Annotated in this window: 45 protein-coding genes (1 of these 45 only partly in view); 26 read left to right on the forward strand and 19 right to left on the reverse strand. The window is 57.1% G+C overall.

Annotated features, from left to right (window positions below):
- The 8 genes from IU397_RS23725 to IU397_RS16045 form a co-directional block, all read left to right on the forward strand.
- The coding region (locus tag IU397_RS23725) for an SGNH/GDSL hydrolase family protein (RefSeq protein ID WP_370541705.1) at positions 1-2,574 on the forward strand (2,574 nt) is incomplete at its 5' end.
- Between the two features lie 161 nt (positions 2,575-2,735).
- The gene (locus IU397_RS16015; RefSeq protein ID WP_204415683.1) at positions 2,736-4,319 is read left to right on the forward strand and encodes a GMC oxidoreductase; all 1,584 of its coding nucleotides are present in this window, start codon (positions 2,736-2,738) and stop codon (positions 4,317-4,319) included.
- Entirely contained in the window at positions 4,319-4,690 is a 372-nt protein-coding gene (locus IU397_RS16020; protein ID WP_204415685.1) for a hypothetical protein, read from the forward strand. Before IU397_RS16015 ends, IU397_RS16020 begins: the two co-directional genes overlap by 1 nt.
- 144 nt (positions 4,691-4,834) lie before the next feature.
- Complete coding sequence (locus tag IU397_RS16025) at positions 4,835-6,004, forward strand: FAD-dependent oxidoreductase (protein WP_204415687.1); 1,170 nt, start codon at positions 4,835-4,837, stop codon at positions 6,002-6,004.
- A 59-nt stretch (positions 6,005-6,063) separates the two neighbouring features.
- On the forward strand, positions 6,064-7,170 hold the full coding sequence (locus IU397_RS16030) for a family 16 glycosylhydrolase (protein ID WP_204415688.1): 1,107 nt from the start codon (positions 6,064-6,066) through the stop codon (positions 7,168-7,170).
- A gap of 108 nt (positions 7,171-7,278) precedes the next feature.
- Positions 7,279-8,310, forward strand: coding sequence for an NAD(P)-dependent oxidoreductase (locus IU397_RS16035; RefSeq protein WP_204415690.1), 1,032 nt, complete (start codon positions 7,279-7,281; stop codon positions 8,308-8,310).
- Positions 8,307-9,056, forward strand: a complete 750-nt coding sequence (locus IU397_RS16040; protein WP_204415692.1) for a class I SAM-dependent methyltransferase — start codon at positions 8,307-8,309, stop codon at positions 9,054-9,056. Before IU397_RS16035 ends, IU397_RS16040 begins: the two co-directional genes overlap by 4 nt.
- Before the next feature lie 3 nt (positions 9,057-9,059).
- Positions 9,060-10,781: a hypothetical protein gene (locus IU397_RS16045; protein WP_204415694.1), complete on the forward strand. Its 1,722-nt coding sequence runs from the start codon at positions 9,060-9,062 to the stop codon at positions 10,779-10,781.
- Here the strand turns inward: IU397_RS16045 and IU397_RS16050 are convergent.
- From IU397_RS16050 to IU397_RS16060, 3 genes are read right to left on the reverse strand one after another with little or no spacing between them, the layout of a single operon-like run.
- Positions 10,748-11,167: a hypothetical protein gene (locus IU397_RS16050; RefSeq protein WP_204415696.1), complete on the reverse strand. Its 420-nt coding sequence runs from the start codon at positions 11,165-11,167 to the stop codon at positions 10,748-10,750. The genes IU397_RS16045 and IU397_RS16050 overlap by 34 nt on opposite strands.
- Complete coding sequence (locus tag IU397_RS16055; RefSeq protein ID WP_204415697.1) at positions 11,164-12,576, reverse strand: GMC oxidoreductase; 1,413 nt, start codon at positions 12,574-12,576, stop codon at positions 11,164-11,166. Before IU397_RS16055 ends, IU397_RS16050 begins: the two co-directional genes overlap by 4 nt.
- Position 12,577: 1 nt before the next feature.
- Positions 12,578-13,756: a glycosyltransferase family 4 protein gene (locus tag IU397_RS16060; RefSeq protein WP_204415699.1), complete on the reverse strand. Its 1,179-nt coding sequence runs from the start codon at positions 13,754-13,756 to the stop codon at positions 12,578-12,580.
- A gap of 969 nt (positions 13,757-14,725) precedes the next feature.
- On the opposite strand from IU397_RS16060, the gene IU397_RS16065 reads away from it, so the two are divergent.
- Together IU397_RS16065 and IU397_RS16070 are read left to right on the forward strand one after the other, a co-directional pair.
- Positions 14,726-18,730 (forward strand): G8 domain-containing protein, encoded by a 4,005-nt coding sequence (locus tag IU397_RS16065; protein ID WP_204415701.1) that lies wholly within the window; start codon positions 14,726-14,728, stop codon positions 18,728-18,730.
- Positions 18,731-18,990: 260 nt separating this feature from the next.
- The gene (locus IU397_RS16070; protein ID WP_370541706.1) at positions 18,991-20,139 is read left to right on the forward strand and encodes a Gfo/Idh/MocA family protein; all 1,149 of its coding nucleotides are present in this window, start codon (positions 18,991-18,993) and stop codon (positions 20,137-20,139) included.
- Here IU397_RS16070 and IU397_RS16075 read toward each other — a convergent pair.
- Genes IU397_RS16075 through IU397_RS16085 form a run of 3 tightly spaced genes read right to left on the reverse strand, consistent with a single transcriptional unit; the run spans position 20,136 to position 23,496 of the window.
- The gene (locus IU397_RS16075) at positions 20,136-21,281 is read right to left on the reverse strand and encodes a hypothetical protein (RefSeq protein WP_204415703.1); all 1,146 of its coding nucleotides are present in this window, start codon (positions 21,279-21,281) and stop codon (positions 20,136-20,138) included. The two genes, IU397_RS16070 and IU397_RS16075, sit on opposite strands and share 4 nt — an antisense overlap.
- The gene (locus tag IU397_RS16080) at positions 21,278-22,297 is read right to left on the reverse strand and encodes a glycosyltransferase family 2 protein (protein ID WP_204415704.1); all 1,020 of its coding nucleotides are present in this window, start codon (positions 22,295-22,297) and stop codon (positions 21,278-21,280) included. Before IU397_RS16080 ends, IU397_RS16075 begins: the two co-directional genes overlap by 4 nt.
- Positions 22,291-23,496: a glycosyltransferase family 2 protein gene (locus tag IU397_RS16085; protein ID WP_204415706.1), complete on the reverse strand. Its 1,206-nt coding sequence runs from the start codon at positions 23,494-23,496 to the stop codon at positions 22,291-22,293. The genes IU397_RS16080 and IU397_RS16085 overlap by 7 nt, the downstream gene beginning before the upstream one ends.
- A 126-nt stretch (positions 23,497-23,622) precedes the next feature.
- On the opposite strand from IU397_RS16085, the gene IU397_RS16090 reads away from it, so the two are divergent.
- Positions 23,623-24,855 carry a polysaccharide biosynthesis/export family protein gene (locus IU397_RS16090; RefSeq protein WP_204415708.1) on the forward strand — a complete coding sequence of 411 codons (1,233 nt, stop codon included), beginning with the start codon at positions 23,623-23,625 and terminating at the stop codon, positions 24,853-24,855.
- Here the strand turns inward: IU397_RS16090 and IU397_RS16095 are convergent.
- Entirely contained in the window at positions 24,852-25,820 is a 969-nt protein-coding gene (locus IU397_RS16095) for a glycosyltransferase family 4 protein (protein ID WP_204415710.1), read from the reverse strand. The genes IU397_RS16090 and IU397_RS16095 overlap by 4 nt on opposite strands.
- A 383-nt stretch (positions 25,821-26,203) precedes the next feature.
- Positions 26,204-27,148, reverse strand: coding sequence for a glycosyltransferase family 2 protein (locus IU397_RS16100; protein ID WP_204415712.1), 945 nt, complete (start codon positions 27,146-27,148; stop codon positions 26,204-26,206).
- Between the two features lie 183 nt (positions 27,149-27,331).
- Between IU397_RS16100 and IU397_RS16105 the strand changes: the two genes are divergently transcribed.
- From IU397_RS16105 to IU397_RS23960, 4 genes are all read left to right on the forward strand, one after another.
- Positions 27,332-28,312, forward strand: a complete 981-nt coding sequence (locus IU397_RS16105) for a glycosyltransferase family 2 protein (RefSeq protein WP_204415714.1) — start codon at positions 27,332-27,334, stop codon at positions 28,310-28,312.
- An 8-nt stretch (positions 28,313-28,320) separates the two neighbouring features.
- Positions 28,321-29,403 (forward strand): Gfo/Idh/MocA family protein, encoded by a 1,083-nt coding sequence (locus IU397_RS16110; protein WP_204415715.1) that lies wholly within the window; start codon positions 28,321-28,323, stop codon positions 29,401-29,403.
- Positions 29,404-29,770: 367 nt separating this feature from the next.
- Positions 29,771-30,508 (forward strand): sugar transferase, encoded by a 738-nt coding sequence (locus tag IU397_RS16115; RefSeq protein ID WP_204415717.1) that lies wholly within the window; start codon positions 29,771-29,773, stop codon positions 30,506-30,508.
- A 357-nt stretch (positions 30,509-30,865) separates the two neighbouring features.
- The gene (locus IU397_RS23960) at positions 30,866-31,768 is read left to right on the forward strand and encodes a glycosyltransferase family 2 protein (RefSeq protein ID WP_204415719.1); all 903 of its coding nucleotides are present in this window, start codon (positions 30,866-30,868) and stop codon (positions 31,766-31,768) included.
- Here the strand turns inward: IU397_RS23960 and fmt are convergent, their stop codons facing one another.
- Genes fmt through def (IU397_RS16140) form a run of 4 tightly spaced genes read right to left on the reverse strand, consistent with a single transcriptional unit; the run spans position 31,769 to position 34,174 of the window.
- On the reverse strand, positions 31,769-32,668 hold the full coding sequence (fmt, locus tag IU397_RS16125; protein ID WP_204415721.1) for a methionyl-tRNA formyltransferase: 900 nt from the start codon (positions 32,666-32,668) through the stop codon (positions 31,769-31,771).
- Positions 32,665-33,162: a peptide deformylase gene (def, locus tag IU397_RS16130; RefSeq protein ID WP_204415723.1), complete on the reverse strand. Its 498-nt coding sequence runs from the start codon at positions 33,160-33,162 to the stop codon at positions 32,665-32,667. Before def (IU397_RS16130) ends, fmt begins: the two co-directional genes overlap by 4 nt.
- Entirely contained in the window at positions 33,152-33,646 is a 495-nt protein-coding gene (gene def, locus IU397_RS16135) for a peptide deformylase (RefSeq protein ID WP_204415725.1), read from the reverse strand. Before def (IU397_RS16135) ends, def (IU397_RS16130) begins: the two co-directional genes overlap by 11 nt.
- 6 nt (positions 33,647-33,652) lie before the next feature.
- Positions 33,653-34,174 (reverse strand): peptide deformylase, encoded by a 522-nt coding sequence (gene def / locus IU397_RS16140; protein ID WP_204415775.1) that lies wholly within the window; start codon positions 34,172-34,174, stop codon positions 33,653-33,655.
- Positions 34,175-34,265: 91 nt separating this feature from the next.
- Between def (IU397_RS16140) and IU397_RS16145 the strand changes: the two genes are divergently transcribed.
- The 3 genes from IU397_RS16145 to IU397_RS16155 all read left to right on the forward strand — a co-directional run bounded on the left by IU397_RS16145 (position 34,266) and on the right by IU397_RS16155 (position 38,758).
- Entirely contained in the window at positions 34,266-35,435 is a 1,170-nt protein-coding gene (locus tag IU397_RS16145; RefSeq protein ID WP_204415727.1) for a MalY/PatB family protein, read from the forward strand.
- Between the two features lie 342 nt (positions 35,436-35,777).
- Complete coding sequence (locus IU397_RS16150) at positions 35,778-37,859, forward strand: dynamin family protein (RefSeq protein ID WP_204415729.1); 2,082 nt, start codon at positions 35,778-35,780, stop codon at positions 37,857-37,859.
- On the forward strand, positions 37,856-38,758 hold the full coding sequence (locus IU397_RS16155) for a dynamin family protein (RefSeq protein ID WP_204415731.1): 903 nt from the start codon (positions 37,856-37,858) through the stop codon (positions 38,756-38,758). The genes IU397_RS16150 and IU397_RS16155 overlap by 4 nt, the downstream gene beginning before the upstream one ends.
- On the opposite strand, the gene IU397_RS16160 is transcribed toward IU397_RS16155, so the two are convergent.
- Entirely contained in the window at positions 38,755-40,326 is a 1,572-nt protein-coding gene (locus tag IU397_RS16160) for a hypothetical protein (protein ID WP_204415732.1), read from the reverse strand. The two genes, IU397_RS16155 and IU397_RS16160, sit on opposite strands and share 4 nt — an antisense overlap.
- 498 nt (positions 40,327-40,824) lie before the next feature.
- On the opposite strand from IU397_RS16160, the gene IU397_RS16165 reads away from it, so the two are divergent.
- A complete protein-coding gene (locus IU397_RS16165) occupies positions 40,825-41,373 on the forward strand; it encodes a hypothetical protein (RefSeq protein ID WP_204415734.1) in 549 nt (182 codons plus the stop codon).
- 227 nt (positions 41,374-41,600) lie between these two features.
- On the opposite strand, the gene IU397_RS16170 is transcribed toward IU397_RS16165, so the two are convergent.
- The gene (locus IU397_RS16170) at positions 41,601-42,404 is read right to left on the reverse strand and encodes an undecaprenyl-diphosphate phosphatase (protein ID WP_204415736.1); all 804 of its coding nucleotides are present in this window, start codon (positions 42,402-42,404) and stop codon (positions 41,601-41,603) included.
- Positions 42,405-42,622: 218 nt separating this feature from the next.
- Here IU397_RS16170 and IU397_RS16175 point away from each other — a divergent pair, with 218 nt between their 5' ends.
- From IU397_RS16175 to queG, 6 genes are all read left to right on the forward strand, one after another.
- Positions 42,623-44,083 (forward strand): NAD(P)-dependent oxidoreductase, encoded by a 1,461-nt coding sequence (locus IU397_RS16175; protein ID WP_370541707.1) that lies wholly within the window; start codon positions 42,623-42,625, stop codon positions 44,081-44,083.
- 101 nt (positions 44,084-44,184) lie between these two features.
- Positions 44,185-44,862 (forward strand): hypothetical protein, encoded by a 678-nt coding sequence (locus IU397_RS16180; RefSeq protein WP_204415739.1) that lies wholly within the window; start codon positions 44,185-44,187, stop codon positions 44,860-44,862.
- A 28-nt stretch (positions 44,863-44,890) separates the two neighbouring features.
- On the forward strand, positions 44,891-49,426 hold the full coding sequence (gene gltB, locus IU397_RS16185; RefSeq protein WP_204415741.1) for a glutamate synthase large subunit: 4,536 nt from the start codon (positions 44,891-44,893) through the stop codon (positions 49,424-49,426).
- Positions 49,427-49,542: 116 nt separating this feature from the next.
- Complete coding sequence (gene mtgA, locus IU397_RS16190; protein ID WP_204415743.1) at positions 49,543-50,280, forward strand: monofunctional biosynthetic peptidoglycan transglycosylase; 738 nt, start codon at positions 49,543-49,545, stop codon at positions 50,278-50,280.
- Positions 50,281-50,329: 49 nt separating this feature from the next.
- Positions 50,330-50,995 (forward strand): glutathione S-transferase family protein, encoded by a 666-nt coding sequence (locus IU397_RS16195; RefSeq protein ID WP_204415745.1) that lies wholly within the window; start codon positions 50,330-50,332, stop codon positions 50,993-50,995.
- Positions 50,988-52,019 carry a tRNA epoxyqueuosine(34) reductase QueG gene (queG, locus tag IU397_RS16200; protein WP_370541708.1) on the forward strand — a complete coding sequence of 344 codons (1,032 nt, stop codon included), beginning with the start codon at positions 50,988-50,990 and terminating at the stop codon, positions 52,017-52,019. The genes IU397_RS16195 and queG overlap by 8 nt, the downstream gene beginning before the upstream one ends.
- A 91-nt stretch (positions 52,020-52,110) precedes the next feature.
- On the opposite strand, the gene leuB is transcribed toward queG, so the two are convergent.
- On the reverse strand, positions 52,111-53,220 hold the full coding sequence (gene leuB / locus IU397_RS16205) for a 3-isopropylmalate dehydrogenase (protein WP_204415747.1): 1,110 nt from the start codon (positions 53,218-53,220) through the stop codon (positions 52,111-52,113).
- 60 nt (positions 53,221-53,280) lie between these two features.
- Complete coding sequence (locus IU397_RS16210; RefSeq protein ID WP_204415749.1) at positions 53,281-54,204, reverse strand: LysR family transcriptional regulator; 924 nt, start codon at positions 54,202-54,204, stop codon at positions 53,281-53,283.
- A gap of 52 nt (positions 54,205-54,256) precedes the next feature.
- Between IU397_RS16210 and IU397_RS16215 the strand changes: the two genes are divergently transcribed.
- Complete coding sequence (locus tag IU397_RS16215) at positions 54,257-55,219, forward strand: epimerase (RefSeq protein WP_239479856.1); 963 nt, start codon at positions 54,257-54,259, stop codon at positions 55,217-55,219.
- On the opposite strand, the gene IU397_RS16220 is transcribed toward IU397_RS16215, so the two are convergent.
- From IU397_RS16220 to leuD, 3 genes are all read right to left on the reverse strand, one after another.
- On the reverse strand, positions 55,139-56,101 hold the full coding sequence (locus IU397_RS16220) for an endonuclease/exonuclease/phosphatase family protein (protein WP_239479857.1): 963 nt from the start codon (positions 56,099-56,101) through the stop codon (positions 55,139-55,141). The two genes, IU397_RS16215 and IU397_RS16220, sit on opposite strands and share 81 nt — an antisense overlap.
- 116 nt (positions 56,102-56,217) lie before the next feature.
- Positions 56,218-57,030, reverse strand: coding sequence for a hypothetical protein (locus IU397_RS16225; protein WP_239479858.1), 813 nt, complete (start codon positions 57,028-57,030; stop codon positions 56,218-56,220).
- Positions 57,031-57,312: 282 nt separating this feature from the next.
- Positions 57,313-57,671 carry the 3' portion of a 3-isopropylmalate dehydratase small subunit gene (leuD, locus tag IU397_RS16230; protein ID WP_204415753.1) on the reverse strand. 247 nt of this gene lie beyond the right edge of the window, so the window shows 359 of its 606 coding nt (coding positions 248-606); the start codon falls outside the window, past its right edge; it ends in the stop codon at positions 57,313-57,315.

Consider the following 57,671-nt stretch of genomic DNA (forward strand, 5'->3'; position numbering starts at 1 on the left):
GGCGTGACGGCGGATGGCGATGTCGTGATCGACCTGAGCGGTCTGAGCGACGGCGCGCTGACCAGCACGATCCTGGCCACGGACGCCAACGGTGCCACCACAACAACCCAAGGCCCCGCCCTCGCACTCGACACAGCACCGGCCCCGCCGACTGCTCTGAACGAGGATTTCAGCAACGGCGCGGCAGGTTTTTCTTATTTTGACGATGCGTTTCGTGGGACGTCTGAGCCTGGTTTTGCGGATGGCCTTGCGGCGGATGGTGTGTTGCGTGTGACGCTTGGCGGCGGCAACACGAAGTCGACGATCAGCGATATTTCCGGCGGCTGGAGCACGACGTTCAACACGGTTGCGGGCCAGTCGGGCGAGTTGACGCTGCGCTACCGGTTGGAGATGAGCGCCGGGTTTGACGTGGGTGAATTTGGCGAGGTTCTGGTCTCGGTCGACGGGGTCGAGACGGTCGTGGCGCGGTTGGATGCGGCGAATAACGACACTTCCGGCGAGGATACCGGTTTTGTCGATGTGGTGCTTGATCTTGGTGCGTTGTCGGCTGGCAACCATACCTTAACGTTGGGCGGTTACATCAATCAGCGGACCCGCAAGAACGAGGTCGCGACGATTGAATTTGACAGCGTGTCGCTGGGTCTTGGTGCGCCGTCGGCGGCGGATGATGACGGCAATCTGTCGCTGAGCGCGCCGGTGCTACTGCTGGACCTGAACGATGCGGCGACGGCCACGTTCACGGTGGCGGGTCTGGACGCGGATACGACGGGTGTCGTGTCGGTCACGGATGGTGTGAGCACGGTGCAGGCTGCGGCCAGCAACGGTGCAATGCAACTGGATCTGAGCGGCCTGAACCTGGGGTCGCTGACCAGCCAGGTCGTGGCGACGGATGGCGATGGTGCGACGGCCACGGCGGCGGGTCCTGCGCTGACGCTGGTGCCGGCTGGTGCAGATGACGATGGCAATCTGGTGCTGAGCGCGCCGGATATGGACATTGACAGCAACGAACAGGGTGCTGTGACCTTCACGGTTGCGGGTCTTGATGCCGATGCGACGGGGGTGATCTCTGTCACGGACGGTGTGAGCACGGCGACGGGTGGCGTGACGGCGGATGGCGATGTCGTGATCGACCTGAGCGGTCTGAGCGACGGCGCGCTGACCAGCACGATCCTGGCCACGGACGCCAACGGTGCCACCACAACAACCCAAGGCCCCGCCCTCACACTCGACACAGCACCAAGGTCTGATTTCAGTAGTGAGACGGCAGCATTGTCGATCAACCTCCAGGCAGGCACATTCTCCGAAGCATCTAAGGTGCTGGTGATCGGCGACTCCCTGTCATTGGGCGTTGGCGACACAAATCTGCCTTTGGACGTGCCTGCCTTGGAAGGGTGGCGTGAAGACCTGTTCGAGCAGTTGCAATCACAGAATGTCTGGATTGACTATGTCGGTGGTCGGCAGAACGGACCATCCCGGATGCTCGATACCGACCATTCGGCAGAGGGTGGTGTCTCACTTGCCAAGATCACCGATGGGCGTAGTAGTATCACCAACATCACGGCCAATGTGAACACCCATGAGCCTGATATCCTGCTGTTTATGGCCGGGACAAATGACTACAGCTTTGCCTCGAACAACTTTTTCAATCGCTATAATGGGATCATCACCCATCTTGATCTTGCGATTGATCAGTTCTTTGCCGCCAACCAGAACCCCGATGCCCATCTGGTGATTTCCAGCCTGGCACCAAAAACAGAAGGCGGCGCCGTCGAGATCGAGTTTGCGGAGTTCCTGTTGGAAGGCTTCAGCCGGGTCAACGGCGTCAACGTTGTTGGGGACGTCGGCAATGGCACATACCGGCCGGGATACAGGGCGACAGTGGAAACGGCTCAACAGACCCATGACAATTTGCACTTCTTTGAAAACCCGGTGACGGGTGCAGATCTGACGACGGATAATGTGCATTACACGGGCGAAGGCTATGCGACCTATGCGAATGCTCTGTCGACATTCCTGCAGTCAGAGATTGGTTTCATAGCCGGAACGTTGGATGGATCTGCCAATGCCCTTGGACAGAGCACAGCTGTATCGGGTGGTTCCGCTGGCGATTTGATCGTTGGGAATGGTCAAGCCAACAGCCTTGATGGCAATGGCGGCAATGACGTTTTGCGCGGTGAAGGTGGAAATGATCAGCTGAATGGCGGTGATGGGATCGATCGGCTGGAAGGCGGCAGCGGGATCGACTTGCTGACGGGTGGTGCCGGAGCGGATGCGTTCGTTTTCAATACGGACTTTGCAAATGGCCACGGTGCCAACGATGCTGACAGCGTTCTGGACTTCGATTTTGCCGAAGACTGGTTTGTCTTTGTGGATAGCTTCGACGGCCAGATCCAGGTCACCGATGGCCCGGGTGCTTCGGTTGTCCTAACGGTTGGTTCCACGGGCGAGATTGTGGTGACCGGCTCGGGCGTGCAGTCGCTGAAGGGCGCCGATCTTGGCGGTGGCGTATTCAGCCTAACCGACGATCCAAACGTCATCCAATATGTCGACAACACCGACTTCTTCTTAAGCTAAGCTCAACATCTATCACCTGCGCCGTTGAATAAAGCGGTGCAGATATTTCTTCCATTTCTTGGCTCATGCGTCCCATCCCAAGGGCCAGTTTTACTTGGATTATCGCGTTGACTGGGGTAGCCACGGCTCGATCAATAACGCGCACCCTCGGAACTTTGTGAATGCTATTTGACGCCAATACTTTGTCGCCCGACACGCTGCTTGAGGCTGATATCTGCATTATCGGAGGCGGTGCAGCTGGCATCACAACGGCCTTGGCTCTGGAGGGGACCGGGCTGCGCGTTCTTTTGATGGAAAGCGGTGGATTGAATGGTGATGATCGGGCTCAGTCGCTTTATGAAGGCGAGAACCGTGGACTAGATCTCACGCCGATGTCTGAAGCGCGGCTGCGGATGTTGGGCGGGTCGACCAATCACTGGGCTGGCAATTGCATGCGGTTGGAAGCCATCGATTTTGAAGCTCGGGACGGGATTGAATATTCAGGCTGGCCCATAGGTTTGGTGGACGTCGAGCCCTATTACTTGCGCGCGCAGGAACTGGTCGAGACACCGACAGATGATGCGTATGATACAGACGACCGGATGGCGCGCCTTGAGGCAAAACCGCTGGCCTTCGACCCCGACCTGCTGAAGACCCACCTTTACGCGGAAAGCCCGCCAACGCTGTTTGGGCTCACCTATGAGGCCGATCTTGAAGCGGCAACGGATGTGGGCTGTTATCTGAATGCCAATGCGTTGGAGTTGCTGACCTCTGATGACGCCAGCCGCGTGACCAGTATTCGCATGGCCAGCTTGTCAGGAACACCGTTCACCGTGTCGGCCCGTCGGGTTGTCGTGGCAACCGGTGGCATGGAGGTCCCACGGCTTTTACTATTGTCGAACAATACGGCTACGGCGGGTCTGGGCAACACCAACGATGTGGTGGGCCGCTTCTTTATGGATCATATCGCGGTCCGACCCAGCTTAACGGCTTTGGTTGATGACAAGGTTGCAGACTTTGACCTTTACACAGAATCCCAGTTCGATGCGGGGGGATATATCCGTGGGGCGATCTCGGCTTCGGAAACCCTGTTACGGCGGGAAAACCTCCCTAACTTCCTGTTCTTTCTGGTAAAGCAGTCGGACCGCTCGCCTGGCCAGCAATCGGCACAGTCACTGCGCCGTGGCCCGCAGCCCGGTACGTTGGGCACCCACATTCAGAATATTCTGACCGATCTGGACGGTGTCACGAACGAGGTCTATCGCACGGTCACGGATGCAGGCGATGATCTGATCAGGCGGACATGGCTCGACCCCTGGATGACTGTGGAAAGCCGGCCCAACCCCGACAGTCGGGTTGTGTTGGATGACGCCCTGGACCCGGTTTTTGGTCAACGCAAGGCGGCGTTAGACTGGCAGTTGCATGATGGTGATCTGGATGCGAACCGTCGGGTGGCAGAGATTTTGGCGCAGGAGCTTGGTCGGCTGGGATATGGGCGCATGTGGAGCGGGCTCCTGAGCCATCCCGGTCAATGGCCGACGCTCGGCCACGGTAAGCATCATTCCGGGACGGCTCGTATGGCAAATGACCCCAAACAAGGCGTTGTCGACGCAGATTGCCGGGTCCATGGCATGTCAAACCTTTATGTTGCGGGCAGCGCCGTCTTTCCAACCCACGGATATGCGACGCCGACGTTGACCATTGTCGCCTTATCCTTGCGTTTGGCGGATCATCTGAAAGCAACCATGCAGAGCGGGGCCGATTGATGACAAACCTTGCGGATCGTGAACACGGTCGATCACTGACCAAGCGGCAGCTCGTGATGGTGACCGGTGCAGCCGTCAGTGCTATGATCGTGCCCAGCATGATAGTGGCCGATCAGGCAGTTTGGCCCAATGGGGATGCTGCCCAAGCCATCGCGGCTGCCGCGTCACAAGACCATCCGGGATCAGACGTTTTCGATCCTTATGCTTTGGCGGGTATTGCGAAACAGATGGATACTCCAGCCGGTCGCAAAGCTTTGGCGTCCCGGGTCAGACAGGACTTTGCCGATGGTGCCACCTGCGTCGTGAAGGGTTGGCTTTTGTCCCGGACCGAAGTGCAACTTTGCGCCGCTACTACAATGCGCGTGTCATGAGACGTTCTGGCGCTTTGATGCCGTTGCTGATTGGTCTTTTCGCCATTCTGCTGGTCTATTTTTGGCTTCCAGCGAGCTTTTTCACTTTGAGCAGTTTGATTCTATTGGTGGCGCTGATCTGGTCCTTCACGAAATGGCGGCGGAGTGGTTGAGCGAACCGCTGATCTGATTGTCATCGGATGCGGCGTGCATGGCTTGATGGTGGCAATGGTCGCGGCGGAGGCCGGTTACAATGTCATCATCCTAGACAAGGGTCAGCCCGGGAAGGCCACGAGCGCGGGGTGGTACGGCATCCTTCATGGCGGGCTGCGCTATCTGCAAACTGCCGATTTGCGCCGTTTTCGCGAATCCGTGACGGAGCGTCGGTGGTTTGCGCAGACCTTCCCCGACCATGTGTCGAAGATGCCGTTTCTTATGCCGCTATACGGCCGTGGGCTCAAGCGCCCGGCCGTTTTTCGGATGGCCTTTCTGGCTGATGCGATCACTAGTTGGGACCGTAACCAGGGTGTGTCCGAGGCTAACTTCATCCAACCGGGTCGGGTTCTTTCGGCAGACGGTGTGCACCAGACCTGCGTCGGTGTGCCAACAGATGGGCTGCAGGGTGGAGCGCTGTGGCAGGAACTGGTGGTTCTTGACCCAGATGGCCTTTTTCAAGCCATGGTTGCCCATGCAACGCAGCTGGGAATTCAAATCGAAACACAGGCCGAGGTCGTGAGCCTGATCAAACAGGGCGCTTCGGTTGCCGGAGTATCGGCCCGCAGCGATGATCAGGCGATCATGCACTTTCATGCACCAGTCGTCGTCAACGCCGCTGGTCCATGGGCGCCTGCATTGCATGCCGTATTGAATCCGCAGCGCGGGCTGACAGATAACTGGGCTATGGCTTTCAATCTGCTGTTGAACCGGCCTTGTCCAGCGGATGTAGGTTTGTCTGTTTTCCCCTCCGTCGGCGATGGCGACATGCTATTTTTGTACCCACACGGGAAGAAAACCTTTGCCGGAACATGGTATTTTCCGTTTGATTGCGCTGCAGATACACAGGCTGTGTCTGACGAACAGATTGACCGCTTTCTGGCAGCCATCAACGGATCCATCACGGGTATCAATTATACCCGTGATGATATCGAGGCCGTTCCATCGGGGCTATTGCCGGTGACCGAGGCGGGAACAACCAAGCTTTCGGGGTCTGACCTGGTGATCGATCACAGCCTATCAGGTGGACCAAAGGGGCTATTCACGCAGGTTGGCGTCAAGTTCACCACCGCCCGCAATGTGGCGCGACGCACGTTGCGGTTGGCAAATTTGCTGCGCTAGCGTGCATTGCGCGGTCAAGCATGGTGCCCAGGTTGGCAAAGACCATAATGTGACAGGCTTTGACCGGATCAGCCGTTGAAGCAAGGGTTGGTTGGATCTACCTGTCTTGTACCGGCGATACCCGCCAGACCTGTAACGAAAGCGTGTTTGATCCAATGTTTGATGCTTTGAAATTTTGCATAAGCCTGGCCCTGGCCGGTCTGTCGCTGATTTCACCCGCTTGGGCGATTGAAGAGGAAACGCAGGTCCCGTTCGAGACGCAGTTTGATGAGTTGGATCCGGAGGTCTGGTATATCTCTGACTTCGCCAATGCGGGTGGTTGGATCGATACGGCTTGGTCACGGGATAACCTGACCTTTGAGCCGGGGCGAGTCACGCTGGAGATGAACGGAACAGATGCGGAGGGAAAACGCTTTACCGGAGCGGAGTTCAAGACGCGGCGCAAGTTCCACTATGGCCGGTACGAAGTCCGCATGACCCCGTCTGGGGAAACTGGCGCTCTCTCCTCGTTTTTTGTCTATACAGGGCCGTTCTTTGACGATCCTAAAAGCGAGATCGACTTTGAATTCGTTGGAGAAGACACAACCAAGGTCTTGCTTACCTATCATACCCCCGATGGCAGCGATGGCATGTTCGTGGATCTTGGCTTCGATGCGGCAGAGGCGGAACATACCTATGCTTTTGAATGGGCGCCGAACTCAATCACTTGGTATGTGAATGATTTGCAGGTTCGACATGTGGAACGTGGCGATATTGGCCTGCCACCAGCACCCGGGCAGATTTACATGAGTGTCTGGACAGGATCGAGCGATTTTACAGGTGTCGCGGACCCGGATGTCATTGCCCAAGCCTCGTATTCATCGGTTCGTTTCATTCCGCGCACGGCACCAGTGGCGGTCGAGGATGAATTCCAAATTATCGGAGATCAGACCCTGACGCTTGATCTTTTGGCGAATGACTATGCCCATGCCGGCCAACTGGATCGATCATCTGTGACCATTGTCAAACAAGGGGAAGGCGGAACCGTGACCTTGAACCGTGAAACCGCGGAAGTGACATTCAAGCCGTCCTCGGATTTTGCCGGGTCGACCACATTTTCCTACACGGTCAGCGACGGGGCCGAGGTTTCGAACGAAGCCGTTGTCACAATAAATGTGGTCCGTTAAGACTTCCGCTGTATTTTCCGTACAGCGCGGGCTGCGCAGTTTAGTTTTTGGGGCATTTGACTGATGGTTGCTGTGGCCAGCCTAAATTGATGTGAAAGGTCATTGTTGATGAGTGAAACGCAAGGCGAGCAACGGCGCGCTGTCGTGACGGGTGCGACCGGGTTTACCGGTGGCCATTTGGCCCGCACGTTAAAAAAACGCGGCTATGCGGTTCGTGCATTGGTGCGGGATAGGACATCGGCATCGGCGAAAGCTCTGGCTACTGATGGCATCGAACTGGTTCAAGGCGATGTTGGTGACGCGGATGCCATTGATCGCGCGGCAGAGGGCCAGACCCATTTCTTTCACATCGCCGCAGTTTATCGCAGTGCCAATCACCCAGACAGTTACTACTTTCAGATCAATCGGAACTCCGTCTCCTATGTTCTTGAAGCGGTCAAAAAGCACGGGGTCGAACGTGTGGTGCATTGTTCCACCTGCGGGGTACATGGTGACGTTGCTGAAATTCCAGCGACTGAACAGACGGCCTTTAACCCTGGCGATGTTTATCAACGCTCCAAGCTGGCGGGAGAAGAGATTGCCAAGGATGCAATGTCCAAGGGCGCACCGGTTTCCGTTGTGCGGCCCACCGGGATCTATGGCCCGGGCGATGACCGATTCTTGAAGCTATTTCGCACGATTGAGAACGGAACATTTCGCATGTTCGGCTCTGGGGAAATTGCCTACCACATGACTTATGTCGATGACATGGTGCAGGGTCTGATCCTAGCCGGGGAACATCCCGCGGCGATCGGAGAGGTGTTTTTGATCGGTGATGACAGCTACACCACCTTGAATGGCCTTGTGAATGAAGTTGCCGCGACCCTTGGCGTGTCTCCCCCATCGATGCGGTTGCCCGTTGGCCCGCTGATGGCTGCAGCGACCGTTTGTGAATTTGCATGCAAACCTTTTGGGATCGATCCTCCGCTACATCGCCGCCGCGTTTCGTTCTTTACCAAAGCTAGGGCGTTTTCGGTCGATAAGGCAAAGCGATTGATCGGGTTTCAGCCTCAAGTGCCCTTGTCTGACGGGCTAGTCCGAACAGCCGACTGGTATCGCGAGCAGGGCTACCTGAAAAAAGCAGCACCGAGTGCGGCATGACAGATGCCGCGGTAGAGATTGCAGATATCGGGTCTGACCAGCCGGATCTTGACCCATCGACCGATCGATATGCGGCGCGGTTTCAAGGCCGGGCCGGGGAGTGGCTTCTGTCCAGACAGACCGACGCGCTGATGGCACTAATTGGCGATGATCGAGATGTCACCATTCTGGATGTCGGGGGCGGCCATGGTCAGGTCGCGCGGCCGTTGGCGCAAGCTGGCCATACGGTAACGGTCTTGGCCACGTCTGACGCTGCTTTGGGTCAGGTCAAGGATATCGACAGCGACCTGCTAAAAACGACGGTCGGACCAATCTTGCCGCTTCCCTTCGCAGATACTAGCTTTGATATTGTCACCTCATTCCGGATCATGGCGCATATCGGTGATTGGTCAGCTTTGCTGGCAGAGATGACTCGCGTGGCTCGTCGGGCTGTGATCTTTGATTTCCCGATCCCCGGCGGCTTTAACATGCTGGAGCCGCTTTTGTTCGGCCTCAAGAAACGGATGGAAGGGGACACGCGGCGGTTCGACACAATGCGCCGTGCTGATGTGTCTATCTGTCTTGAACAACATGGATTTCCGGCCCAAAGGCATATCGGACAATTCGTCCTGCCGATGGTCGTACATCGAAAGCTGAAGCAACCGGCAATTTCAGGGACTTTGGAAGGTGTCTGCCGCGCCGTTGGCCTCGCTTCCACCATTGGCACGCCGGTCGTCATGCGCGCTGACCGGATGGCGGAGCGCTAGATCATGACTGCGGGTTCTGACATCAACCGCGGGATTGGCGGTGCTTTTATCACCATTGGTGCGACGCTGATCGTTTTCCTTGTGGCTTTGATCAGTCGCATGGGCATGATTGATCATCCGCCGATTTACGACGAGTTGTATCAATTGGTTCCTGCCTTGTCGTTTCAGGATGGGCGCGGATTCGCCGTTTTGGATGGGATTTATGATCGCGCCGCGCTTTTCACCCAGTTCATTGCGCTTAGCCTGGACCTGTCAGGCGGCCGTTCCACGGCAGGGGCGCGGTTTTTGCCATCAGTCGTCCCCGGGGCTCTGTTCGTCGCGCTGATCTTTGTGTGGGCCCGGTACGTGGCGGGCTTGGTCGTTGCGGGCATTGCAGCCTTCTTGATGGTCCTCTGGCCCAACGGGATCGAGGTTTCGCAGTATATCCGTTTTTACGCCATGCAGGGCTTGGTCTTTGGCGGTGGCGCGATCCTTGTGTACACGGCGCTGGTGGGCGAAAAACCCGTTTGGCTCAGGGCGGCAGCTTTAATCGGGGCGGCGGTGCTGTTCCTGTTCGCTGCACATTTGCAGATGCTGACGATGCTTGGCGTGGGTGGGATACTGCTGTGGATCGCGATTGTTCTGGCACCGGGATGGCTGCGGTCTGAACCACGCCTTTGGTGGGTTGTGGCCTCAGGCGTTGTGGCTGTTGCTGGGATCCTGGCCAGCGGCATCTTCACCGACACTATCCTGCGGTTGTGGCAGACCTACAATTGGGAGCCGTGGCCTGCTCTGAACGATACGATGTTCTATCATCGGAACTTTCGTGACAATTATCCGACGCTTTGGCCGCTGTTCCCCGTAGCAGCCATCATCGCGTTGCGCGCGAATTTCGTGCCCGCCGCTTTCTGTCTGATCCTGTTCACGACGACCTTTCTGCTGCAGTCTTTCGGTGGTTTGAAGAATATTCGTTACCTTTACCCCACAATGCCGTTCTTTTTCGTGCTTTGGGGGATCGCACTGAGCGCCGTTATCCCCCCCATTTGGACGTACATGCGGGAGACTGCCCCCAAGGCACTGGAGCCGATCCTATCGCCGGCCATGGCCCGGATTGCCGCATTCGGCGTCCTGGCCATTTCGATCCTGTTTCTCATTGCAGCAAATGCTGCGTTTGAGCGTAGTCTCCGGCTGACGCTAGGCAAAGATGAAAATCAGCTGTTGGGCAAGCGCCGTTGGCAATGGGCTGAAGCCCAAGACGTGTTGCAACCTTGGATACAAGAACGTGCCGTGATCGTCACGACCGAGGAAATGCGCACAATCGAATGGTTGGGTGATTATGACATGGGCTTTAACAAGCCACGGTTCTCTGAACTGCTGTTCACCGTTGGTCCTGATGTCCGCCCCTTCACTGTGGATGGACGCACAGGGCGCCCCATTGCCGGGGAGTTGGCGGATATGGAACGGGTCATCCAGTGCTATCCGGCAGGCGTGATCCTGTCAGACGCGCCTTGGGCTTATAGCCGGAATGCCACGATATTGTACGAAACGGTAAACGATCTGGGCGGAACAGCGACCCGGCAGGTGGCCAGTGGCATGTCCATGATCGGTTGGCGCTTTTCAGATGGTCCGGTTTCGGGCGCGGATTGCAGTGATGTGCCAGACCTATCCACCATACGCGCCGCTGACCGATTGATCGCAGGCGAGCGTGTGGCTCAGGCGGTTTCCTCGGCCAAGGCAGACAGATAGATGCCGCAAATCGGCGACCATGGATCCGGGTCGCCATAGTCAAATGCGGTTTCGCGTCCTTGCTGAATGGCGATGATATTGCTGCGGGTCAGGATCGTATTCAGGAACCGTTCCTGCAAATCTTCGGCTTGGCCGATCATGTGGACCTTGTCGCCACGCCACGCGAAATAGACCTCTGCCCCCAGTTTTTTGACAGTGCTTCCCTGACCGGCCAGCGTGGCATAATCCTTAACAAACCCGTCAATCCCATCTATGTTCAAGATGTTTGGCCCGAAATGATCGCTCAACGTTCGTCGCAAAAAGCTGACGGTGCCGCCGAGGGCGATGGGTGTGATTGCTAGCCCAACCAGTGCAGCACCGCCCCCTATGAACCAGCGTCGTTTCATAGCTGTTCTCCGGCATAGAGTGAGAGGGCCGATAAGGTAAGGGTTGGGTTCGCCGCGGCACCGGTGGTGAATGATCCAGAGCCAAGACAGGCCAAGTTCGGCACGCCAAATACCTTGCACCCCTTATCGACCACTCCGTTTTCTGGGCTGTCGCCCATGGGTGTTCCTCCGATCAGGTGAGCCTCTGTCGGTTCGAAATCACTGAACCGTTCAAGTTCATGCTCGAACGGAAGCAGAGAACCGAATAACTCCCGCCCCCGGGCCAGTCCGGCAAAGGCATAGTCGCTGTGACCTGTCCAAATGATCTTGGCTTCGTCATCTTCCAGAACCACGCGGTTCTCCGGCTGAGGCAAGTCTTCTGCGACCAATTTGAGTTTCAGCCGCTGTAGCCACTTACCCCGCTCAAGGCGGAGAGAGGGTGGCGCGTTCCAGCTTTCGATCAGGACAGAGGCAGCCTCGCGCCGGAAGTCGCCATCATAAAGCCCGTGCCCCATTCCGGTTAGAGAAGTCCCGCCATAGTAGTTATCGAACGGGATATCGAGCCAGATGAACTGTCCCGCCTGCTCGTGGATGCCCCGGCCGACCTTCTCCCCGCCAAGGCCTGATCGCAGCAGGATCGCGGAGTTGTAGATCGGGTTGGTCGCGAGGCCCACGAAATTCGCTTTCAGCTCAGCTTGGATGCCGTCAGATGTGCGGATTGTGATGCCTGTCGCCAGCCCGGATGAGGTTTCCACTGTCCGACATTCAGCATCCGTCAGATAATAAAAATCAGGATCCTCGAACAGATCAAGGGCATTTAGGATGGTGAATTTCGCATCGATTGGACACAGACCACAGGTTCCAGACACACAGCAATTTGCCCGCCGCCCTCCGTTGGACCGGGCACTTGGCATCGGTTGCCAGGAGGGGTTGGCCTCCGTCATGAGCCGCTCTGCTCTGGTGGGTTTGTGCGGTGGAAATGGATAGGGCCGGGAGCGTGGCCCAACGGGCCAGCCATCTGTTCCCGTTACATCCATCAGGTATTCCGCCTGGGTCATGTACGATTCCAGAACGCCGTAGCTAATCGGCCAATCCTGAGCGACACCATAAAGGCTTTGCAGTCTGAAATCATTTTGATGCAAGCGGGGTGTGTTGCCCCACCAACAGTTAGAACATCCACCAAATTGGTGGCGGACGATCCAATCCTTCCGCTGACCAGAGGAATTGTCTTGTGGAACCTTCGGGTAACTTCGGTCGAACCTCCCATCCAATTGCGATCCATGGTCGGCGAACGGCCCACGTTCAACAAACAGGACCCTCAAGCCGCGGCCTTTGAGGGAATATGCAAAGAAGCAGGCCGCAAAGCTGGATCCTGCCAGAATGACATCCCAGCCTTCGGTCTTGGCGGTTTCTAGGTCGATCGATTGCATGTCAGGCTTTCTGTCCTTGTCTTACGGCCAGGCCAGGTTCGATAACAGTGTCGAAAAATCCCAAGAGTTTGCGTCGGTAGGCATCCGGGCTGAATTCGGCGGCGACACGCGCCTGCGCAGCCTGTGCCATACGTTGGCGCAAACCGTCATCTTCCAGCAGTGCTGTCAAACCACGCGCCATATCTGTTGCATTTGGTTCGACCAACATACTGATGTCATCGTCCAGCACTTGAGTATGCGTCGGCAGCCGCGTCGCGATCAAGGGTCGGCCGCTATCAAGATATGAATAGATCTTCATCGGCGTGTTGCGACCTTGTGTTCGGGGGGAGGCGGTTATGGTCGACAGGCTGAGATATCGACCCAATTCACCCACGGGTCGGGGGCCAAGGAAAAAAACGCGGTCCGCGCAACCGGCTTTTTGGGCCTTTTGCTCGTACTCGGCAATGTGGTCGTCGCTGCCGCCGATCACGACAAGCTGTGCGGGCGTCTTGTCGAAATCAATCTGAGAAAACCCTCCCAACAACAGATCTAAGCCCTGATAGCTTTCGAGATTGCCCACATACATGATAATCGGATCATCAAAATTCCAACCGGCAGGCGCGGCGTGGTCCTGATCATGGGAGAGCATGGTGACATCTTCCAACACCTGGATCGGCAGATCGGGCGCGTGCTTTTGTACGGTGTCCTTCAATGCCGCACAGCAGGTGATCGACGCGAATGCGCTGCGGGCTGCCATGCCTTCGGTTCGGGTGAGGGTCCGGTCGATCCAGCCGGGCAAGGCGTATTTGTCGCGAAGTTGTTCGGGTATCGAGCTGTCCACATCAAAGACATACGGCACCCGAAAGATGGGTTTTAGAACCATGGCCATGTAGGCAGCCTCTTCCACGGCCAGGACAAGGTCATACCGGTTGCGGAGCAGTTGCCAGATCACCATTGGAAACATGACCATGTCGGTGATCAGTTTCTTTACAGAGAATCCAGGTGGAACATTTCGAAGGCCAGGCAATGCGGGCACCCGGATAATGCGGCAGTTGTCGATCTGGACATCGCGACCTTCCGCGAACACGATGGTATCGATCTGATCGCCGCGCTCCGACAGTGTTTCGAGCAGTAGCTTAACCGCGATCGGTGTGCCACGATCAGTCATAAAGGGTTGTGGCGCCAGAACCAAAATACGCATCATCAAAATCCTAACTACACGCGGACAATATGAGGTCGATATCGGCCTGTGAAGGCGACTCTCTGTCCTGACTGTGACGGGATCGCGCAAGAATCGCTCTGACGGCCCGGAGGCTCATTTTCATTTGGTATGACGGACCCTGATCGCCGTAAAGCGACGTGAGATTGAGATAGGTCAAACGGGTATCGGCGAAAAGTTGCTCAAAATTGCTGCTGAACTCCAGTTGACCAAGGGATAGGGCTTCTCAGATTAGCAATCAATGACAATACCTCAAATCAGCGCTTGTCATCGCAACTAAAACGCTGGCTCCGATTATGTATTCGGCGCATCGGTATCAGTACATCAGTCCAAACAATGCGCGTTCTACGTGATTTTTCGCAGAAGCGATTCTGTGAAGTCATACTTCGATTCTTCGCAATCGTGGCGCCAATGAAATTGGTCGTTAATGAGAAGATGAAAATTGGTGCAAAATGGCTCTTTGAATTAGCAATTCAAGAATCCATTAAATGAGAATGAAAGGAGAGAAGGAATCTCGATCCGAACCACATCGGAGTATTGGGGTAACTATGTCGAAAATGTGTCACCACTCGCGGACAGACTTTGACAAATGGTTGACCGATATGAGCGGTTTACGGGGCCTATTTTTCCAATTCGGTGATAAATGGCCGACAAATCTGTCTAACTGTATACAAATACCGCTTTGTTCGACAGGTCGAAAGGAGAAAATCCACTCATACCACGCGGATATCTGCCGGTTTCGGTCATCGAAACTCCACACAATAGTCTTGTTTCCGGGGCACTGTTAACCAGCGATTTACCGGGGAAAGATACGGAGACACTGAGCCGGTCGACAAATCAAACCCACCCCTTAAACAGGGATTAACGCCCGAATGCTGACCATGAGGGGATCATGTCAGTGGACGGGGCGCATAGGTTTCCTATGTCGAATTCAAGTCAGGCGAAGCACACATGAAAGACATGCAGCACAATATGCAGCACAATATGCACGGCGGTCACAATGGCGCTGTCCAAGACCTTGTTGGAGGTGGTTCTGTCACCTTGAAGCACGCCATTGCGTCACAAACGTCCGACACGCACGGCGCTGCTCACGACGCTCACCATGGCGATAGCGGTCTCATGAAGGACCACTCCTCGCTGTTAGATCTGTTCCCAGATGCCAGCGATCCCAAAGTAGCCGTCGCGCTCAATGGTGGATCTTGGTTTGATCCGGGCACTTGGTCGACCGGGAAAGTGCCCCAGGATGGTCAAAGCGTTTACATCCCAAAGGGTGTTTCCGTTGTTTATGATGACGTTAGCAATAATCGCCTCGACAAGGTTGCCGTCGATGGGGAGCTGCATTTTGCAGTCGCCAAAGACACGAAGATGATGGTCGACACTCTGATGACAGGTCCGAAATCGGTTCTGACCATCGGAACCGAAGATAATCCCGTCAAAAGTAACGTTTCGGCGGAGATTATCATCCACCGCGACAATGGTCCGATCAACGTCGCAGAGGATCCGACTCAGCTGTCCAAGGGCGTTGTGACCCACGGCGTGGTTCGTATCGCCGGTCAGGACAAGGATGATCATCTAAAAGCATCTGATGCGCCTGAGAAAGGCGACAATTTTCTGATCTTTGATGAGCGGCCGGACGGCTGGCAGGTGGGTGACAAGTTGGTTGTCGCCGGAACCAAGTTGATATCCGCCAATGAATTTCAAGACGAAGTCGTTACGATCAAATCCATTTCCAAACTTGGGAATGGTGATTACAAAGTCAATCTAGATCAAACGCTAAAATACGATCACACGCCCCCTGACAATTCCGCTGGTGTTGAATTCAAGATTCCAGTTGCGAATTACACACGCAACGTGACAATCAGCACCGAAATAAAACCCTCTGACTATATGGATGATGGCAAAACCGTTCCAATTGATGAACGTGGGCATGTCATGTTCATGCACAACCCAGATGTGGATGTGCAAAACGCGGAGTTCTTGGAACTTGGTCGGACAGACAAGTCGAAGGTTTTGCATGATGAAGATAATGTCGCTGGCCGTTATGCTCTGCACTTTCATCGAACTGGTGGGGAGGCAGGCGAAAAGCCAGCCCATGCCGAAGGCAATGCCATTTGGGGAAGTCCCGGTTGGGGATTAGTGCATCACGACGCTAACCTGGATGTTATTTCTAACGCTGTTTATGGCGTGAATGGTGGTGCAATTATTGCCGAAGCGGGTAATGAGATTGGCGTTTGGAAAGACAACATAACGATCAATACGACCGGGAAATATGTCACATTCAATTCTGAACATGGAAATGCAACTGACCATCCGGCGGCGCGTCAGCAAAATCACGACGATTCTTTCCATCAGGGCATTGGATTTGGTTTCAAATCTCGTTTGATTGAAACGACAGATAATGTTGCCGTCAGTTCCAATGGCGCAGGTTACTCATTCTGGCCCATGGGAAAGAAGGGCGGTTCGCCGTCTCACATCGACCCGCTCGCATCGGATTACGAGAAAATCTACGGGTATGATCCATTCTTTGGGCAGGATGATGTGAGCCCCTCCAAGATCCCAAACCGCGCATTTGCAAATAATGAAGTGCTCGTGGCCCATGTTGGTTTCAATACCAGCGCCGACAAACGTGGTTCTGAAACGGACGTTTCGACAGTCATCGAGGGCTTCACCGCTTGGGAAGTGGGGTCCGGCGTCGTCGGCTTCTATCAACGCGACTATCTAGTCAAAGACAGTGTTTTCGTTGGCTTGCAAGACGGTAAGAATGGCGGTCACGTCAATACGGCCGCGGGTAACCTGTCCACATCCGGTGTTGTCGCTCGTGAATTTCATGAATTGAAGCTGGTGAACAACCACTTCGAAAATTTCGATTATGGCATCTGGGAAGAAAGCCATGAACGCGACCAGCAATTCGCCCATGTCATTCTTGGAAACGTCTATGATGATGTGGTCACGAAGAAGCGTCTGTATGCCGATGGTGCGACCAAGGATAACTACCTGATCCACGATGACTCGAAGAACTGGGACAAAGGAATCGATGTTGGCAAACTTAACGCCAAGGTAAATGTGGCGAAATCGGATTTGGTCATGACCAAGTTCTATGATCGTTTCTCGATCGTTTTGGAGAAAACCGATTCTCTGGGAACGATGGAAATCAAGATGGGTTCTGAAAAGAACCGATATCAGGGCGCCAGTCAGAAGAAATGGTGGGGCGAGAACGCCGCAAATAATGGGTACTACGAGGAAAACGGTAAATACTATTTGCTTGTGGATGCCGCGGTCAGCGACCGTCTAACCGGCACCGTAGGATATATCGAAGTGGCGATCGAGCTTGCCTTCGTTTCGTCTGCCGGTGATCTGCCTGATGGCGCAAAGAATCTTGGTAAATTGCCCGCCCGTCTCGACAAAAATGGTGTTGGCGAATTCAAGATTGTCGATGTTCGCGAGATTGGAAAGATTGGCAATCAATTGGATGCACCTGATCCTGATCCCGTCGATCCGGACCCTATTGACCCCGATCCGGTCGACCCTGATCCGGTTGATCCGGACCCTGTTGACCCTGATCCGGTTGATCCGGACCCTGTTGACCCTGATCCGGTTGATCCGGACCCTGTTGACCCTGATCCGGTTGATCCGCCCACACCCGGAAACGGTGATGCGGTATTGAAGTTGGACGGCACGCTGGATTTCAATGGGTCTTCATCGAAGGTGAAGAACTACGAGCACACGAACGAGTTTTCAATTTCCAGCGCTGAGATCTCTTTTTCATTCAGCGCTGATCAGGTGTCTTCCAAGGCTGGCTTGATTTCGAAGGATGCCCTGGGCGTGACTGGCGACGGGAACCATTTGTCGGCTTGGGTCGAGGATGGTGATCTTTTGGTTCGCTTCCAGAATAGTGATGAGCAGCGCAAATACGTGCTGAAAGATATCAAAGCTGGCCAGGAATACGACCTCGACATCAGTTTTGGTGAAGGTGGGATCGCGGTAAAGGTCGATGGAAACGTCATTGGTTCTGACAAAAACTATGACTTCAGCTGGTCTGATAGCGAGGAATATCTGCAAGTCGGTTCGTTCGGTGGTGGGAGCAAAACTGGAAAGGATGATTTCAAATACAACTTCAAAGGCGAAATCTCAGATTTGGTGATTAAGCAACCATCAGATTCAACTGATAAGGCTCGTATGGAGGTCGGCACGGAGAATGTCGTGCAGAAAGGTCCATCGCAGTGGCACAAGGTGAGCTTCGACGAAGCCATTCAAAATGCTGTTGTCGTCATGGGTCCAATCTCTGACGAGAACAACCAGCCGGCGGTCGCGCGAGTGCGCAATGTCACGTCGGAAGGGTTTGAGTACCAGATCGACGAGTGGGATTACCTTGACGGTAAGCAGATCGAGGTTGAGATCAGCTGGATCGCAGGTAGCGAAGGCACTCATGAAGTTGGTGGAACGACCGTTCAGTTTGGCCAGACTGTTGCCGATGGCAAACGTCAGCAGCAGGTATCGCTTGATGACAAAGCCTTTGGTGGTAAGCCGATTGTCCTGGCTCAGGTTGCCAGCGACAATGACGACAAGGCGGTCGTTGCCCGCGCAGGCGGTGTGTTTTCCGACAGTTTCGAGTTCCGGTTGCAGAACCAAGAGTCGAAGGCCGGACAGGCCCATGCCAACGAAGATGTGCATTGGATGGCCATCGACAGTGGTGACAATGGCAGCGTTTTTGATACCGGCTTTCTTGACGTGAACCACGTTCGGACCCGTGTTGCCGGTGCAGATGCCGATGATGCTTTCCTCGCTGCGATGCAGACATTCGATGGCAACGATACGGCTGGCCTGCGCTACGATGAAAAAGGTGGTCGTGTGCGTGTGCAAATCGAGGAAGAGAAATCGCTTGATAGCGAAGTCTGGCATCTGCGTGAACGCGTGGGCTGGGTCAACGTCGAAGACGGGGTTTACGAACTGGCCTAGTCTGACAGACCGCTGAATTAACTAACGTTATGGAGCCCTGCACCCTTTCGGTGCGGGGCTCTTTCATTGAAAACGGTTCAGCTGCACATGGTCTGTTTGGGAAACCTCATGGTGTTCACAGTGCGATATGTTAAGCCAACAGTGCTTGTAGATATTCTTTAGGGATTTCAGAACCATGACCTTTTTCAAAGCTGCCAAGACTATACCGGAGATCGGGTTTGGAGGGCTCGGCCTTCCAACAGCGAATAGGATCTGATTGCGTGACCAAAGTTGGCATTGCCTATGTCGGATGCGGGTACGTGGCTGACCTGTATCAGAAGACCCTTAGCAACTGGCAAGATACGCTGGATTTGCGCGGCGTCTTCGATATCGATCCAAACCGCCTAAAGGTGTTCGGTGATTTCTACGGCGTCCCAACCTACACCGATGTCGACACTCTGTTGAACGATCCAACTGTGGATGTCGTTGTAAACCTCACCAACCCCGATCAACATTATGCAGTCTCGAAGCGGTGCTTGGAGCACGGCAAACATGTCTATTCGGAAAAACCCTTAGCGTTGGATCTTGAGCAAGCCAAAGAGTTGATTGAAACGGCCAAGGCAGCCGGCCTCCACATCGTATCGGCCCCATCCAGTACCCTGGGTGAGGCGGCACAGACCCTAATCAAGGCTGTTCGTGACCAGGCTCGTGGAACGCCGCGCCTGATTTATGCAGAAATTGACGATGGCCTTGTCCATCGCATGGGATACCAGAACTGGCGGACAGCATCGGGCGCTTTATGGCCGGCCCGCGATGAGTTTCAGACAGGCTGCACTTTGGAACATGCTGGTTATGCCCTGACTTGGCTGGTCGTCATGTTTGGGCCGGTCCAGCGCGTCGTGTCCTATGCCCGATGTCTGATCAAAGATAAGGGGCCCGACACTCCGCAAGCTTATACGACACCCGACTATTCCTGCGCGTCCTTGGAATTTGCCAACGGCGTTTCCGCCAGATTAACAAACAGTATCATTGCGCCCCACGACCACACGTTTCGGGTGTTCTGTGACGATGGCATCTTAAGTCTGGATGAGACCTGGGATTTCGCTGCAAAGGTCAGATCGATACCGGTTGCAGAGACCAGATTACACCGTCAGTTTCAAAAGATCTTTGGCTGGGATCGTGCCAAGATCCTGAAACCAAACTCAAACCGCAAGATCGCCACAGCGCGGCGGGGTTACCACATGGATTTTGCGTTGGGCGTGGCGGAAATGGCGCAGGCGATCCAAGCAGGTCGCGCTCCGAGACTTGCCGGTAATTTCTCGTTGCATATCACGGAAGTGTCTCTGGCGATCCAGCATCCGGAGCGGTTTGGTACGGAGTACATTCCCCAATCCACCGCGCAATCTGTGGCCCCCATGGATTGGTCCTAGGGCGTTTTCATTTGAGCAATCGCTACCATCCGCGGAATGATATTGGCATCCTGAACAAAGGTGCTCCGCGGGCAATCCAGCAATTTTATCTGTTGTTCGTGTACCATATTGCGGTCTTTGATCAGACGATCAACGAGGTCGGGTAAGGTTTGCTCAACCGGATCGTCGACCAGAAGGCCCGCATTGTTACGCGTCAGCCAAGCTGCCGTTTCTGTTCCCGACGGTGCGAGGGCAGGCGTCGTGAAGTAACCGCCTTCGTAGACGCGGTTCGGTAGAAGCCAGACAGAGTTTGCGCCAGCCTCGTACCAATCCCCGGCCCATACGACATCAACCGCGCGATAGATTAACTCCAGATCGTCAGGTGCCTGATACCTGCCTCCGTACGTCACGTTGGGATAGGGTGCGATCTCGCCTTCGAAATCAGGGAAAACACCCAGTGCAGGATATCCTCTGAGGTAGATCAGCACGTCATCGGGAAAGCGTTTTGCCAAGTCAAGCAGCAGATCAAGCGACCGGCGGCAACGCAGATTGCCGAACCAACCGATGCGCAAGGGCCCGTCTGATGGTGCGGATGGTTGCGGCCGCTCGGGTAGCCCTTCATCGGCGACCAACCGGTTTTCGATCAGGAAGCTCCGATATTGCCCTGGATGGTGTACCGCAAAATGCTCGGCTTCAAATCGGGGGGAGGAGATGACCACAAGCGCACTTTGCTGCAGCAACCGCCGTTCAATCCGTCGTAAGATCTTTGCGATCGCCGAGTGTCCGGTCAGTTTGTGGTGGATATCGAGGCATTCGTAGACCAGTGCTGCGTTTAGGCCGAGGCGTCGTTTCACATGGGCGGCCGTGGCCAGCATATCGAGGTTGCGCGCATAAATCAGGCTCGCATCGCGCAGTATGTCGGAATGGGCCATGGCCAGGCGTGCTCCACTAAATATGGAGCGGATGCGATGGAGATAATCATTGTCGCGCGTCTCCCCCAAATCGATCACGGGCCAGGGAGAGGCGAGAACCGGGCCACGATGCGGCATGAAACCCGTCACTTCATAGCCGGATTTCAGGAAAGCATCCGCACGGCGGCGTACAGCCGCATCGCCAGCATTGTGACCAAAGAATGCGATGTGACCGTCTGTGTTATCTGTCATTGAGATGTCGCCTTTCTGCCGGAGGCCGACTCTCGTACCGCCTGTCCGATAAAGCCAAGTCCCCAGGACAGATGCATAACGGCGAGACCCAGACTACCCGCAAACCCACAGACCGATTTGTGCTTGAGCACCATCGCCCCACCGGCAGCCAAGACCACGGCAGTGTAAATGATCGGCCAAGCCAAGCCCGCAATGCTGAAAGGCAGGATCAGAATGCTGAACGCCAATAACGCAATGTGCATTACGGGGATCATTTGGCGCAGCTTTGGCGGGACGCGATGCTTAAAGCAGGTCTGTGCGCGTCCCTGGCCGTATCGATAGTATTGCCGCCACAGCGCCTTAGCCGTTCGCCGCGGAAAATAGTCAATCCGGATCGCGCTTTCGAGCCAGATCTGCTCTCCGCAAAGGATCACCCTTCGATCATATTCGGCATCCTCGTTGGCGATGAAGCGTGTGTCGTAACCGCACAAATCGCGAAAGACCGACATTCTAAAGGCGGCGTGGTGGCCATGGTCGACATATCGCGATGCCACACCGCCGCGATGGGGGGAGCCGCCTGCCCCCAATTTCGTATCCGAAATCCAGGCCAATCCGCGTTGAAAGCAGTCATCGCCCGCTTTTGCATCCATTGGAATCACAACAGAAGCGGCCTGCTTTTCCGAAAATGCCGCGACCAGGTCGGTGACAAAGTTGGTCGGATATCTCGCATGGGCGTCGCAACGAATAAGCACGTCCACCCTGTCGTAGGCCTGGTCCAACAACATGTTCACCGCTGCGGCCTGGGTGCGCCCCGGATTGTTCAGCAAAACCAGATTGCCGTATCGGGTGGTCAGTTGTGTCACCACATCCTGGGTGCCATCGGTGCTTCCACCATCCGCGACAATCACCATGCACTTCGCTGCTAAGGAGTCGTGTTCGATGATCTGTGCCAAAGTTTCGGCGATGTACTCCCGCTCATTCAAAGTCGGAATGATCACTGCAACGGTTGCCGGATCCAGGGCTGTCACATCTACCATTGATAGGCCTCTGGCAGTAACTTATCCCGCTCCACCAACGGTGAGATCGCCCCCTTTGACCCAGCCAATGTGGCGCGGAAGATGAACGCCATGACCCGCAGCGCTTCGGCGTAATCGCGACTCAAATGTGCCATTCGCACGCGCCAAACCGCCCCTCGTGCCAGATTCGCGACAATTGCTTTTCCGATCGGCCCTCGTTGGCGCAATGCCAAAAGCTGACCTGCCACCGGCGAAACAAAGGCTGGTGCGCAGCCATGCTTTCCGGACAAGGCGCGACGTATGCAGTTTTGTTCGACCGTCGATAAACCTTGATCGGCACTTATCCCGGTCGCTTCCGAAAAATCTTCAATCGCAGCTGGCCAATCCAGCCGCCGCGCATAGACACAGGCCCGCTGCAAAAGAGCCGCGCGTTTCACGATCTCAGCTGGCCCGTCGAAAAAGCTCTCGTACAGGGCAAGCGGAAGGCTTTGCCGAAACTCGGCAAAGATGGCGCGGTCATGGTGCAGCCAGACATTTTCAGACTCGCTTGCACTGTGACTGGCCCCCGATGAACCACGGGGGCCATCGTGCTTGCGCTGGTGAAACAAGACGCCATTCACCATCTGCACCGGAAAACGTGCTGCCAATCGCACAAACATTTGATAATCGATGGAGCGTGCAAGATCTTCGCGGAACGGTCCAACTTCCTCAAATGCCGCGCGCCGCACCAGGGCTGCGTTTTGAAAAAAAAAGATATCCTCAAGAAGGTGACGCAAAATGCTGCCGCTGCTCAGATCTGGCCAATACCCGGTATCGGACAAAACGTGCTCGCCGGTTTTTGGATCGACCGAAAAACGGACATGCGATCCAGCGACCATGGCGGCGTCTGACGTGTCCAAGACCGCACCCATGCGCTCCGCCGCGTCCTGCAGGGCGACATCGTCATCATCGCAAATCCAGACATAGTCGCCGGTGGCAAGCGCCATGGCTGCGTTCAATGCCTTGGACTTCCCGCCATTCGCCGCTTCATGATAGGTGATACGGCCCGGGTTTTGACGCGTTATGTCTGCCATCACCTGCGCTGTCTCATCGGTGGAACCATCATTCCATACAATAATCTGATGAAGCGGGCGAGTTTGCGATAACAGGGCCTGAACGGCTTCAACAAGGTATGTGCTGCGATTATATGTTGGCACAATCGCGGTGATCTGACCTGCCACGATGCAAACCCTGTAAATATTTTCAACACAAAGATATTTCCGGGGTATAGAACCAAGACCAGCAGATTTGTCCAGTCGCAGACGGGGCTTTCGCCACTTGATTATGCGAATTTATAGGAGTTTTTAATGCGTTCCGTCCTGTTCTCTGTGGTGTTTTTAGCGCTCTCTGTTTGTACGGGAATGGCGCAAACGGCACCGGCCCCCTACACCCTAGGAGCCGGAGACCGCTTGGACATACGTGTCGTGGTCTGGGCCGAGGTCGCCCGGCAATATGAGCTTTGGACGGCGGTGAGTGGATCTTACGCGGTTCAATCAGACGGTTATGTTCTTGTCCCGATCGCAGGTCCGATTGATGCGACGGGCAAAACACCGGCTGAGCTATCGGAAGACATTTCCGCGGCGTTGGAGATCCGGGCCAACCTGATCGAAACACCGGCAACGTCAGTAGAGATCAGTGAACATCGGCCATTCTATATCATTGGTGACGTGAATCGGCCGGGCGTTTATCCAACGACACCGGGCCTTACCATTGGACAGGCATTTGCCGTGGCGGGGGGCGGCTCTGCTGAGGCCGCCAGTGCTGAACAGGGCACGATGTTGCGCGAAGCCAGCGCCTTGCAGCAGGCCAATGTCGATATATTCCGCGAGACCGTACGCGCCGCCCGTTTGCAAGCCGAGGTGTCGGGGGCGGATGACATCGCAATCCCAAGCGACATCGGCCATCCAAGCGGTGACGGACCAACCGCGCAGGTTGTCGAGGAGGAAGCGGAAGTCTTTCGGTCCCGCAGAGCCGCCTTGAACCTGGAGGCTGAGACACTGGATGAGCTGAAAGGGATCCTTAACAACGAGATTGCCGGGCTTGAAGGAACACTGGATCGCTTGGCAACCCAGTTGGAACTGGCGCGTACCCGGTTCGCCAATATTGAGTCACTGGTGGAAAGCGGTCGGGCCCGCGCCACGCAGCTGGTGGATGTGCAACGCGACCTTTTCAATCTGGAGAACAAAGAAATTGACCTACGCAATGCCATGTTCCGGGCGCAGCAACGCGTGAAGGAGGCCGAGCGCGATCTTGTTGCCTTGCGGACCAAAAGCTCAACTCAATCCGCCGTGGAACTACAGAAGGTCAACGCGGAGTTGGAGCGTTTGAACAATCAACGCGCCTTTCTGCGGGAGGCGATTGCCGAAGGAGGTGGCACGCTCTCTTCGGCAGATGCGGCAGAGATCGAGACGACCTTTTTCGTGACACGGGCCGACGATCCCGAGGGCGACGAGCAGACAGCGGCGACTACGGATCGTTTGAGCCCGGGTGATATCCTGCGTGTCTCCCAGGTGCTGGTTTTGGACCCCGACGGATCCTAAATCTTTGGCTGTGGCAATGCCGCTGCCGTTTCCAGATACCCGATAAGTTCGGTCTGGCTAAGACGGCTCTGTAGGGAAAGTTTGGTGCGGGCCGCCAGCTTATGACGCCGATCCGTGTCATCCAGCAGGTCCAGGACCGTTTTGATGAATTCTTCAGGCGTATCGGCTGTCTCCACCAGATCATCCAGCGCATCGCCATAGGCAGGCAATGCGCAGGGCCTGGTCACCACTGACATTCCCATACTCAGATATGTCGCCAGCTTGATGCTGATCCCACTTGCGGCCCGTTCTGGCGCAATACCGACGGCCCTTGGTCCGCCAATATCCGACAGATCGTCAACGCGGCCCAATACGTGCACGCCGGGGTGTTGTTTGTGAACCATCTCGCAGATCTCACCAATGATCCAAAGCTCTGTTTGTGGGCGCGCGTGATGTATAGCAGGCCAGATCTCTTCGAGAATGCATTTGAGCGCATCTTGATTGCCGCCATGACGAACCCCGATAAAGATGACTCGCTCTGGCCCATGATCCTTGGGCGCGATGCCATCTGGTTGCGGTGGTAACCAGACGTGATGTTTGCTTGGCAACTTGCTCCGCAACAACTGCGCCTCTGTCACAGATGCATGGATACAAAGATCCACATGCTCCAGGCGGGCGCATTCTTCGTCCAATGTGATGGTTTCATGGTCGGGCTCCAGACCCACGTCACGGAATGAATTGCTCCGCTCGGAAAACAGGTCATGCAGCAGGACGGCCCGACGCGTTGCCCTGCATCGATCCAGTAAACCGGCCAGCGAACTATATTCGGCAAGTGCAATGTGGGTTTCAGCCTGATTGGCGGTGCGGATCATATCGGCTTGTTCATTTGGATTTGGCGGGCGGCCCAGGCTGCTGGGAATGGCCGGTATCTTGAATTCGGTACGGCCATGCAGGATCCATGCGACCTGCTTGAAGACGCGTTGCATCGCGCGATACCACACGGCTGGTCGGGTCGAAATATATGTCGCACCGAATTTCAGGGTTCCAGGCCAATGCAGGGATCGCCCGCCCCTGATGAAAACCGGGTTTGGACGGGAAAACGGCTTGCTGCCAAAACCTGCGACCGGTGCCATGACGATGCGTACCCGAAATCCTGCTTGCTCAAAACACGACAGGCACCCGAGCAGATATACGCAGCTTCCAGACAGGACGTCATCCAGCCTGCGGTGTATCAATACTGTAACAATCGGGCGAGTGCGCGTGAAATCGGGACTTGTCGCAGCCTCTGCCGACACGGACATCTGCATTCCACCCCCAACCTATACAACATAAGGAGCCACCTCTCCCAATCGGAGACTTGGACCAAGCTTTACCTCTTTAGCTGTCGATCGACGCGCTTAGTCAGGCTTTCACAAAGCTGGCGCGTCACTCTACCGGTCACGAGGGGGTTACGGATCAACAGCGAAATTGCATCCCCCACTTGACGGTTTTTCAGAAACTGCATTGCTCGTTCGGTTAATATCAGTTGGCTCAACGCTCGATCCCGCGATTGGAACAGTCGCTTTACCTGCGAGGACAATTGACCGGTAAACTGGTTCACAAATTCCTTGTCGGCATTGATCAATGCCGAGATATGCTCGGGATTGGCCCTGTGGGAAATCGATCCAGATCGGACTGTGTATAAGTAGTCAGGTTCAGGGGCGATGAACACGCGGGCCCCGGCAGCCAGAAATGCGAAAATCAGGTGGCAGTCTTCACCGTTCCTAAGTTCGGTATTGTAACGCAGCCCCTTCGCCTCAAGGAAGGAACGCCGGAATATCGGTTTTAGATATCCCAAACTGGGCGCGTTAGGGCGCACCTGGTTGCGCCCCACATACTTCTCCATCGAAACAGGTTCATCATGCTTGACCCGTCGTGGATCAAGAAATGGTTGTACATCAACGGGTTGTCCCGCCTCATCCACACGGCGAAAGTTACCCAGGATGACGTCTGCATTCTGCCGCTCTGCCTGATCGATCATCCGGCGCAGTCTATGCGGCTCCATCGTATCGTCTGCATCAAGCACAGCGACCCATGTGCCACGCGCCACGTCTAAACCGCGGTTGCGCGCCGCGGCCGGTCCGCCATTCACGCGGAGGGCTTCAAGTTCAATATCGGTGCGGGTGCTGAGCCGGTCTTTCAACCCATCGTGGGATGCATCATCAATCACTACGACTTGTTTTGAGACATCCAATTGACAAAGCGCGCTATCCACACTGCGGTCAATGGTCGGATCAGCCTGCCAAGCGGCAATGATCACAGTGATATCAAACATTGAACTCACATACCGGCAGTTACATGATAGGATGGAAGATACATATCCGCTGGCAAAGATATACCATTTTCTAGTGTTTCCAGACCACAGGCCGCCCTTCAGATAATATTCTGAAACACAGTCTCTTGTCAGCTGTCGGCCCGACCGGTTTGGTGTCTGAACAACCGTATTGGATTCGTTAACATGTCGCCGCCCGATATCGCCGTGATTGTCCCGGCCTGGAATGCCGAGGCAACGCTGGAGCGTGCTGTTTCAAGCGCGTTGGCGCAGCATGACGTGTCGGTCCAGGTGATCGTGGTCGACGATGCCTCAACCGATGGGACTTTGGATGTCGCGCGTCGACTGGCTGAGCAAGACAACCGGATCACGGCCTTGGACCAGCCGCTGAACCGGGGTCCGGCCGCCGCCCGAAATAGGGGGCTGGCCGCCACCCAGGCCCGGTTCGTGACGCCGCTGGACTCAGATGACTTCATGGAACCGGATCGGTTGTCGAAGCTTGTGATGATCGCTGAAAGTGGCGCTTGGGACTTCGTGGCCGATGATCTGTACAAAGTGGCAGAAGATGTACCGGACGGGCCGCGCCACCGGCTATGGTCGCAAGATGTGATCGGGATCCAGGAATTGACCTTCCAGCTTTTTGTAAGAGGCAACCTTTCCCGTCTCCATGGCGGACGTGGCGAGTTGGGCTTCATCAAGCCACTCGTTTCCAACCGGTTCCTCCAGGAACATGCCCTGCGCTATGATGAGAATATGCGACTTGGCGAGGACTACGCCTTTTATGCGACGGCCTTGCTCAAGGGCGCGCGGTTCTGCCTGACCGATCCCGCCGGATATGTTGCCGTTACGCGGGCCACCTCTCTCAGTGGCCAGCATTCCGCCAAGGATCTGGGTGCGCTCGTATCTGCCGATGATAAACTGGCGCAACTGCCCAATCTCACCGCCGCTGACCTTGGGGCATTGCAAGAGCACAAAATCGAAACGCGCAAGCGCTGGCACTGGATGCGATTGATCGATGCTGTCAAACAACGTGATATCAGCCGTGCTATTGGTTGTTTTGCAGGGCCGCCGGCCGTTGGTCTATCATTGGTGGGAAAACTTATTGAGCAATTGTATCTGCGGTCAACGCGTCGCGTTTTTGGCCGCCAGGGCAGTGTATCGGAGTGAGATCTGAAATGACCGATCACATTCGCTGGGGCATTCTGGGTGCCGGCAATATCGCGCATCGCTTTGCCCAGGACATGCAACACAGCACCACCGGGGTTTTATCTGCGATTGCGTCGCGGACAGCGTCGCGTGCCCAGGAATTTGCCGCTGCGTATTCTACCTGCCAGGCGTTTGACGATTACGCGTTGATGGTCGCTTCCGATGCCGTCGATGCGGTTTATGTGGCAACGCCAAACAGCTTGCATTGCGACCATGCATTGCTTGCGATCAATGCGGGTAAGGCCGTCTTGGTGGAAAAGCCATTCGCAACGACATCCGCTGAAGCGTCCAAAATCGCCGATGTAGCGCGCACCGCAGGCGTGTTTTGCATGGAAGCGTTGTGGACCCGTTTCTTGCCCACAATGGTCGACATAAACCAAAAGGTTGTGAACAGCGATCTTGGTGGCATTCTGCAATTGCAGATCAGTCTGGGATTTCCACGATTGGCCGAAGAGGGTGACCCAATTACCGATCCTGCCTTGGGCGGTGGAGCATTGATGGATTTGGGCATCTATGGCGTATCGATGGCTGATTACCTTTTGGGGCCATCTACGGTTGTCTCTGCCAGTCAGTCGCAATCGGTCATTGGATCTGCCCGGGATGTGGCTGTCTTGTTGCGTCATGATGGGACGACGGGATCGCCATTAACAACAATAACGGCGAGCCACGGTACAGAGCTGACCAATACGCTTTGTCTTTTCGGGACACAGGGAAAGATCGTAACGGATGCCCCGTTTATTCAGTGCCAGCGGGCATGGCAGCGGCCGGTCAAGATGGGAGAGGGCAGAGGTCAGGTTCCCTCAGCGTCTGGGGTCAAAGGCGCGCTCAAGAACTCTCCGCTTTGGCCAATTATCCGGCGCGTGGGCAAGGCAGTCACATCAAATGACGGCCTCTCTTTCGGACAAGGCTTTCCCGGCACCGGCCTTCAGTTTCAAATTGATGAGGTCGGTCGCTGCGTCAAAGGCCAAAAAACACAAAGTGATCGCATGCCGTTGGCTCGGTCCGTGGCCACGATCGAGCAACTAGAGGCAATCAGCGCAATGGGACGTTAAATTCACGGTTGTCTGACCAAGCAAAAGTTTCGGAATCGTGCATTGGTCAACCATAAATTGAGTACTCTGGTACCGCACAATAAAAACTGTCACCTTTTCAACACGAAAGAACAAACTGTTTCAGCATCGCTGACATATTGCTGCACCGCCAAAAATGGCAGCAATTACACTTATGTTGGCCACATTTGGGGCAAATTAAGGCACCTTGTCAGGTCTGTAGACATTGGCCTTCCGCAAGGGCATTTGCTTTACAAATTCTTACCAATAAGTTAAATCAACAGCATTGAAGCTGTTTACTGTTCATGATCAGGCGGGATGTATCCGTGGTTTTTTCTTGGTTTTCTATACATCCTGAGGGGGCTGTATAATGATGGTTCTTAGGTCGCCCCGTGGCGAGGTTTTGAAAAAAGTGCTGACAAATTCTTCTCATATGAATGATGTGACACCGGTTCGCCAACTTGGTGTTGTACCGTTTCAGTCACGCGTCACGAAAATAGTAAAACGAGCAACGGATATCGTTCTGGCATCTGGCATGTTGATGGTGTTTGCGCCGATCATGCTTTTGATTGGTGTGCTGGTTCGCTTGAAAGGCAATGGGGCGGTGTTTTACCGTCACACCCGCGTCGGTAAGGATGGGCGTAAATTTGGTTGCCTGAAATTTACAACGATGGTGCCTAACGCCGATGTCGTTCTCAAGCGGATCCTGGCAGAAGATCCGGAAATGCGGGAACAGTGGGAACTGGCGCAAAAGTTGCCGAATGATCCCCGGATTATCCCTGGCATCGGGCATCTTCTCCGGTCGTCCAGTTTGGATGAGCTGCCACAGGTGTTCAACGTGCTCTTGGGGCATATGAGCATCGTTGGTCCGCGTCCGGTCACGGAAAGCGAATTGGAAAAGTACGGTCCGTACAAAAATCATTATCTGTCGGTGAAACCGGGTTTGACCGGGCCGTGGCAGATGGGTGGACGGTCTGACACGACCTATGCTGAACGGGTTGCCAAAGATGTTTGGTATGTTGAGAATGCAGGCTTGGTGACTGATCTTCGGATTTTTGTGAAGACTGTCACATCGTTCGTGTCAGGTCGGTTGAGCGGCGCTTGCTGAACGTACTGCGCGTTCAACGTTGAATTAACTTAGTTCGCTTGTCTAACGGTCTGCTGCGCTTGCGTGGTAGACCCGACTTTTGAGGCCCAAATCAGTGCGATTGGAGCACTGAATAACCACGCTGCGATGATCCATAACAAAATCGAACCCCCAATCGTCAGATATCCTGTTATCGACAATGCGACGGACATCAGAAGCGGATATAGAAGGCTGGTCATTTTCATGTCGATCAATCAACTCTCGGTCGTGACGCTGTCGCGGTTGGTACCCTCATAAGTAGTACCACCTCCTTAACGATCAGCTTATTTGTCACTTTTGTTGCGATATTGGCGGAATCATGCCTTCTTTGTGCTGAATATGACCGATGTAACCGTTGGAATTTGTACATTTAGACGAAGTAGTCTGTTTGCAACCCTCAAGAGTGTTGCCGAACAGTCACTTCCGCCTAACGTGCGGGTCAAAATTGTGGTCGCTGACAATGATGAGTCGGCCAAATTGGCAGAATCACTTGCCCAATTTGCCTCAGAAAACGATTTAGATCTAACTTACGTGCACGCTCCAGCGAGAAACATCTCAATTGCTCGGAACGCGTGCTTAAGCGCAGCCCGCGACACGATCCTGCTGTTCATTGATGATGACGAACTCGCAGAACCTGATTGGATCCGTCAACATCTGGCCGCATTTCAAGCCAAAGCCGTCCCGGTGATCTTTGGGCCGGCCCATGCCGTTTATCCCAGTGATGCCCCGGATTGGATGCGCAGCAACAGCTTTCATTCCAATATTCCAAACCGAAACGGTGACGTCGTCGAAACCGGCTTTTCCAGCAATGTCCTGCTGGACATGACAGATGACCGCGTTGGTGAAGAACGTTTCAGCCCCACATTCGGTCGAACCGGTGGCGAGGATGTTGATTTTTTCTTTCGTTTGCACCGCAAGGGGGTCGTGATGGATATCTGCCACGACGCCGCCGTGACGGAACCGGTTGAACGGCGACGTATGTCGTTTCAATGGTTGCTGCGTCGCAGGCACACGACGGGGAAGATTTATGGACATTGCCTGTTGGCGGGAACTGGCACGTCGCGCCCAGTTTTCATGGCCAAATGCCTCGCCAAGGTCGGCTTTTGTGGGGGGCGGGCCCTGATCTCGATCCTGAATAAACGCCGATTGACCTTTTGGATCATGCGGGGCGGTTTCCATGCCGGCGCCTTGGCCGGTGCATTTTCCCCACCAAAGACCGAATTCTACGGAAAGGCGACCTGATCAGGTCAGGTACCGGGGCAGTGTGATCCCGTTCAGAAAATCCTGCGGTGCCATGGCGCGTTTGCCTTGCCGTTGGGCGAGCGTCACTTCGACAGCACCGTCGCCGCACCCGATCGTCAGCCCAGCCAGAACCTCGCCGGGCGCCCCAGAGCCGTCGGCCAGACGGCTGTTCAGGAATTTCACGCGCTCTCCATCAATCATGCACCACGCACCGGGAAAGGGGGACAGGCCGCGGATCTGGCGATCAACCTCCGCGGCTGGACGGGTCCAGTCGATCTGCGCCTCGGCCTTATCGATCTTTTGCGCATAGGTGACCCCGTCTTCCGGCTGGGGCACGGGCGTCAGCTGATCCAGTTGGAGCAGCGTCTCGACAATGGCCTCGCCGCCAATGGCGGAAAGACGGTCATGCAGGCTTGCTGTCGTATCGTCGGCCTGGATCGGCGTGGGCCGCCGCAACAGAACGGGCCCGGTATCCAGCCCCGCCTCCATCTGCATGATGCAGATGCCGGTTTCGGTATCCCCGGCAAGAACGGCGCGATGGATCGGCGCGGCCCCTCGCCAACGCGGCAGGAGGGAGGCATGGATGTTCAGGCATCCCCGCGCCGGTGCATCCAAAATGGCTTGCGGCAGCAACAAGCCATAGGCAACGACCACAGCCAGATCGGCCTTCAGCGCGGCAAAATCCTTCTGCGCCTCTGCCGACTTCAGGCTGACCGGGTGCCGAACCGGCAGCCCCAGAATCTCCGCGCGTTGCTGAATCGGGCTTGGTCGATCCTTCTTGCCGCGCCCTGCGGGCCGTGGTGGCTGTGTATAGACGGTGGCAACCTCGTGGCCCGCTGCCACAAGTGCATCAAGTGCTGGCACCGAAAAGTCCGGCGTCCCCATGAAGATCAGTTTCATCCCCGCCCCTTTGCAGCCTTTTTCAGCAGCATGTCCCGTTTTACCCGGCTGAGCCGGTGGACAAACAGCTTGCCGTTCAAGTGATCGATTTGATGCTGCACACTCGTGGCCCACAGACCTTCGAAATCCTGACACACCTTCAGACCAGTTACATCGATGAAGGCCACGGTGACATCGGCCGGTCTGTCTAGCTTGGCGGATAGCCCTGGCAGGTTTGGGCTCGCCTCAACATGGCTGCGGGTCGTTGTGCTGGTACTCAAGATCTCAGGATTTGCCATACGGATCGCCTTTCCGCGCTCCGTCGAACAATCGACGACCGCCAGTTGCAGCAGGATGCCCAACTGAGGTGCGGCCAGGCCGTAACCCGGCATGGCGTCCATCGTGTCGACCATATCCTGCCAGATGGTGCGAATGTCATCGGTGATTGCATCCACGGGTTCGGCCTTCCGGGTCAGTCGCGGATCCGGCCAGGGAATACAGGGCTTAACCGCCATATCGAGCCTCGATCCTGCGGCGCTGGTCGGCATCGATCCGGTCAAGGGTTACGATCCCGTCCAGATGGTCCAGTTCATGCTGAACGCAAACTGCGGCAAAGCCGGTGAACCGCTTGCTGTGCTTGTCTCCGGTGAGGTCGGTCCAACCGAGCGTTACGGCAGTTGGTCGTTCAACACCGACGGTCACATCGGGGATTGACAGGCACCCCTCCTCACACCGGACCAGATCGCGCGACGCCGTTTTGATATGTGGGTTCACGAAAATCATCGGGTCGGGTTTGCCCTCTTTCCAGGTCACATCCATTACGAAAAGACGAAGCATCTGGCCGATCTGCGGTGCCGCTAACCCACGGCCCGGTGCGTCATACATCGTATCCAGCATGTCACGGGCCAAGGATGTGATGTCATCGGTTATCGCCTCGACCGGTGCGCAGGCCTCAGACAGGCGTGGATCTGGCCAAGTCAGAACGGGGCGAACGGCCATTGCGGATCAGGCGCGCGCCCGCTCGCGCTTCAGCTTTTGCATCTTTCGCGTGATCATCTGACGGCGCAGCGGCTTGAGGTAATCGATGAAAAGCTTGCCATCCAGATGGTCGATTTCGTGTTGCACACACGTGGCCCACAACCCGTCAAAACTTTCCTGCTGTGCGGCACCATCCAGATCGGTCCAGGTAACGGTCACTTCGCTGGGCCGCTCCACATCGGCATATTGTTCTGGGATGGAGAGGCACCCTTCCTCATAGGTGGCCAGATCCTCGGACTGCCAGGTGATGGCAGGGTTGATCAGCACCATGGGCCGCGGCGTCACACCCTTTTCCTTGACGCAATCCATCACCAGGATCCGCTGTCCCACGCCCACTTGTGGCGCCGCCAATCCGATACCGGGCGCATCATACATGGTTTCCAGCATGTCATCCGCCAACTGACGCAGATCCGGTGTGATTTCGGATATTGCGGTGGCGGCCTTTTTCAGGCGGGGATCGGGGTGGATCAGAATATTCAGAACGGCCATGGAGGCCATGTAATCCAGCCACATCGCCCGCGCAACAACCTGCTTGCACCGATGGCGATCAGGATTACCCTCCGGCACGAAGGAGATTCAAATGAGCTTTGACGAACCGATCGACCGCCGCGGCACCCATTGCGTGAAATGGGACATGATGGAGAAACTCTATGGCGTTTCACCCCAGGATGGGCTGGCCATGTGGGTCGCCGATATGGAATTCAAGCCGCCGCAATGCGTGCAGGACTCCGTCCAGGCCATGGTCGATCATGGGGTCTATGGCTATTTTGGCGATGACAGCCGGTACAAGGCCGCCATCCAATGGTGGATGGCGACGCGTCATAACTGGCACGTGACACCGGAGAGCATCTTTACGACCCATGGTTTGGTCAATGGCACGGCCATGTGCATTGATGCCTTCACGGCGCCGGGTGATGGCGTCGTTCTGTTCACGCCAGTCTACCATGCCTTTGCCCGGGTGATCGCGGCGGCGGGCCGCAAGGTTGTGGAATGCGAACTGGTCAAGACATCTGGCCGCTACGAGATGGATTTTGCCGCCTATGACGCGCAGATGACCGGGGCAGAGACTATGGTCGTCCTATGTTCGCCGCACAATCCGGGGGGGCGGGTCTGGACGCGGGATGAATTGCAGGCTGTGGCTGACTTTGCCAAGCGGCACGACCTGATCCTGGTGAGCGATGAGATCCACCACGATCTGGTATTTCCCGGGCACACCCATATTCCAATGACGGCGATTGACGGAATTTCAGACCGCCTTGTCATGATGACTGCCACGACCAAAACGTTCAATATTGCTGGCTCCCATGTGGGCAATGTCATCATCGAAGATACCGAATTGCGCGCACGCTTTGCCCAACGCATGGCGGCGTTGGGTCTGACCCCCAACAGTTTTGGCCTTTTCATGGCGACCGCCGCCTATACGCCCGACGGTGCGGCTTGGGTGGATGAGCTGGTCCAATATCTCGACCAGAACCGGCGCGTGTTCGATGATGCAGTCAACGGGATCCCTGGCCTGAAATCGATGCCGTTGGAGGCCACGTATCTGTCCTGGGTCGATTTCTCCGGGACGGGCATGTCTATGGAGGAATTCACGCAGAGGGTTCAGACAGATGCCCGGATCGCTGTCAATCTGGGCCCGACATTTGGCACAGGCGGCGCCGATTTCCTGCGGTTCAACATTGCCGCTCCCCGCGCCGTGGTGCAGGACGCGGTGGATCGTCTGCGCCGTGCCTTTGCCGATCTGCAGTAGGATATTGCCGGATGCGTCCGTGCAAAACCGGTATGACCGTGCCTCGACGGCCCAAAACCGTGTTGAAATGAAGTAAATCCTCCTCATTATTCCGGATGACAGTCTGTTTCTTGGGGGCATTCCGTGAAAACGGGCTGCACCTAGGGGACAAAGTCTGATAGGCGAAGGCCCGCTATACGCGAGGGATGGGGAATGGCCTTGCAGCCTAAAGCTGTGGCACTGTCTCACGCGGGAAGGTGTACGGTTGGATAGACTGCTTTTAAAGTCTGGCATGTTGCCGGTTACGCTTGTGCAAGCGCACTCTGCCGTTCGACGTGACAGCAGGTCAAATGGCGTGACACCATGACCGATGCACCGTCCAAAGATGTCCTGACCCACGGCATTGGCAGCGAATTGAATGACGTACGGCTGGCTCTGTCGGAGGCAGCCGACACCCTGGTTGCCGTATCGGGAGAGGATCTGTCCCAACGGGTTCAGCCGGTCAAGGATCGCCTGAACAAGATGATCGTGCGGATCGCCGTGGTGGGTCAGATCAAGGCGGGCAAGTCGACCTTTGCCAATTGCCTGACGCGCAAGATTGATCTGCTGCCTGCCGACGTCAATCCGTGGACATCCGTGGTCACCCAGCTTTATTTTGGGCACTATTCCGGCAAAACCTCCGGCGCTGTCTTTCGCTTTTTCGACGAGGATCAATGGGATATCCTGGCCAATCGCGGCGGTCGTCTGGCGGCTTTGACCGAAGGTTTGCTGGAGGATTACAAGCGGACCGAGCTTCTGACCGAAGTCAAGGCGATGCGCACTCGGGCCGAGCAGCGGCTGGGGGAGGAATTTGACGGTCTGCTGGGCAGATCCCACAGGTTCAGCACCATAACCCCTGATGTTATGGCACAATATGTCAGCGCAGGCGACGAACCGGTCGGCGACACCGTGGACGAGACGGAGGCCGGGCGATTTGCCGACATCACCCACACGGCTGAGATCTTCTTTGAGCAGCCCCCCTTTGCCTGCCCTGCTTGCGTCATCGACACACCAGGGATCAACGATCCGCTGCTGATCCGCGAAGAGATCACACAGCAAAGCCTTGAAGACGCTGATTTCTTTGTTGTGGTGCTGTCGGCCCATCAATCGCTGACAAAGGAGGATCTGCGCCTGATCCGCCTGCTTAAAGCGCTGGATCGCAACCGGTTCGTGATCTTTGTGAACCGTCTGGACGAAATCAATGATCCATCGGCAAGTGTCGACCAGCTGAAGGATCGCGTGTCCGATCAACTGGCCGAACATCTTGATCAGGACGATATCGATATCGTCGTCGGCAGCGCGGAATGGGCCAGCTACGCCATTACCGGGCATGGCGAATTCACCGACATGACGGCGCTCAATGACTTTGTCATCGCGCGCCGACTGCAGGACGACGCGGCAGAGTTGTTGGATGCAACCGGCCTCGAAGACAATCGGGCAGATGCCTATGTGGCCAGCGGCTTGCGGGAGATTGAAGCCGCCCTCTCCGATCTGGTACTGCAGGGCTCTGCGCGCACCCATCTGGTGAGCATGGTTGATGACCTGTTGACCGTCTCGACCCAGGTTGAGGAACGGCTCAAGCTGCGGACCGGCCAGACCGATGATGCCAAAACCGGTGATCCTGCGGCGCTCACGCGGGAGGAATGCGACCGGCTGCTGCACAAGATCATGACCCAGGCCAACAAACATGTGCGCACGCTTGAGGCCGTCATGATCACCTCATGTGATGCGTTGGGCGGTAAGCTCAGCAAACTGGCCGTGGAATTTACCGAAGATCAGCGCCAGGTCGTCAGGGCTGCCTTGGCGGAGGCCGGGCGCGAAGGCGATATCGAGATTGACCTTGATCCGCTGCGAGAGAAACTGACCAAGACCTACAAATCCGGCTTTGACGAGATCCAGGGGGTTCTGTGGGATGAATTGAAGTCAATCAACAGTTCATTCCGCGCGGCCTTGCCGAAACGGGTGGAACAACCGCTGCAAACCGTTCGCATCGCAACCTTGCCGATCATCGGGCTTTTGCCGCGATCCAGCCCGTTCAACCAGACTGTGACATTCGATCTTTCGAAAACCTGGCTTGGCGGGATCTTCAGCAGCTCGGACCGGTTGACGGAAAAGGCAATCGATACGATCCGCAGTCAGTTTTCCGAGATTGCGTTGGATACGGCAGAAAAAGAGAAAAAGCTGTTTTCCGACACCTTGAAAGAGACGATGGATCAATTCCAGACCGACCTTCAGGAGCAGCTGACCGCGGTCGCGAATGCGACAGACCCTGCCTCCATTGCAACGAAAGAGGTACAGGAACAGGCGCGTGATGCGGCACTTCGCGATTTGACCAAAATTCAAGCGCTGGTGGACACGCTGACAGCGCTGCAACAGGATCTCACACATGATAACGTGCCCGCATGAATCGCATGCTCACATCGCCTGATCCGCTACCCATTCTCGATCGCTTCGTTACCCAGACGGAGCGAGATGACCTGCGCAGCGATGAACGCCGGATCTATGATCGCGCGCTCAGCCTGCGCTCTCGGCTGTCCGGTCCGCCCCGGGTTCTGATCGCCGGGGAGTTCAGCGCCGGGAAATCGACACTGGCCAACCTTATGGTGGGCGCGGACCTGATACCCACAAGTGTGTTGGCCAATCACATTCCGCCTGTGGAATTCAGCCATGGTGAGGTGGGGCAAGCCCATGCCGCCTGGTGGGATACGCGGGTAGATGTGACCTTTGACACGCTGGATTTTGCCGGGCTGACAGCGGTTGAACCGGACTACATCCGCCTGAATGCGCCCAGCCCGTTTCTTGAAAAAATCCGCCTGGCCGATACGCCTGGTACCAGTGATCCCGCCACATTGGTTGATCTGATGCAGTCGGTTGCACGCCATTCCGACGTCATGATCTGGTGTACCAATGCGGTCCAATCCTGGAAAGAAAGTGAGCGGCGCACCTGGTCTGAATTGCCCGAACGCCTGCGCCAGCATTCCGTTCTGGTGGTCACGCATATGGATCTGCCTGCCATTCGCAAGGGACGGCAGCGCGTATTGGACCGGCTCAACCGTCTGGCGGGAGACGATTTCACCCAGATCATTCCCTTCTCTGCTCCGGATGCCGGACGCGCCATATCTGCGGGTGTGGTGACGGATACAGAGCAGTGGCGTAATAGTGGTGGGGAGGCCCTGGTGGATCAGGTTCTGGCCCTGGCCCTGGCCGCGCGCAAAGACGCCAATGAATTGGCAGGGCGGTTGATCCAGAATTACATCGCACCCTCCCTTGCCTCTGCCTTGTCGGAGGATGCCGGGCCTGCCTAATCCTTGCGGATGACTCCGGTCAGCGCGGCTGCCGCGAGCGCGGTCACAATCCATCCCAGCAACTTGGCCACCCAGCGGAGCCACCAACCGATGCGCCCCATGGGCCCGCGGGCCGTCGAGGGTGCCCACGCCTCTTCCTGCCCGAACGAGACCAGTGGGATCACCAGATCAGCGGCATAGGCAACGCTTTGAAATGTCTCGTAATCCTGCCCTGCTTGTCCGGTGGATGACCAATATTGCGCAGGATGATCGGGGTGGGTCTGCGTGGCGGCGATCCAGTCGCGCGATACCAGAATCGGCGCGGCATTGGGGGCCATGTCACCGTCGTTCCAGACCTTCTGATAAAACAGGCCAAGGCCCCCAATCAACAAAACGGCAAAGGCCACGGCGCGGCCTGGCCGATAGCCATACCCGATGCTCACCCGCATCAGCATATCGCCAACATGCATTATGGAACTCCGCAGACGACTGCCGGAACTGATGGCGAAAAGCCTGCGGTTTTCGGATCTTAGCAATTGTTCCTTTCGCATCAGCACGGTCTGCGCGTCGGTGCGGTGTCCCATCGTCGTCAGCACGGTGGCCAGTTGTTCATAGGGTTGCGCGGTGAAGGGCAGGTCCCCGGGTCGGCGCGCCAGCCAGTCCAGCCGCGCGTTGGGGGAAGTGTCGGTGTGGCGCGAGAAATCGGCATAGCGAAACCCGTCCAGCCGGATGTCGTAATTGGCGCCGGGCCCTGCTGGTTCATCACCCAACCGTGCCACAACCGCCCCTGCCAGATTTAGGATGCCTTTGGCTATCTGGTTATTTTGCAAGTATAAAATACCACCGACCTGCGTGCGAGCCAGGGAAAGGGCGATGTTATGGCCATGCTCCTCCGCCGCGCTGAAAATCCCGTCGCTCATCGGGTCGGACGGCAACGCAATCGAGGTGTGGGAGATGAAGAAATCATGGGCGATATGGGCCGACGAAAAGAACAGCATCCCTTCGGTCATCAGGGTCGTCACGCCATTGGAATAGGGGTAATTCCCAAGGAAAATAGAACCTTCCACCCGAAGAGAGGGGGCAAATACGGCATCCTGGTCCTTGGATTTGATCACCACGCCACACATTTGCAGATCGCCCGAGATGCGGGTGCCAGCCAGTGCCACTTCACCAGATATAGTTGTTTCACCACGGATATAGAGTGATCCGGTGAAGCTGGCATTATCTGCCGCGATCCCCTGGGTTTGACAGCCCATCAGATGCAGGCCGCGCAGATGGGCATTGACCAGGTTGAGCGCCCCGTCCAGCATGCAATGGCCCAGTGTTATGTCGCGCTCGCAATCGGTGCCCTGCAGATCAAGCGGCCCACTGATCCAAGCCCCGCGCAGACGTAACCCTTTCGGATTTAGCGAAATATCCAGCGACCCGAGGACCAGCTCCCGCAGCAGGGCAGCCCGGATCGTGCAGTTTGGCCCCGCGTTCTCGGGCAATCCGCCATCGGCCAGAACAACCCGTTCCGGCCCGCTGCAGGTCCTGAGCAGGTGCATCTCGGCGGGGGAGAGCGGTTCGAAATCGGTGTGGGTCGTCATGGCCAAAACGGTTGCATGGTGAATCCGTTTCGTCCACCGAAACCGCCGTGCAGACGCGATGCACATACCATACATATCCCATACATACGCATTGCGCGATGCGTTGAATGATGGCGCAACACAGTCTCCGGTAGCAAAGGATATCTGACAGCCATGGGTCACTGGACTTGGGGGCATCTTGGTCACGACAGTCTGCTGGTGCTGACCTCGCTTGCGGTGGCGTTCATCGGCAGTTCTCTGATCCGTGGTACTTTCTTGCGGAGTGAGATCACCCTTCCCGCGCCCGCCCTGGTCCCCCAGCCTGACCCGGATCTCGTCGACATTCTCTTACGGACGCCTGAGGCGCGTTTCGCACGATGGTCACCTGGGAGATCCGTGCAAGGTCGGCCATCCATTGGCGCATTCGGTCCCATGAGTTGAGCCTGCACTGTTGGTTTGCAGCCTTGACCGGTGGGATACAACGCGCCACGGTCCCGTGTCATCGGATCGGAGGGCAGAGTGACGGTATTGGATCAGATCATGGCGAACCCTGCTTCCGGGTCGGGCGCGTTGCCGGTGCCCTTCTTTGACGATGCGGTTTTGCCTCTGGATTGGGAAGGACGCAGTGACGGCCCCGGTTTGGGGCCAGCGCTGGCTGCAACCCTTGCGGCCTTTCGCAGGTTGACCCCGGCGGATCGCGGGCCGGTCGGTCGCCATATCATGGCTTATCACGACGAAGTACAGGACGTGATGGGGGGCGAGGCGATCGAAAATGGCGACCCGCCCGCCAAGGGCCCGGAAGATGTTTGGCGGTTGGTCGAACCGCGTCGGTTGACACTCGTGGTGGATCCGATTTTCGGGGACATCACGCCTTATATCATGGTGACGGGCGAGTGTGCATGGGACCCTGAGCACGGCTTCCTGTTATCCTGGGCGCGGGGGAGGCACCTGATCCGTGTGGCCCCCGCCGATTATCGCCCGACACATGGGTCTGCCATGGCAAAGCTGCGTGGGACGGATTACATTTATTATAGCGCTATGGAAAAGTTTCGGACCCGGCGCGATTGACCTGCTTGGCGATGTGGCCATGACAGATTGGGTGCGCCGCCGCGAAGAGGTGCCGGAGATCGCAGGCGTTGCCGCGAGAGTGGAACGCGCAAGCGTCTGGTTTGGCCCGCAATGGCTGCCCTGGCAAAGAGGATGACGCGTTCATCGAACCGGCTTGTCCTATCAACGCGATCACGCCCGACGAGATTGGGCTGTCGATCATGGCGCGGGTCGTGCCGGTCCCGCGGTTAACTATAGGCGATGGCCAGTAAGATGATGCCGAGGATCACGCGGTAGACGACGTAGGGCGTGAAGCTGATGGTTTTCAGGAAATACATCATTGCGGCCAAGGCGATCAGCGCCGAGACGAAGGCGAATACAGCCGCGATCAGCGCATCGCGGGCCAGGGACCAATCGGAAAGGCCAATAACATCAACGCCTAACACCAGGCCCGAGGCGGCGATGGTGGGGATGGACATGAGCATTGAAATGCGGGCGGCCTCTTCGCGCGTATAACCCAGAAAGCGACCACCGGTCATGGTTATGCCGGATCGGGAGGTGCCGGGGATCAGGGCGATGGCCTGCCAGAGGCCCATGATGACGGCGTGTTTGAGGCTCCAATCCCTGGTTTCGCGGGTTTCGGGGCTGTTCTGGTCGGCCCAGTAGAGGACGAGGCCGAAGATCAGCATGGTCCAGCCGATGACGGCGATGGAGCGGAGGTAAGCGTCGAGGCCGGTGAGTTTGATCGCAATGCCGCAGAGGATGACCGGTACCGTTGCGATGGCGAGGCAGAGGGCCAGCCAGGCGCCCTGGGTGTCGACCTTGCCCCGGATCAGACGACCGGTGCCGATCAAAGCGATGCGGACATCCGACCAGAAATACAGCACGACGGCGAACAGGGTGCCGACATGGACAGCGACATCAAGAACAATCCCTTGATCGTCCATCCCGGTCAATTGTGGTAACAAGATAAGGTGACCGGACGAGGAAATGGGCAGAAACTCGGTAATACCTTGGATGACGGCGATCAGGAACAGATGGAACAAGGGCAACTGGGGACCTCCCGCTGAGTCGGCGGCATCCTAGTTCCCTGATTCTAAATCAAAAGCACAAATTTATGTATCTTTTCGGACCTATTTCCTGCAGTTGCAGTATCGGTCATATTAATGAGACTGAAAATTCTTCTTGTTAGGTCACTATTGCTGACTTTATTTCCGTCATGCGGCTGTGTAGAAGGTGGCTCTGGATCGGGAGGACGCTGATGTCTGATATGCTGAAATTTGTGGATGTCGGGCGCGAGATGCCCGAAAAGCGCGCCGCCGATGAGCGGCGGGCAGATTTCGGCGAGATCTACGGAGAATATGCCCGCGAAAAGGCCGCCGAGCAGTCGGCGCGGTGCAGTCAATGCGGGGTTCCTTATTGCCAGTCCCATTGCCCCCTTCATAACAACATTCCGGACTGGTTGCGCCTGACGGCCGAGGGGCGTTTGCGCGAGGCCTACGAGATCAGCCAGGCCACCAATACATTTCCCGAAATCTGCGGCCGGATTTGCCCGCAGGACCGCTTGTGTGAGGGCAACTGCGTGATCGAACAGTCGGGGCATGGGACGGTCACCATTGGATCGGTCGAGAAATACATAACGGACACGGCCTGGGATGAAGGCTGGGTGCAGCCGATCAAACCCTATGCGGAACGCCGTGAAAGCGTTGGTATTATTGGCGCCGGGCCCGGTGGACTGGCGGCTGCGGACCATCTGCGCCGCGAAGGTATTCAGGTGACGGTCTATGACCGCTACGATCGCGCGGGCGGGTTGATGACCTATGGCATCCCCGGTTTCAAGCTGGAGAAGGATGTGGTGATGAAGCGCATCGACCAGCTGGAGCAAGGCGGCGTGACGATGCAGCTGAACTGTGAGGTTGGGCGAGATATCTCGTTCAACGAGATCCGGGAGGCCCACGACGCCGTCATTGTCGCGACGGGTGTGTATAAATCGCGCGATCTGACCCTGCATGGCAGTGGATCGGACGGCGTGGTGAAGGCGCTGGATTATCTGACGGCCTCTAACAAGACCGGGTTTGGCGATGTGATCCCCGAATTCGAGAGCGGCGCGTTGAATGCCGAAGGACGGCGCGTGGTGGTCATTGGTGGGGGTGATACGGCGATGGATTGCGTGCGAACGGCCATTCGGCAGGGGGCGACCTCGGTCAAGTGCCTGTACCGCCGAGACCGGGCGAATATGCCGGGCAGCCAGCGTGAGGTGCAGAATGCCGAAGAAGAAGGCGTTCAGTTTGAATGGCTTACGGCGCCCAAGGCGTTTGCCAGCGATCTGCGCGTGACGGATGCCGGCGATACCGGCGCGGTTGCGGGACCCGTGCGCGGTGTCGTTGTGGAGCGGATGCGGTTGGGTGCGCCCGATGCGAGCGGTCGGCAGATGCCAGAGCTGATCGAGGGATCGGATTACATGGAAGAGGCGGATCTTGTGGTCAAGGCGCTGGGTTTTGAGCCCGAAGACTTGCCGACCTTGTGGGATCAGCCCGAGCTGGAAGTGACCCGCTGGGGCACTGTGAAGGCTGATTTCCGCACCCACGCCACGGCGATGGACGCGGTCTATGCCGTGGGCGACATCGTGCGAGGTGCGAGCCTGGTGGTATGGGCTATTCGGGACGGGCGCGAGGCGGCGGAGGCTATTCTTGCCAAGTTGAGCAGCCAAGCCACCATTGCGGCGGAATGAACGCATACAGGATAGGGGCACAATCCATGCATATCCCATACACATCCCATACATACGCGGCGTGCGGTGCGGTTACCCGTGGTTTAGGATTGGCCGGTGTTATGGCAGGGGCGCTGACCTTTGCTGCTGCAATGGCCCCGCTGCCCCTATCGGCGCAATCGGCCACGCCACCGCCGGGATGCGAGGCGTTTCTGACGATCCAGTACAAAGGATGCCTCGCCTCAATCTATTGGCGCTGCTCGGCCGCGCCGGACGGGATCACCTGGGAGGCGACCTATGGCGAGGACGGCCCGATCAGTGTGTCGACCTACAATGACGAGTTTCAATGGCTGGACACGTTCTTTTTCTTTGATGGGTCGCGGCAGCGGATTGCGGATGAGGGGCCCAAGCCGGCCTCGCTTTCGGAACTGCTGGAGACGGGCGAGAATGTCTATGATTTCACCACCGCCGAGGTTGGCCCTGACGGCATGGAACGCACGCAATATGCGGGCATCGACCGGCTGACCGGCGACACCAAGACCGTCAGCGGTGAGGAATTGTTGATCACCGAATTTGCCACCGTGGCGCGTGACCCGGAGACGGGCGAGATCCGCCACACCACCGAGGGCAACCAATATGTGCTGGCCGAGGAGCGGCTGTTCCTGCTGGGCACCGATAGCTGGTCTGAGAATGGGGTGACGGAGGAAAGTGATTATTCTCCGGTCGAGATCCTGAGGCCCGGTGACAAGACCTTTGGCAAGACCAAGCCCCGCTACGAATGCGGTGCGGTTGATCTGTAAGATCCCGCCCCAACCCAAGGAGACTGTGATGACGACCTATGACCAGAACTGGGCCGCGGCCGAGGCTGCAAAGCGCCAATGGATGGCCAAGAATGGAATGTATGCCGAGGCGGAGGAGCATTCCTCCTGCGGGGTTGGGCTGGTCGTGTCGATCGACGGCAGCAAAAGCCGCCAGGTGGTGAAGAACGGCATCGATGCGCTGAAGGCCGTCTGGCACCGGGGCGCCGTTGACGCCGATGGCAAGACGGGCGACGGGGCGGGCATCCATGTGCAGATCCCGGTGCCATTTTTCTATGATCAGATCGAGCGGACGGGTCATGTGCCTGACAAGGCGCAACTGATCGCTGTGGGTCAGGTGTTTCTGCCGCGCCTGGATTTCGGCGCGCAGGAGACGTGCCGGACTATTGTCGAGACAGAGGTTCTGCGGAAGGGTTATTACATTTATGGCTGGCGCCATGTGCCGGTGAATGTGGCCTGCCTGGGCGAGAAGGCGAATGCGACCCGGCCCGAGATTGAGCAGATCCTGATCGCCAATTCAAAGGGCGTGGATGAGGAGACGTTCGAGCGCGAATTGTACGTCATCCGGCGGAGGATTGAGAAAGCGGCGGCAGCGGCGCAGGTCAATGACATGTATGTCTGTTCGCTGTCTTGCCGGTCGATCATTTATAAGGGCATGATGCTGGCCGAGCAGGTGGCGGAGTTTTACCCCGACCTGATGGACGCACGGTTCGAGAGCGCGTTTGCGATTTATCACCAGCGCTATTCGACCAACACGTTTCCGCAATGGTGGCTGGCGCAGCCATTCCGGATGCTGGCCCATAACGGCGAGATCAACACGTTGCGCGGCAATGTGAACTGGATGAAGAGCCACGAGATCCGCATGGCGTCGTCTGCCTTTGGTGAGATGGCGGAGGATATCAAGCCGATCGTGCCGAACGGGTCGAGCGACTCGGCGGCGTTGGACGCGGTGTTCGAGGTGCTGGTGCGGGCCGGGCGGAACGCGCCCATGGCCAAGACGATGCTGGTGCCGGAAAGCTGGTCAAAGCAGGCGGTCGAACTGCCCAAGCCTTGGCGCGACATGTATTCTTATGTGAACGCCGTGATGGAGCCGTGGGACGGCCCTGCGGCGCTCGCGATGACAGATGGCCGCTGGGTCTGCGGCGGGCTGGATCGGAACGGGTTGCGGCCTCTGCGCTATGTCGTGACCGGGGATGGCTTGCTGATTGCGGGCTCTGAAGTGGGAATGGTGCCTACGGATGAGGCGACCGTCGTTGAAAAGGGCGCGCTTGGGCCCGGTCAGATGATTTCGGTCGATATGGTCGAAGGGCGGCTTTACCGCGACGAAGAGATGAAGGATGTGTTGGCCGCAGCACAACCTTTTGGGGACTGGGTCGGCAAGATCGTCGAGATGGACGGGCCGCTGGCGGAAGTTACCGAGAAACCGCTGTTTTCTGGCGATGATCTGAAGGTGCGGCAGGTCGCGGCGGGTTACACGATTGAGGAGCTGGAGCAGATCCTGGCGCCCATGGCCGAGGATGCGAAGGAAAGCCTAGCAAGCATGGGGGATGATACGCCATCTGCTGTTTTGTCCGAGAAGTACCGCCCGCTGAGCCATTTCTTTCGCCAAAATTTCAGCCAGGTGACCAATCCGCCGATTGACAGCTTGCGGGAATACCGGGTGATGAGCCTGAAGACCCGGTTCGGTAACCTGAAGAACGTTCTGGACGAGGATAGCAGCCAGACCGAGATCATCGTGCTGGACAGCCCCTTCGTGGGCAATGCGCAGTTCGAGCGGCTGACCCAGGCGTTCAACGCGCCCATGGTCGAGATCGATTGCACGTTTGACCGCGCCGAGGGGCCCATGGCGCTGAATGCAGCGCTCGCCCGGATCAGGGACGAGGCGGAGGATGCCGTGCGGTCGGGCGGCGGGCATATCGTGCTGACCGACCAGCACCAGGGGCCCGACCGCGTGGCGATGCCGATGATCCTAGCCACCAGTGCGGTGCATAGCTGGCTGACGAAAAAGGGGCTGCGGACCTTCTGTTCGCTGGGCGTGCGAAGCGCGGAATGCATCGATCCCCATTACTTTGCCGTGCTGATCGGCTGTGGTGCGACCATCGTGAATGCCTATCTGGCCGAGGACAGCCTTGCCGACCGGATCGAGCGTGGTTTGCTGGACGGGCCGCTGACCGAGGCGGTCGCGCGGTATCGCAACGCCATCGATCAGGGCCTGCTGAAGATCATGGCCAAGATGGGGATCAGCGTGATCTCCTCCTATCGTGGGGGTTTGAACTTTGAGGCCGTGGGGCTGAGCCGCGCCATGGTTGCCGAATACTTCCCCGGCATGACCAGTCGGATCAGTGGGATCGGCATTGGCGGTATCCAGCGCCAGGCGGAGGCCGTTCATGCGCGCGGCTGGCGCGGTCAGTCGGTGCTGCCGATCGGCGGCTTCTACAAGGCGCGCCGGTCGGGGGAGACCCATGCCTGGGAAGCGACATCGATGCATATGATGCAATCGGCCTGTGACCGGGGCTCCTTCGAATTGTGGAAGCAGTATTCGGCCAAGATGCGGTCGAACCCACCCATTCACCTGCGCGACCTGATGGATTTCAAAGCGTTGGGCAAGCCAGTGCCGATTGAAGAGGTGGAGAGCATCACCTCGATCCGGAAACGGTTCGTGACGCCGGGTATGTCTCTGGGCGCGCTATCGCCCGAGGCTCATAAGACGCTGAACGTGGCGATGAACCGGATTGGCGCCAAGTCTGACTCTGGGGAGGGCGGCGAGGATCCCGCACATTTCGTGCCCGAGGCCAATGGCGATAATCCGTCGGCCAAGATCAAACAGGTCGCCTCTGGCCGGTTTGGTGTCACGGCGGAATACCTGAATCATTGCGAGGAGTTGGAGATTAAGGTCGCCCAAGGGGCCAAGCCCGGCGAGGGTGGGCAACTGCCCGGCATGAAAGTGACCGATTTGATCGCCCGTCTGCGCCATTCCACAAAAGGCGTGACCCTGATCAGCCCGCCGCCGCACCACGATATCTACAGTATCGAGGACCTGGCCCAGCTGATCTATGACCTGAAACAGATCAATCCGCGCTGCAAGGTGACCGTGAAACTGGTCGCGGCCAGCGGTGTGGGCACAATCGCCGCCGGTGTGGCCAAGGCCGAGGCCGATGTCATCCTGATTTCCGGCCATAACGGGGGTACCGGGGCGAGCCCGGCGACCAGCATCAAATATGCGGGCCTGCCATGGGAGATGGGCCTGACCGAGGCGCATCAGGTTTTGGCGATGAACAACCTTCGCTCACGCATCACGCTGCGGACCGATGGCGGCCTGCGCACGGGCCGTGACATCGTGATGGCCGCGATGATGGGGGCCGAGGAATTTGGGATTGGTACCGCCGCCCTGATCTCCATGGGGTGTATCATGGTGCGGCAGTGCCAGTCGAATACCTGCCCCGTGGGTGTCTGCACCCAGAACGAGGCATTGCGGGGCAAGTTCACCGGATCCGCTGATAAGGTCGTGAATCTGATCACGTTCTATGCCCAGGAAGTGCGGGAGATCCTGGCTGAAATCGGAGCGCGCAGCTTGTCAGATGTGATCGGTCGCGCAGATCTGTTGAGCCAGGTCAGCCGGGGATCAGCGCATCTGGACGATCTGGATCTGAATCCGTTGCTGATAACCGTCGATGGCGCAGAGAAGATCGAATATAACCGTGACCGTGCCCGCAACCCGGTGCGCGACACCCTGGATGCAGAGATCGTTAAGGATGCTGCGCGCTTCTTGGATGAGGGCGAGAAGATGCAGCTGAGCTATGCGGTGCAAAACACGCTTCGCACGGTGGGCACCCGGACATCGAGCCATATCGTGAAACGGTTCGGGATGCGCAACAGCCTGCAACTCGATCACCTGACGGTAAAGCTGACAGGCTCTGCCGGGCAATCCCTGGGGGCGTTTGCCGCACCTGGCCTGAAGTTGGAAGTGTCGGGTGACGCCAATGACTATGTCGGCAAGGGCTTGTCTGGAGGTACGATCATCGTGCGCCCGCCGATGGCCAGCCCGTTGAAAGCCGATGAGAATACGATCATTGGCAACACGGTGCTTTACGGTGCTACCGACGGCTGTCTCTTTGCTGCGGGTCGCGCGGGTGAGCGCTTTGCCGTTCGGAACTCTGGCGCGAATGTCGTCATCGAAGGCTGTGGCAGCAATGGCTGTGAATACATGACCGGTGGTGTTGCGGTCATCTTGGGAGATATCGGGGCAAACTTCGGAGCTGGCATGACCGGTGGTATGGCGTATCTTTATGATCCTGACGGCCAGGCGGGCCCCATGATGAACATGGAAACCCTGGTCACCGGTCCTGTTACCGTTGATCACTGGGTTGCCGAACTGGAGAGTTTGATTGAGCGACATCTGGAGGAAACCGGCAGCGCCAAAGCGGCCGATATCCTGCAACACTGGGATGTGGAGCTTGGTCATTTTCTGCAGGTTTGCCCCAAGGAGATGCTGGCGCATCTTCCAGCGCCCGTATCACTGCAGGCCGATGCCGTGCCCGCAGAGTAACGGTTTACTTTCTTATTGTTGAAAATACTCCCGCCGGAGGCACAAAATCTTTTCTGTCGGGTTAGAAGATTTTAGGCCTCCGGCGGGAGTATTTCGGAACAATAAGAAAGTGTGTTGTGGCAAAAGCGGTTGCCAAAAAGAAACCCAAGCGAAAGACGAAAGCGCGCGCCGGGCGGCCGAGACCGCCGTTTTGGCGATTGCGGATATGGCTGCGCTGGATATTTTGGGGGCCCGTTATGTTGATTTTGGTCGTTGTGGCCTCGCTTGCGATGGTCAACCCGCCCACAACCCACACGATTTGGATGGAATGGCGGCGGCTGGGAGAGATCGACCGGCAATGGCTGCCGATCGAAGAGGTGGCACCTGTCATGATCCGCTCGGTCGTGGCGGCGGAGGATGCCAATTTTTGCCGCCACTGGGGATTCGACATGAACGCGATCCGTGCGGCTTTGGATGCAGGTGCGAAGCGCGGCGCCTCGACCCTGTCCCAGCAGACTGTCAAGAACGTATTCCTCTGGCAGGGACGCAGTTGGACCCGCAAGGCGCTGGAGGCGATGTTGACCCCGGTTGCAGAGTTGTTCTGGAGCAAGCGGCGAATTGTTGAGGTTTACTTGAATATCGCTGAGTTTGACGAAGGTGTTTTTGGCATCGATGCCGCAGCCCACCATTACTACGGCAAGCCCCCCGCTGAGTTATCGTCGACCCAGGCCGCGCGACTGGCTGTTGTGCTGCCCAATCCAAAGGGGCGCGATCCCAACAATCTGTCGCCGACCTTGCGCAAACGCGCCGCCCAGGTCGCCTCGGGGGCTGCCACCATCAAGGCGGATGGCAGGGCACGCTGTTTCGAGGATTGAAAACCGTGGCCCAAGCGGGCATGACGATTGGGTTTTCGGAGCTTTATGTATGAACCGCCTCTATCACGTCCCTCTGTCTCCCTTTTGTCGCAAGGTTCGGTTGGTGCTGGCCGAAAAGAAGATTGAGGTGGAACTGGTCGAGGAACGGTATTGGGAGCCGTCCCAGGAGTTTTTGCGCCGTAACCCGGCGGGCAAGGTGCCGGTACTGAAAATGGGTGCGCAGACCATGGCCGAAAGCCAGGCGACAGTCGAATATCTCGAAGAGATGACGCCTGAGCCGCCCTTGTTACCACGCGATGCCGCGGGCCGGTTCGAAGTGCGTCGGATATGCGCCTGGTTTGATGACAAGTTCCATACCGAGGTGACGGCGAACCTGCTTTACGAGCGGGTGAACAAAAAACTGATGGCCCAAGGCTATCCTGAAAGCAAGAACGTCAAAGCCGGGGCCAAGGCGATAAAATACCACATGGATTACATGTCATGGCTGCTGGATCAACGGCGATGGCTGGCGGGCGACATGCTGAGCCTTGCAGACTTCGCGGCAGCGGCCCATTTCTCGGCCCTGGATTACATCAGCGACGTGGATTGGAACCGGAACGAGAACGTCAAGGATTGGTACGCCAAGATCAAATCGCGCCCGGCCTTTCGTGGTATCCTGGCCGATCAGGTGCCTGGCTTCCCGCCGCCGCCGCAATACGCGAACCTTGATTTCTGAAGCGCTGAAAGTCGAGGCGCGTGCCATGGGCTTTGCCGAGGCGCGGGTGACCCGGCCGGATGCGGTGCCTCGGGTGGCAGAACGATTGGCGGATTTCATCGCCAAGGGGCAGCATGGGCAGATGGGCTGGATGGCAGAGCGAACCTCCTGGCGCGGCAACCCTGCCGCTTTGTGGCCCGAGGCGCGATCAGTGATCATGCTGGCGGAGCTTTACACGCCGGACCGGGATCCTTTGGCCAACTTGGACGATCCCGACCGCGCGACAATTTCGGTCTATGCTCAAGGTAAGGATTACCACGATCTGGTGAAAAAACGCCTCAAACGGCTGGCGCGCTGGCTGATCACACAAGAGCCATGCGAGGTGAAGGTCTTTGTCGACACTGCCCCTGTCCCCGAGAAACCGCTGGCGCAGGCGGCAGGGCTGGGCTGGCAAGGAAAACACACCAATCTGGTCAGCCGTGCCCTTGGCAATTGGTTTTTTCTGGGGGCGATCTTTACAACGCTGGATCTGCCGCCGGATACGCCCGAGATGGACCATTGCGGCAGTTGTCGCGCATGCCTGGACGTTTGTCCGACCAATGCTTTTCCGGCACCTTATCAATTGGATGCGCGACGCTGCATCTCTTACCTGACCATTGAGCATAAAGGGGCGGTGGATCCGGATCTGCGCCCGGGGCTCGGTAACCGGATCTATGGCTGCGACGATTGCCTGGCGGTTTGCCCCTGGAACAAATTTGCCAAAACTGCCACGGAAACACGCTATGCCGCACGCGATGATCTGGCCGCTCCTCGATTGGCCGACCTCGCCGTGCTGGATGATCAGGGTTTTCGGGCAAAGTTTTCAGGTAGCCCGATCAAACGGATCGGGCGCGACCGCTTTGTCCGTAATGTGCTATATGCGATCGGCAATTCAAAGAATGCCAGGTTAATAGCGGTCGCGGAACGGCTTGCAGAAGACCCGGATGCCACCGTAGCCGATGCCGCCATTTGGGCGATCAAACGCCTGAAAAGCGGATCCGGCTGACAGGCCTGTCTCATCATGTGTCTTCAAATATCCCCGCCGGAGGCATAAAATCTTTCTTGCCTCCGGCGGGGATATTTCTGGACACATGATGTTAGGCGGTGCTCGCCGTTAGGGCTTCAATCACAGCGTCGCCCATTTGGTCTGTATTGACGGGGGTGCCGCCATCGGGTCCCATCAGATCGCCGGTACGCAATCCATTGGCCAGTACGGTTTCAACGGCGGTTTCCACCCGGGTTGCCTCATCGCCTTGGTCAAAGCTGTAGCGCAGGGCCATGGCGAAACTGAGGATGCAGGCGATGGGGTTGGCCTTACCTTGACCGGCAATGTCGGGCGCAGAGCCGTGGACGGGTTCATACAAGGCCTTCGGCCGACCGTTCGACATGGGCGCGCCGAGACTGGCCGATGGCAGCATCCCAAGGGAGCCGGTCAGCATCGCGGCGGCGTCGCTGAGCATATCGCCGAACAGGTTGTCGGTGACGATCACGTCGAACTGTTTGGGCCAACGGCAAAGCTGCATGGCACCGGCATCGGCATACATGTGGCTCAGCTCGACATCGGCATAATCTTCGTCATGGACCTTTTGCACGACCTCCCGCCACAAGACGCCGCTTTCCATGACATTGGCCTTTTCCATGGAACAGACCTTGTTGCCGCGACGGCGTGCCAGTTCAAAGGCGGAGCGGGCGACGCGATCGATCTCGGATTCGGTGTAGCGCTGGGTGTTGATGCCGACGCGTTCATTGCCTTCGGTGATGATGCCGCGCGGTTCACCAAAGTAGATGCCAGAAGTCAGCTCGCGCACGATGACGATATCAAGACCCGCCACCACATCGCGCTTGAGGCTGGAGAAATCGGCCAGCGCGTCAAAACATTGCGCCGGGCGAAGATTGGCATAAAGATCCATTTCCTTGCGCAGGCGGAGCAGGCCGCGTTCGGGTTTGAGGCTGAAATCCAGATCATCGTATTTCGGCCCCCCCACGGCGCCTAGCAGAACGGCATCTGCGTCCTGGGCTTTTGCCATGGTTTCATCCGTCAGGGGCGTGCCATGGGCATCATAGGCGGCACCGCCCACCAGATCTTCGCTCACATCAAAGCTGAGCCCGCGATGGTCGCCGAACCAGGCGATGACCTTGCGCACTTCCGCCATGACCTCGGGGCCGATCCCGTCACCGGGCAGGATCAGAAGGGAGGGTGTGGTCATGGCTGCGCTCCTTGTCTTGGCATCTATCGACGCTGGGCCTAGCCCGCAGGGGCTGTGGGGTCAAGCCGGGCTCCCGGCCGGTTGGGGCGGGTCCAAAAGCGGGGTCAGCTCGGTGGCAAGCGTCTCCCAGATCCGGCGGATCCGCGGGGTTTGCCGCATTGCGCCATGGGCTGCCAGCCAGACGGGCAGGGGCGGGATCGGCAGGTCCGCCGCGACCTGCGTCAGGTTCGGATCATCCTCGAAATCGATCACGGCGCCAAAGCCCAAGCCGCATCCTGCTCTTACCAGTTCCGAATAGATGATCCGATTGTCACAGCGCGTGGCAAAGGCGTTGCGATCTACCAAATGACCGAAATCGCGCAGACCGCGGATGATCCTTTCGTCCCGGTCATAGCCCACAAGCTCACATTTCAGCAGGTCATCGACCGTACGCAGCGGGCCCAGCGTGTCGACGTATTCCTTGGTGCCGAACAGGCCGAGGGCCAGATCACCAATGTAGCGGGTGACGATATCCAACTGCTCGGGCCGGTACATGCGCACGGCAATGTCAGCCTCGCGAAACAGTAGGTTTTCGCTTTCATCGCTGGGGACCAGCTCGATCTGGATATCGGGCTCCTTGCGGCGCAATCGGGCCAGGATCGGGGGCATCATCTTGGCTGAAACGGTGAGGCTGGCAGTGATGCGCACGGTGCCTGCCAACTGGTTGGAGCGACCCGCCGCCGATAGTGCGATCTGGCGGGCGGCATCGCGCATGGAGCGGGCCGGTGCCAGCAGAGCCGCTCCGGTATCCGACAGGATAAGCCCCCGAGCCTGACGATGGAATAGGGTCACGTCGAGCGTTTCTTCCAAGCTCTTGATCTGGCGGCCTAAAGTGGGCTGGCTTGTCCCCAGTTCTCGAGCGGCGGCGGAAAGGGATCCGCATTCAGCGACTGCGACGAAGGCCTGTAATCGGGACCAATCAATAGAGGCGAGCCCAGTTTCCATGCAAAAATGAATACATGCTCTGCGTTTTTTGACAATTCCCCAGGTGGAACGAATGGATCATGTTATTGGCGTAAACATCGGTTGCGGAGATGGTGCGATGCAAAACACCGTATTGATCCTTGGGGCTACCGGCCGGGCTGGGCGCCACGCCCATATCGCCTTTCGCGATGCCGGGTGGCGGGTGCGGTTGTTCGATCGGGCCCGCGATGACCTGTGGGATGCCGCTTGGGGTGCCGATGTGATCTTTAATGGGTGGAACCCGGCCTATTCCGATTGGGCGCGCGAGATACCTGCCCAGACCACAGCTTTGATCGATGTGGCCGAGGCGACGGGGGCTTTGGTGGTGATCCCCGGCAATGTCTATCCTTATGGCCAGAGCGCGGGACGAATGGGTCCAATGACCCCCCATGTCCCTACCGGGGCGCTTGGAAAGGTTCGTGCAGATATGGAGGCCGCCTGGGCCGCATCGCGGGCACGGGTGTTGGTTTTGCGGTGCGGTGATTTTCTGGATACCGAAGCATCCGGGAACTGGTTCGACAAGGTCATTGTCGCGGGTTTGGACCGTGGGCGGTTCAGCTATCCGGGCGCCTTGGATGTCTCCCATGCTTGGGCGTTTCTGCCGGATGTCGGGCGGGCCCTTGTGCAACTGGTTGAGAAACGTCACAGCCTGCCCCGGTTTGCGGATATTCCATTTGCCGGGTTTACTCTGACGGGGCTGGAGTTGAGTGACGGTGTCGCCCGCGCAACCGCGCGACGGCACATTCTACGGCGGATGTCGTGGCTACCCCTGGGGATGGCTGCGCCGTTCTGGCCCGTGGGCCGGTGCCTGCAGCAGATGCGATATCTGTGGGACCTGCCACATTGGTTGGATCCCGATCCGTTGAAGAAGCTATTGCCGGACTTTCGGGGCACTGATCTGGAGACCGCGCTCGCCCTAGCGGTTGCGCATCAGATCGACCCAGACAAGCCGGTGACGCGCGGCCCGCTCTATATCGGGCGCGCCCGGATCGCCTGAACGTGGCCAGACGACACCTGCATCGGCGACCTCTAAGCGAGCGTCTGGCAGGATGTAGTCCGCCCTCAGGTTTCCGGGGCCATCCGGGGCGGGCCGGAACGCGGCCGTGTCCAATTCGGGCGGGCCTTTATGGGTATTGTCGGCGGCAGCGCGCCCTCCAGGGCTGGCAGGACGGGGATCTTGCAGCCTTGGGTCCTTCAAAACCGCCCGGATCGTTTCAGACTGACCATCTCCATCGAACGGGTCGACATTCATCTTACCCAGCAAGATGACCGGCGCGGTCGGTTTTTCGCTCAGATCGCCATTCAGGTAAAGGTGCCAGAGGCGCAGTTCATCGCGGTTCCGGTGGCCATTGCGATCTTCAGGGCCGTCAAAAACCGGGGGCGTTGCACCGATCGTCAACAACTCCACATCGCCTATTCCGTCAATGGATATGGGAAGGGCCCAATGATTGATGCTGGACAGGCGCTGTATCGCTGTGGCGTCCTGGCTCAGGTCAACCGTGTTGGCGCCGGGCAGATCGCGCCAAAGGATTTCCGTGTAATCCCGCATATCCTGGGCGAGGATCGGATGGCGGCTTAGAACTGCCATCCCGCCATAGCCCGAGAAATAGCCAAAACCCTGGGCATCCCGCGCCCCGCCCAGCCGTCCGTCACCATCCATATCCAAACCGGTGCCAATGCCGGTATTGGGACGGCGGGAAAAGCGATGGGGATATGGTGCGCCAAGGTCATTCAATTGATCGGCAAAGGCGGAGAGAGCAACGCCATCCAAATCGTAATCAAACCCGATCAATAACAAAATATCCGGATTGGCCTCGGCAATGACACTTTGGGTTGCAATGATCTGCGCATCTTCTCCCGAAAGGATATCGCGCAGCAAAAGCCCGGGACCCTTGCGGGTTAAATCGGCTGTGTAAGTTGCAATGCGGACCGTATCGGATGCTTGGGCAAACAGGTGTTGGGCGGCCAGCAGAACAACCAGAAACCCGGCGCAGGTTAAGTTACCAGCAATCCACCGTCTGTTCCGTCGAGCGACGAGCGCTTGCGCTTGTCCTCGATCATTGTTGCAATCCGTCCCATGGCGATGCCGCGCATGAAGAGGCTTGCGGGAAGAAATGCCCATGCTGCCATTGTCCAAACAAGTGTTTGTGGCGCGTCAGCCAGGGACGGCCCAAACAGGCTGCCCGCGGCCTGTGCCACAGCCGGGATCAAGAATGGCAACAAAAAACCTAAAGCGATGTTAACGCGCGCATCCCGGTTGAGGCGGGACACGACATCGCCGCCTGTTGTCGGATCAAATGTTGGCAGGTTGATCCACACATTGAACGCTCCGGTGCGCGAGGGCCAGCCAAACAGCCGCAGAAGCAGCGCGAAAATGGCCAGTGACAACAGAGAGGTCAGATAGCTGATACCTGCCGCGGTGCGGATCACATCCACGCTATGCGGGTCGGACACATCCGCCATGCCTAGAACCACAAGACGCACAGGGCTGTAGGGAAAGTCGATGGCATTGCCGATCAATGTTCCAACTGCATGGGTTAGCATCGTCAAGCCGCTGGGCGCCTCTTGCCCGCGCATGATCACCGATAGCAGGAAAACGGTGAAGAACAGGCAAAGAAACCGAACGCGATTGAATGGTGGTGCGTCGCGGAATTCGATGAGGCTAGGATAGCTGGAGACGTATTCGATGAAAATGAGTGCGGCTGCAAAGAGCGCAATCAAAGCGACGACCTGGGTCGTGTCTGGTGACACTTTCGGCAATAGCAACGACGGTGTGGCGATCAAAAGAGCCACCAGTCCGGCGCGCATGGCAGCTCCGCTCATCCGGTTCAGCACTATCCCGTTACCCTCTTCGTCTTAACATCGCTACGATCGGCAGATGACCACATGACGTCAATTCAGTTCAAATTGTAGGGTGTCGCCCTCATCCCGTCTTAGTTTGGCCCAGTCCGAAAATCCGCAACAATCTTCATTTTAAGTTAACGAATAATGGGGCTTATTTGCGGGAGAACTGGTGCGCGATTGCATCAAGAATGTGCGCAAAAAAAGGCCGCCCCTAAAGCGACCCTAGATGTTGTTATTTTAGTCGTGTCAGACCCAAGGGCGGACTTGGCTGGCAGTCTGTTCAAAACTGTCGATCGCGCCGACTTTTTCGAATGTGAGGCCAATGTCATCCAATCCGTTCAGCAAGCAGTGTTTTTTGAAGGAATCGATTTCAAAACCAAAAACTTCGCCATCCGATGACGTCACGGTCTGTGCGTCCAGATCGATTGTCATGCGGGCATTGGCACCTTTTTCGGCATCTTTCGTCAAAATAGCCACGGCCTCGGCCGGCAAAACCACCGGCAAAATTCCGTTCTTGAAGCAGTTATTGTAAAAGATATCGGCAAAGCTGGTCGAGATGACGCAGCGGATCCCGAAATCCAGCAACGCCCAGGGCGCATGCTCAC

This window comes from Actibacterium sp. 188UL27-1 (assembly GCF_016901225.1).
In the GTDB taxonomy this organism is placed as follows: Bacteria; Pseudomonadota; Alphaproteobacteria; order Rhodobacterales; family Rhodobacteraceae; genus 188UL27-1.

Coding starts and splice junctions, on each gene's coding strand:
- IU397_RS16095 (WP_204415710.1), bottom strand. CDS start 25,820: ATGCAACGCGTCTTCAAGCAGGTCGCATGGATCCTGCATGGCCGTACC.
- IU397_RS16040 (WP_204415692.1), top strand. CDS start 8,307: ATGACAGATGCCGCGGTAGAGATTGCAGATATCGGGTCTGACCAGCCG.
- def (WP_204415775.1), bottom strand. CDS start 34,174: ATGGCCGTTCTGAATATTCTGATCCACCCCGATCCCCGCCTGAAAAAG.
- fmt (WP_204415721.1), bottom strand. CDS start 32,668: ATGAAACTGATCTTCATGGGGACGCCGGACTTTTCGGTGCCAGCACTT.
- IU397_RS16020 (WP_204415685.1), top strand. CDS start 4,319: ATGACAAACCTTGCGGATCGTGAACACGGTCGATCACTGACCAAGCGG.
- IU397_RS16110 (WP_204415715.1), top strand. CDS start 28,321: ATGACCGATCACATTCGCTGGGGCATTCTGGGTGCCGGCAATATCGCG.
- IU397_RS16195 (WP_204415745.1), top strand. CDS start 50,330: ATGAACCGCCTCTATCACGTCCCTCTGTCTCCCTTTTGTCGCAAGGTT.
- IU397_RS16175 (WP_370541707.1), top strand. CDS start 42,623: ATGCTGAAATTTGTGGATGTCGGGCGCGAGATGCCCGAAAAGCGCGCC.
- IU397_RS16015 (WP_204415683.1), top strand. CDS start 2,736: ATGCTATTTGACGCCAATACTTTGTCGCCCGACACGCTGCTTGAGGCT.
- IU397_RS16160 (WP_204415732.1), bottom strand. CDS start 40,326: ATGACGACCCACACCGATTTCGAACCGCTCTCCCCCGCCGAGATGCAC.
- IU397_RS16065 (WP_204415701.1), top strand. CDS start 14,726: ATGAAAGACATGCAGCACAATATGCAGCACAATATGCACGGCGGTCAC.
- IU397_RS16215 (WP_239479856.1), top strand. CDS start 54,257: ATGGATCATGTTATTGGCGTAAACATCGGTTGCGGAGATGGTGCGATG.
- IU397_RS16050 (WP_204415696.1), bottom strand. CDS start 11,167: ATGAAACGACGCTGGTTCATAGGGGGCGGTGCTGCACTGGTTGGGCTA.
- IU397_RS16080 (WP_204415704.1), bottom strand. CDS start 22,297: ATGGTAGATGTGACAGCCCTGGATCCGGCAACCGTTGCAGTGATCATT.
- IU397_RS16225 (WP_239479858.1), bottom strand. CDS start 57,030: ATGCGCGCCGGACTGGTGGCTCTTTTGATCGCCACACCGTCGTTGCTA.
- IU397_RS16055 (WP_204415697.1), bottom strand. CDS start 12,576: ATGCAATCGATCGACCTAGAAACCGCCAAGACCGAAGGCTGGGATGTC.
- IU397_RS16155 (WP_204415731.1), top strand. CDS start 37,856: ATGAATCGCATGCTCACATCGCCTGATCCGCTACCCATTCTCGATCGC.
- IU397_RS16105 (WP_204415714.1), top strand. CDS start 27,332: ATGTCGCCGCCCGATATCGCCGTGATTGTCCCGGCCTGGAATGCCGAG.
- IU397_RS16035 (WP_204415690.1), top strand. CDS start 7,279: ATGAGTGAAACGCAAGGCGAGCAACGGCGCGCTGTCGTGACGGGTGCG.
- IU397_RS16100 (WP_204415712.1), bottom strand. CDS start 27,148: ATGTTTGATATCACTGTGATCATTGCCGCTTGGCAGGCTGATCCGACC.
- IU397_RS16145 (WP_204415727.1), top strand. CDS start 34,266: ATGAGCTTTGACGAACCGATCGACCGCCGCGGCACCCATTGCGTGAAA.
- IU397_RS16115 (WP_204415717.1), top strand. CDS start 29,771: ATGATGGTTCTTAGGTCGCCCCGTGGCGAGGTTTTGAAAAAAGTGCTG.
- IU397_RS16075 (WP_204415703.1), bottom strand. CDS start 21,281: ATGACAGATAACACAGACGGTCACATCGCATTCTTTGGTCACAATGCT.
- IU397_RS16060 (WP_204415699.1), bottom strand. CDS start 13,756: ATGCGTATTTTGGTTCTGGCGCCACAACCCTTTATGACTGATCGTGGC.
- IU397_RS16090 (WP_204415708.1), top strand. CDS start 23,623: ATGCGTTCCGTCCTGTTCTCTGTGGTGTTTTTAGCGCTCTCTGTTTGT.
- IU397_RS16180 (WP_204415739.1), top strand. CDS start 44,185: ATGGCAGGGGCGCTGACCTTTGCTGCTGCAATGGCCCCGCTGCCCCTA.
- gltB (WP_204415741.1), top strand. CDS start 44,891: ATGACGACCTATGACCAGAACTGGGCCGCGGCCGAGGCTGCAAAGCGC.
- def (WP_204415725.1), bottom strand. CDS start 33,646: ATGGCCGTTCGCCCCGTTCTGACTTGGCCAGATCCACGCCTGTCTGAG.
- leuB (WP_204415747.1), bottom strand. CDS start 53,220: ATGACCACACCCTCCCTTCTGATCCTGCCCGGTGACGGGATCGGCCCC.
- IU397_RS23960 (WP_204415719.1), top strand. CDS start 30,866: ATGACCGATGTAACCGTTGGAATTTGTACATTTAGACGAAGTAGTCTG.
- IU397_RS16045 (WP_204415694.1), top strand. CDS start 9,060: ATGACTGCGGGTTCTGACATCAACCGCGGGATTGGCGGTGCTTTTATC.
- IU397_RS16150 (WP_204415729.1), top strand. CDS start 35,778: ATGACCGATGCACCGTCCAAAGATGTCCTGACCCACGGCATTGGCAGC.
- def (WP_204415723.1), bottom strand. CDS start 33,162: ATGGCGGTTAAGCCCTGTATTCCCTGGCCGGATCCGCGACTGACCCGG.
- IU397_RS16210 (WP_204415749.1), bottom strand. CDS start 54,204: ATGGAAACTGGGCTCGCCTCTATTGATTGGTCCCGATTACAGGCCTTC.